A 47,985-nucleotide genomic window follows, 5' to 3' on the forward strand; every position below is an offset into this window, starting at 1 on the left:
CCGTGCATTACCAGCCCCGGGTTTTCGGAGCCAACACCCGGTTCAAGCACCTGGCTGCGGAAATCGACAAGCTGTTGTCCAGCGCGCTTATCGACCATCCCCAGGCCATCGTATCCCGGCAAGTTGAGATACCCGTCTGCTACGGCGGCGAATACGGACCCGATCTGAGCGACGTCGCCGCACATTGCCGGCTAAGCGAAGCCGAAGTCATACAGCTGCACAGCGCCACGCCCGTCTATGTATTCATGCTCGGCTTCGCTCCCGGCGCGCCCTATATGGGCATACATGACGAAAAACTGGCTATTCCACGACGCAGCACGCCCCGCACGGCCGTACCGGCCGGATCGGTCGCCATGGCGAATCGTCAAAGCATCATCTATCCGAATCAGTTGCCCGGCGGCTGGCACCTGATAGGCAGCAGCCCCATAAAACTATTCGACCCGCGGCACGAACCGCCTACGCTGGTGGCACCGGGCGACACCGTGCGTTTCGTGCCTATCTCCGGCGCCGAATTCAAGGCGATGCAAAGGGATCAAGCATGAGCATAACGGTGATCGCCCCCGGCATGCTGTCGAGTTTCCAGGATCGGGGGCGCCTGGGTTCGCAGCACCTGGGCGTTCCCGTCGGAGGCGCCATGGATAAGCGCGCGCACCGCCTGGCCAACCTGCTTGCGGGCAACTCCGAAAATGAAGCCACGCTGGAAATCACGCTAACCGGGCCCAAGCTTCGCTTTAACGCACCATGCTGCATCGCCATCAGCGGCGCCGACCTGAGCCCAAGCCTGAATCGGCAGGCCCTACCCGCCAACCGGCCCATTATTGCGCGCGCGGGAGACCTGCTGGAATTCGGCCAACGCAAGAGCGGCGCCCGCGCCTATCTGGCCTTCCACGGCGGAGTGGATCTCTGGAACGTGCTGGGCAGCGTCAGCACTCACCTGCCGGGTCAATTCGGCGGCTATCACGGGCGCGCCCTGAAAAAAGGCGACCAGTTGACCTTGCGCACAACCCTTTCGGGTCAAGGGCTCGAGGAGCTGGCCGCCAAGCTTTGGAATGTCAGGGTGTACCTGCCTGCCATCCTGGGCCTGATGCCCCGCACAGCCATCCGGACCCTGCGCGGCGAACACAGTAGCCTGTTCACGGTACAGTCCATCAAACAATTCTTCAGTGCGGAATTTCGCATCAGCCCCCAGTCGAACCGCATGGGCTATCGGCTCGAAGGCGCCCGGCTCGCGCTGGCAAAGCCTCAGCAACTATTATCCGAAGCCACGAGTTTTGGCACCGTCCAAGTGCCGGCCGACGGCAATCCCATCGTACTGATGGCCGACCGGCAAACCACTGGCGGCTATCCCAAGATCGCCCACGTCGCCACCGTCGACTTGCCATTCCTCGCCCAATGCATGCCTGGCGAAACCCTATCCTTTACCGAAATCGATCTGGTCAGCGCACAACAACTGGACAGTCAGCGCGAAGAGGCCTTCGGCCGCCTGCACCAAACCCTGACCTCCTTGCGCGACCTATTTGAGCCCTATCAGGAGCAAAACCATGGACAACCTCAAACTTGACCTGAACTGCGATATGGGTGAAAGCTACGGAGCCTGGAAAATGGGCGACGACCTGGCCGTATTGCCATTTGTCAGCTCCGCCAACATCGCCTGCGGCTTTCACGGCGGTGATCCCGGCACCATGCGCAAAACTGTAGCAGCCGCCCTAAAACACGGCGTGGCGCTCGGCGCCCACCCCAGCCTGCCCGATCTGCTCGGCTTCGGCCGCCGCGAAATACGCCTTTCCCCACAAGAAGCCTACGACTGCGTAGTCGTGCAAATCGGCGCGCTGGCCGCCGTAGCCGCCAGCCAGGGCGCCCGGCTGCATCATGTAAAAGCACACGGCGCGCTCTACAACATGGCCGCCAAAGACCGTGCGTTGGCCGACGCCATCTGCCGCGCCGTGAAAGACGTGGATCCCAGCCTGGTTTTATACGGCCTGGCGGGCAGCGAACTCATCCGCGCGGCACAAAATGCAGGTTTACGCGCAGCCCAGGAAGTATTTGGCGACCGCAGCTACCAATCCGACGGCAGCCTCACGCCGCGCACCCAACCCGGCTCCATGATCGAAGACGCCGATGCCTCGCTGCAACAGGTCCTGTCCATGGTCCAACGCCAGCGTGTAACCACCCAGCAAGGTGTCGAAATCGAAGTCCAGGCCGACACGCTGTGCCTGCACGGCGACCAGCCTGGCGCTGCCTTGTTCGCGCAAAAAATACGAGCGGCGCTGGAAGCCAAAGGCGTCAAAATCGCCACGGTTTAAGGCGTGCCCGTCGGATGTAGCGGCAGCCCTTGTGGCTGCCAAATCGTTGATAATCAAGATGTTGTCTATAGACGCCATGCCACCCACAAGGGGTGGCGCTACATGGCCAACGACCCCACAAACATCCACCACACGAGCGTCGTGGGCGGTTAAGGCGGGGCTAGAAGGTTCTAGGCAAGATAAGGTTGATGCGAAAGGACGAATGCCACCCACAAGGGGTGGCGCTACACCAGCACCCGCTCAATCCCACCCGCATTGGCGGCCTTGACATAGGCTTCCATCCAGCCCTCGCCCAGAATATGGCGCGCCATCTCGACCACGATGTAATCCGCATCCATACCCGTATCATCTTCAAAGCGATTCAGCCCCTGCAAACAGGACGGACAGGAAGTCAGTATCTTCACCTCGCCGTCGAAACCATCCGCGCGCACCGCCGCCGTATTCTTCGCAAGCTCCTCCTGCTTGCGAAACCGCACCTGAGTCGAAATATCCGGGCGCGAAACCGCCAGCGTACCCGACTCGCCGCAACAGCGATCCGCCTTGATCGTACTATCGCCCACCAGCGCCTTCACCGTCTTCATCGGATCCTGCAGCTTCATCGGCGTATGGCACGGGTCGTGATACATATACCGCACGCCCTTCACGCCATTTAACTGTATGCCCTTCTCAAGCAAATACTCATGAATATCGATTAGCCGGCAGCCCGGGAAAATCTTCTCGAACTCATAACCGGCCAACTGGTCATAACAAGTACCGCAACTGACCACCACCGTCTTGATATCCAGATAATTGAGCGTCGTCGCCATCCGATGGAACAGGACCCGATTATCGGTAATGATTTTTTCGGCCTTGTCGGTCATGCCATTGCCGCGCTGCGGATAACCGCAACACAGGTAGCCCGGAGGCAACACCGTTTGCACCCCCGCATGCCACAACATCGCCTGCGTGGCCAGGCCCACCTGCGAAAACAGGCGCTCCGAGCCGCAGCCCGGAAAATAGAAAACAGCCTCGCTTTCAGGCGACGTGCCTGCCGGATTGCGGATAATCGGCACGTAGTCCGCGCCCTCAATATCGAGCAGTTTGCGCGCGGTTTGCTTGGGCAAGCCGCCCGGCATTTTCTTATTGACGAAATGCACCACCTGCTCGCGCATCGGCGCACGGCCCAGCGTGACCGGCGGATGCGCCGTCTGCTTGCGCGCCGCCAGCGCGAAGAAATCATGGGCCACGCGCTGCACCTTGTAGCCCACCTCGATCATGGCCTTGCGGGTGGCCTTGATCACACGCGGATCTTTCGCATTAAGAAAGAACATGGCCGCCGTCGTGCCGGGGTTGAACGACTTCTTGCCCATGCGCCGCAACAAGGCGCGCATATCCATGGACACATTGCCGAAATCGATATCCACCGGGCATGGGTTGTAGCACTTGTGGCACACCGTGCAATGATCGGCCACATCTTCGAATTCTTCCCAGTGCTTCAGGCTGACCCCGCGCCGGGTCTGTTCTTCGTACAAAAACGCCTCGATCAGCAAGGACGTGGCCAGAATCTTGTCGCGTGGCGAATACAGCAGATTGGCGCGCGGCACATGCGTCGCGCATACCGGCTTGCACTTGCCGCAACGCAGGCAATCCTTGATGGCGTGCGAAATGGCGCCGATCTCGCTTTGCTGCATGATGAGCGATTCATAGCCCATCAAATTGAAGCTGGGCGTCCAGGCCCGGCGCAAATCGGCGCCCGGCATCAACTTGCCCGAATTAAAGTGCCCGTCAGGGTCGACCCGGCGCTTGTAATCCTGAAAAGGGGCAAGCTCATCGGCGGTCAGGTATTCGTATTTGGTCAGGCCTATGCCGTGCTCGCCCGAAATCACGCCATCCAGATCGCGGGCGATTTGCATGATGCGCGCCACCGCCTCGTTCGCCTGGCGCAGCATCTCGTAATTATCCGAATTGACAGGGATGTTGGTATGCACATTGCCATCGCCCGCGTGCATATGCAACGCGACAAACACACGCCCCTTCAGGACGCGGTCGTGTATGGCCTGGACCTCCGCCAGCACCGCCGCGCAATCCGCTCCGGCGAAGTAACGCTCCATCAACGCGCGCACCTCGGTCTTCCAGGAAATCCGTATGGTGCGATCTTGCACCACGTCGAAGACGCGCGCTTCGGGCTGCGCGGCCAAACGCTGATTCAGCACATCGGTCAGGCCATCGAGTCCGAGTTTTTGCAACACCGGCAGGCTTTGCGCAAGCGGCGCATCGAGGTTCTGCATCAGCCACATCCAGCGCTCGCGCACCGTCTGCAAGGTATGAATGGCTTCTTGCGTGCGGGCGTTCAAGATTTCGGCGCGCGTATGCTCGGCATCTTCCATGTCTTCGATCTTGCCTATCGGCAGATCGCCGCCCAGAAAAGCATCGAGCCCATCGAGCAGGTCCAGCTTGTTGCGCGTGGACAGCTCAATATTGATACGCTCGATCGCATCGGTGTATTCACCCATGCGATCCAAGGGGATCACCACGTCTTCATTGATTTTGAAGGCATTGGTGTGCCGCGCGATCGCGGCCGTGCGCGCCCGGTCCAGCCAGAATTTTTTACGCGCCTCGGCGCTTACCGCCACAAACCCCTCGCCATGACGCGTATTGGCAATACGCACCACTTCACTGGCCGCCAGCGCCACGGCGTCGGGATCGTCGCCCACGATATCGCCGAACAAAACCATTTTTGGAAAACCGCTGCGCTTGCTTTTGGTGGCATAGCCCACCGCACGCAAATAGCGTTCATCCAGGTGCTCCAGGCCTGCCAGAATGGCGCCGCGAGCACGGCCCTCGCCATCCAGGTAGCCCTTGACCTCAAGAATGGAAGGAATGGCGTCGCGCGCCTGTCCGAAAAATTCCAGGCAAACCGTGCGGGTATGGCCGGGCAGGCGATGCAGAATCCAGCGAGCCGAGGTGATCAGCCCATCGCAGCCTTCTTTTTGCACGCCCGGCAAGCCCGCCAGGAATTTGTCGGTCACATCCTTGCCCAAGCCTGCCTTGCGAAACCGCGACCCATCGATGACCAGAATCTCGCTGCGCAGCAAGCGCGCGCCCGGCGCAGAGTGGCCGTCGAACCACTTGAGCTCGAAACGGGCTTGCGCCACATCGTGAATCTTGCCCAAATTGTGTTCCAGGCGCTCCACCTCGAGCCAATTGCCTTCAGGGTCGACCATGCGCCACCAGGCAAGATTATCCAGCGCCGTCCCCCACAGCACGGCTTTTTTACCGCCTGCGTTCATGGCCACATTGCCGCCTACGCACGACGCATCGGCCGAGGTGGGGTCCACCGCAAACACAAAGCCGGCGGCTTCGGCCGCCTCGGCGACGCGCCGGGTGACCACGCCCGCACCGCATAAAACGGTGGCAACAGGTTCAGCCACGCCCGGCAGAGCTATTTTCTCGACCTCGCCCAGCGCATCGAGCTTTTCCGTATTGATCACGACCGAGCGCCAGGTCAGCGGTATGGCGCCCCCCGTATAGCCCGTGCCGCCACCGCGTGCAACAATCGTCATGTCCAGGTCGATGCAGCCGCGCACCAGCGCCGCCATCTCGTCCTCTGAGTCGGGAGTGAGCACCACGAACGGATATTCAACCCGCCAATCGGTGGCGTCAGTCACATGCGACACGCGCGACATCGGGTCGAACTTGATATTGCCCTTGGCCGTGGCGCGACCCAGGCGCCGCAGCACTTTTTTACGCAGGTCACGTGTTTGCTCGAACTCGCGCTCGAAGGCCTCGACGGCCCCACGCGCAGCCTGCAAAAGGCCTGCCACCTTGGCGTCGCGCGCCGGATCGCTGGCGTCTCGCCGATGATCGATTTCGGCCAGGCGATGATTCAGCGCTTCGACCAGCAAGCGGCGCCGCTTGGGGTTATCCAGCAAATCGTCTTGCAGGTAGGGATTGCGCCGAACGACCCAGATATCGCCCAGCACCTCGAACAGCATGCGCGCCGAACGCCCGGTGCGACGTTCATCGCGCAAATCGCCAAGCCGTTGCCACGCATCTTCACCCAGCAGCCTGAGCACGATTTCGCGATCGGAAAACGAGGTGTAGTTATAAGGGATTTCACGCAAGCGCGGCGTAGCGGCGGGAAGTGCCGTAGCGGCAAGCAGATGACTGGCAAGAGGCGCGTTCATGGCGTTGGGGAAAGTGAAAAGCCAACGCACAGTGTAAACGATGCGGCAGGCTTGTTCGCGGCGCAATGCCCGACTATTACAAGTACGGAAACACCCACAAAAGCCCAACTGTCATGGCCACATAGCGCAACAATTTACCGATGGCCATATAAAACGCGCTGGGCCAAAAAGGCAGGCGCATCCAGCCGGCTACCGCGCACAGCGGATCGCCCACCACCGGCAGCCAGGCGAAAAACAGAACGGGCGGCCCCATGCGATGCAGCCAGGCGCTAATTAGCACGTGCCAGCGCCCACCCACTTTTTTGCTGTGATCGGGCCTGCCCTGCGGCAAATGGCCATGCTTTTCGTGCCATCGGTCATACACCTTTTTCGCCCCGTCGCCCATGATGTAGCTGATCATCCCGCCCAGGGTATTGCCCAGCGTGGCGACCAATACCGCAGGCCAGAACATATGCGGGGCAAGCTGCACAAAGCCGAACACCGCAGGCTCCGAGGCCAGCGGCAGCAAGGTCGCGCCCACCAGGCTCACGACAAAAATGGCGGTGAGGCCCACCTTGGGCAAAGCCAAGGCAAGCAAGAGCCAATGTATCGATGATTGCAACCAAGCTTCCATAGCGCGATAGTGTACCTGCGAACACCGCGCGGTACAGGCGGGCGGCGGTTTCGAATGGCAGCCACAAGGGCTGCCGCTACATGAGCGGCGGGTACGTATTGGTAGCGGCACCCCTTGTGGGTGCCAAAAGCCTGAAACACAAGGCCAACCCGGCAAAGGAATTGCGGGGCCTGTGTGGTAATCTGCTTAGCTTCATTACCTTTTCGTCACACGCTCCGTTCACTCACCATGCCTACCGATTATCTAAAGCGCATTCTCACCTCGAAAGTCTACGACGTTGCCGTCGAATCCCCTCTGGAACTAGCCCCTGGGCTATCGGCACGAATTGGCAACAAGGTGTATTTGAAACGCGAAGATACTCAAACGGTGTTTAGCTTCAAGCTACGCGGCGCCTACAACAAAATGGCGCATTTAAGCGCCGCCGAACTCAAGCTGGGCGTGATCGCCGCGTCGGCGGGCAACCACGCCCAGGGCGTTGCGCTATCTGCGCGGCGCCTAGGCTGCCGGGCCGTTATCGTCATGCCCGTTACCACCCCGCAGGTCAAGATCGACGCGGTGCGCGGTTTCGGCGGCGAAGTGATCCTGGTAGGAGACAGTTTTTCCGACGCCTACCAGCATGCCAAAACCATCGAGAAAAAAGAAAAGCTGACGTTCGTCCATCCTTTTGACGACCCTGACGTCATTGCCGGCCAAGGGACGGTGGGGATGGAAATCCTGCGCCAGCACTCAGGCCCGATCGACGCGATTTTTGTCGCCATCGGCGGGGGCGGGCTGATCTCGGGCGTCGCGGCTTATGTGAAGCAACTACGTCCCGAAATCCAGATCATAGGTGTCCAGACCAGCGATTCCGATGCCATGATCCGCAGCGTCAAGGCCGGACGGCGAGTCGAGATGACCGATGTGGGTCTTTTTTCCGATGGCACGGCGGTCAAGCTGGTGGGAGCGGAAACGTTCAGGCTGACCCGCAAATACGTTGACGATTTCATCACCGTCGACACCGACGCCATTTGCGCCAGCATCAAAGATGTATTCCAGGACACCCGCAGCGTACTGGAGCCCGCCGGAGCGCTTGCCCTGGCCGGAGCCAAGCGGTACGCCGCGCTGAACAAATGGAAGAACAAAACCATGGTCGCCATCACCAGCGGCGCCAACATGAATTTCGACCGGCTGCGCTTCGTTGCCGAGCGCGCCGAGGTGGGCGAGTCGCGCGAAGCCATCTTTGCCATTACCCTGCCCGAAAAACGCGGCAGTTTCCGCAGCCTGTGCGAAGCGCTGGGAAATCGCAGCGTTACCGAATTCAACTATCGCATATCGGGTTCCGACAAAGCGCATGTCTTTGTTGGACTGCAAATCTCATCCTCGCAGGAAGCCGACCGAATCGCCGGCCATTTTCGCAAGAAAGGTTTTCCCACTCTGGATTTGACTCAGGACGAGATGGCCAAGACCCATCTACGCTATATGGTCGGAGGGCGCTCGGCGCTAGCCAGCAACGAAGTCCTGCACCGCTTCGAGTTTCCCGAACGGCCCGGTGCGCTGATGCGCTTTCTGAACGCCATGAATCCCGACTGGAATATCAGTCTGTTCCACTACCGCAACCAAGGCGATGATTACGGCCGGATTCTGGTCGGCATACAGGTGCCGCCCGCCGACAAAAGACCGTTCAAGGATTTTCTGGAAACCCTGGGTTATCCGTACTGGAACGAAACCGAGAACCCGGCTTATCAGCTGTTCTTGTAAGAGAGTGCAGCTTCAGCGAAGCTGCACACGGTATACAGCGGCAAGCCCGTTTCCCTTACGACCTTCGAGCCACCCAGTTCGGGTAGATCAATGATGGCTGCGGCCTCGACCACATTGGCGCCCAGGCGCTGCAGCAGCTTGATCGCCGCCATCATGGTGCCGCCAGTGGCAATCAGATCGTCGATCAGCACCACCCGTTGTCCGGGGCGCACGGCATCGGTATGCATCTCGACTGTGGCATTGCCGTATTCCAGCGTGTATTCTTCAGCCACCGTCTCAAACGGCAGCTTGCCTTTTTTGCGCACCGGCACAAAGCCCAGGTTCAGTTCGTAAGCCAGTACGGATCCGAGAATGAAGCCGCGTGCATCAACCCCGGCCACCAGATCGAGGCGCTGACGCATGTACCGATACACAAACATATCGACCAGGACCCGGAATGAGCGCGGATCCTGCAGCACCGGCGTAATGTCGCGAAACGTGATCCCCGGCTTGGGCCAGTCCGGAACGCTACGAATCGCACTACAAATGTAATCGACGGGATCAGTATTCATGGAATTTGGCGGCACACAGGAAAAGGCGACGGGTCTGCGTTGTCGTAGCGGCATCGTTGACGATATCAGGGCAGGCACAGTTTACACTGAGCGCCGAGAACAGGGTCTTCAAGCCGGCGTCAAAACACCTTGCCCCAGACGCAGCACCCGGTCCACCGCAGCATCCGGGAACCCCGCATGCGTGGCCAGAACAACGGTTTTACCTTCGGCCGCAGCCGCCAGATCATTAAAAAACGCCCATTGAGCCGGTTCGTCCAGGCCCGCGGTCGGCTCATCGAGCAGCCACACCACCGCAGGACTGAGCAAAACACGCGCCAGGCAAAGGCGCCGGGCCTGGCCGACCGACAGAGAATGACCCGACTCGCCAACCCATGTGTCCAGCCCGTTTTCCAGCGAGCGGACAAACTCGGCCAGACGTGCGTTTTCCAGCGCCCGCCAAAGCTGGGCCTCATCGGCCTCAGGGCAGCCAATCAGCAAATTGCTGCGCAAAGTCCCCAGAAAAACCGGTGAGTTCTGCGACAACAAGGCAAACCGCGTATGCAACTGCGCCTGCCTGACCTGGCTGATGGGCGCCCCGCCGTACGAAACCATGCCCTGGGTGGGATCAAACACGCGCATCAACAGGGATAAAAGAGTCGATTTGCCGCAGCCGCTCGCGCCGACAATCGCCAGCCGCTCGCCCGCCCGGATTTGCAGATCGATGCCATCGAGCACCGCAACACCAGCCATCGACGGGTAGCCATAACTCAAATTCGAAAGTTCAATGACCCCCGAGGCCGGCAAGTCCAGCGGATAGGCGACGTCGGCCAGGGCGACCGGCTCATCCAGAACAGCCCTCACACGCGCAGCCGCCGCCGCAGCGGGCCCCAGCCGCGCCGAGCCGCGCATCAAGGGCCCCAGCACTTCGAACAAGCCCAGCGCACCCAGCAACAGGCCCACCCATACCGGGCCGTTTATCTCCTGCGCAGTAAACGCCTGCAGACCGCCATACAGCAGCGCCAGTACGCAAAACCCTGAGGCCAATTGTTGCGCCAACTGTCCCATCGAGCCGATTGCCGAGAGCCGGTCGCGGGCGCGCGACAGTTGTGCGGCCGCCGCACCAAAGCGCTCTTGGGCCTGGGCCTGAGCCCCGAACACGACCAGGTCTACATGGCCCGCGATGGCACTGTGGATCAGCGTTCTGGCCTGGGCCGACGCACGCTGGGCATCGCTTCCTGGCGCGCGAGCCTGGCGAGCCAGCAGATACGGAACCACACAGACCCCAATCAGCATGGCGCCAAACACCAACCACCCCAGCGCATGAACCTGAGCGCCCAGAACCAGGCTGAACACCAGGCCCATGATCACCGCCGTCAGGATCGGTGCAATTACCTGCAAAAACAAAGTGTCGAGCGCATCGATATCGCCCACCAGGCGGGCCACCAGATCGCCCCCCTGGTAACCTGCCAGTTGGCCCGGACTTAGTCGCATGATTCGCGCAAAGACCGTGCTGCGGATATCGGCCAGCAAATCCAGCGTGGCCGCATGGCCCACTACGCGTTCGCCATAACGGAAAACAATGCGCAAGAGCGCCAGACCGCGCACCAGGGCCGACGGCGCGAACAAGTCGAAACTGATCGAGGCGCCTGCCAAAAAGGCAGCCGTCAGAAACCAGCCGGCCACCGACAACAATCCCATCCCGGCAGCCAGCGTCAGGATGGCCAGCAACAGGGCGCCCGCCAAACTGCGGCGGCGTTGCACGAACCAGGGCCAAAGCAGCCTCAGTGTTTTCATGGCAGCACCTTGCCGTCGCGCAGTCGCAGGGTACGCTGCAGGCAAGCCGCCACGGCGGGATCGTGAGTCGCCACGAGCAGCGTGCGCATGGAGGTAAACGTCAACAACGAACGCATCACCCTGTCGCGGCTGTTCGCGTCCAGATGCGCGGTCGGTTCGTCGAGCAGAATCAGATCGGCCGAAGTCAGGAACACGCGAGCCAGAGCCAGGCGATGCAACTGCCCCCCCGACAAGCCATAGCCTTCAGCGCCCAGCACGGTATGCAATCCTTGCGGCAACGCCGCGACGAACTCCTCGGCGCAGGCCGCTTCCAGCGCCCGATGCAGCGCCTCTTCCGAGGCCTGCGGCTGCGCCAGCCGCAGGTTGTCGGCGATCGAGCCGGGCAGGAAAAAGGGCTGCTGGCCGATCAACACCGCCACGCGCCGTAAATCGCCTTGCGGCCACTGCGCCAACGTCCGGCCGAAAAGACAAATTTCGCCCGACTGCAGGGCTCGCAAGCCCAGCAGCGCTTCGAGCAGGCTGGTTTTACCGGCACCGCTCCGGCCCATTAGCGCGAGATTTTCACCGCGTTCAACGGTAAAGCTTGCCTCGTCCAATACGGCAGCGCTGCGATTAGGGGCGTGTAGAGTCATGCCGCGTACCAGCAATGCCGCGCTGCCGGCCGTATCTTCGTTTGCGCGGGGGTTATGGCACCCACAAGGGGTGCCGCTACAAACGCGTGCCCGCGGCTCATGTAGCGGCACCCCTTGTGGGTGCCATTCCCGACCCTGACCAACAAGACCAAAAGACAATCCGCCCACCGTCGCCCCGTCCACATCAGGCAAGGCTTCGAACGCCGCCGCAATATGACCTACGGCCGCGCGCGCCGCGGCGCGGTCGTGATAATTCGCCGCGAACTGCCGCAAAGGGTTGTACACCTCGGGGGCGAGCAGCAGGCAGAACAGCCCCCAGGGCAAGGTCAACGCGCTGGCGCGCAAATCCAGATACCCCAGATAGCTTAAACCGACATACAGCGCGACACCGGCCACACCCAGGGCCGCAAAAAACTCCAGAACCGCCGAAGACAGGAAGGCCAGGCGCAACACCGCCATATTTTTTTGGGCAAGCTCATCGCTCGCGGCACGCACGGTGTCGGCCTCGGCCTGTGCGCGGCCAAGAAGCTTCAGGGTAAACGCGCCGCGCAAACGGTCGGAGAAAAATCCGGACAGGCGAACAAGCGCCAGCTGGTGCTTGCGGCTGGCGGCCTCGGCCCCCCGCCCCACCAACGCCATGAAAACCGGAATCAGGGGCGCCGTCAGAAGCAAAACCAGCGCCGCAATCCAGTCTATTGGCAAGAGCACCAGGCCAAACGCCAAGGGCAGGAACGACGCGGCAATCGCCGAGGGCAAATAGCGAATAAAAAAACCGTCCAGAACTTCAATCTGCTCGATGACGATACTGGCCAGTTCTCCGGAAATGCGCTGCCGGGTCCACTGGGGGCCGAGCGCCAGCATGCGTTCAAAAAATGCCAGACGCAGGCTGGCCTTGATCCGTTCCGCGCCGCGGCTGGCCGCACGCTCGCCCGACCACACCAGCACAGCACGCAGCGCCATGAGCAGGCCGATCGCAACAATCAGGGGTGTCGCCGCCGCGAGCGGCTCTTGGTCGGCAATGGCACGGCCCAGCACTTGCGCCACGGCCCAGGTCTGTACCAGCAAAAGCAGCCCGGCCGCAAGCGGGGCGATAACCGCCCAGGCCATGCCGCGCGGGGCCAAGCGGTACAGTTGCGAAAGCCAGCGCGACTGGGCGCGCGCCAGGTCCGATGGCGATGATGCACGGTGGTCGTCAGCGCCTGACACGTAAGCCGCCCCAAGCCCCGCGCTTAATCGCGATGGTCGGTGAATGCGTCGGGATTGAGCGGGTTATGAGACTCGCCCTCGCGCAGCTCGAACCACATCGCGTTCAGAATTGAAAAAGCGCAAGCCAGGCCCAGCCCAAGAATCCATGAAAAATACCACATACAGGCACCTTATCCCGCGTTAATAAGCATGGGGCGAATCGCCCAGCGATTTCTGTGTCACCGTACCGCGCAGGACCCGATAAACCCACCCGGTATACAGCGCGACGATAGGCAATAGCAGCCCTGTCACCAACAGCATGATCCATAAGGTCAGACGGCTGGACGACGCATCCCATATGGTCAGGCTGGCATCGGGCGAGAGCGACGAAGGCAACAAAAACGGAAATATCGAAAACCCGAAGGTCAGCACAATACCGGTCACGCACAGCGATGAAGCGATAAATGCCGCCGCCTGTGCCCGCAGCGCCAACGCCAGCGCCACCACGGCCGCACCGCCCAGGCCCAGCGCCGGCGCAATCCACATCGCAGGCCAACGGCTATAGTTGGTGAACCACGCGCCCGCGCTTAGAACCACCTTTTTGGAAAATGGATTGGACACCTGCTCCGGATCGATGACGCTCGTAATCGAGAACCCCACCAAACCGTGCGCGGCCCACCAGCCGCCCAAGGCAAACAGCAGCAAGGCGGCAAGCGCGAACAGGATTCCGCTGCGCCTGGCTCGCATCGCCACCGCCGCATCGGTTTTCCAGAAAAGCAGGGCCGAGCCGTGCATGGCCAGCATGCACACGCTTAAAAGTCCGCACAGCAAGGGAAACGGCGTAAACAAGTCAAAAAAGTTTCCCTGATAGAGCGGACGCATCGTAACGGCGTCGAATCCGAAAGGAATGCCCACGATGACATTGCCCACCGCCACGCCAAAGACCAGCGACGCAATAAACCCGCAGCCGCACAGCACGGCATCCCAGGCGCGCCGCCACTGCCGCGAGGGCATTTTGCTGCGATACTTGAAAGCCACCGGACGCAGTATCAGGGCAATCAGCAAAAGCATCATGGCCAGATAAAAGCTCGAGAACGACGAGGCATACAACAAGGGCCAGGCGGCAAAGACCGCCCCGCCCCCGGTGATCAGCCAAACCTGATTGCCTTCCCAAACCGGGCCGACCACATTGATCACCACGCGGCGCTCGACGTCTTCCTTGGCCACCAAAGGCAAAACAGTGGCCACCCCCAGATCGAATCCGTCCATCACGGCAAAACCGACCAACAGGGCTCCCAGCAACGCCCACCAAATAAGACGCAAGCTTGCATAGTCCAAGGGAATAAGCTGTTCCATCAGGTTTCTCCTAGTGCGTCGCCAATAGCGCCGGATTGGACGCGCCCGATCGGGGCGCTGGCTGCCGCTCATCGCTGGGGCCCGCTTTAATGGCATGCAACATGACCTTGGCACCGACGATAGCCAGAATCGTATAGAGCACTAAAAATATGCCCAGGCTAATCGACAGGTCGAGAACGGTTAACCCCGAAGCCGCATAGTAAGTAGGTAAAACGCCCTCTATGACCCAGGGCTGGCGGCCGAACTCGGCCACGAACCAGCCGCACTCGATGGCAATCCACGGCAGGGGCAGGCTCCACAAGGCCATCTTGAGAAAGCGCGGATACCTGCGCAGCCGGCCCGTCGACGCCAGCCAGAAAGCCACCGCGAAAAACAGGATGAAATAAAAGCCCAGCCCTACCATGACACGGAATGTCCAATATAGCGGAGCCACTTGCGGGACAGTATCCCGAGCCGCCTGGGCAATGTTTTCGGGGCTCGCGCGGCTGATGTCGGGGCTATAGCGTTTGAGCAGCAGCCCATAACCCAGATCATGCCAATTGGCGTCGAACAGCTTGCGCGCCGCGGCGTCTTGCGGATGAGCCCGCACCTGCTGCAAGGCATCGTAGGCGACGATGCCATTCTTGACCCGCACTTCGGCACGCTTGACCAGATCATCAATCCCCAGCAAGGGCGTCGTCAGCGAGCGCGTGCCGATAATACCCATCATATAAGGGATTTCGACCGCGAAATAGTTTTTTTCCTTGGCCTGGTCGGGGATCGCAAACAGATTGAAGCTCGCCGGTGCAGGCTCCGTGTGCCACATTGCTTCAATAGCGGCGATCTTCATTTTCTGATGCTCGGTCGTCAGGTAGCCGCTTTCATCGCCCAGGACAACAACCGAGAGCGCAGCGGCCAGGCCAAAGCTTGCAGCCACCACCATGGAGCGTTTGGCCATCTCGATATGGCGGCCGCGCAGAATATACCAGGCGCTGATACCCATCACGAATATGGCGCCCATGACATAGCCGGCACTTACCGTATGCACAAACTTGGCCTGCGCCACGGGGTTGAAAATAACCGCGCCGAAATCGGTCATTTCCATGCGCATGGTGATCGGATTGAAAATGGCGCCCACCGGATTCTGCATCCAGCCATTGGCGATCAGGATCCACAGGGCCGAAAGGTTGGTGCCCAGTGCGACCAGCCAGGTGACCGACAGGTGGCCAATCTTGGACAAGCGATCCCAGCCAAAGAAGAACAGCCCAACGAATGTCGCCTCAAGAAAAAACGCCATCAGGCCTTCAATGGCCAGCGGCGCGCCGAATATATCGCCTACATAATGGCTGTAATAGGCCCAGTTCATGCCGAACTGAAACTCCATCACAATGCCGGTGGCCACCCCCAGCGCAAAATTGATGCCGAACAGGACCCCCCAGAACAGCGTCATGCGACGCCAGATATCGCGCCCGGTCATCACATAAACGCTTTCCATGATGGCCAGCAGAAATGACAAGCCCAGCGTCAAGGGCACAAACAGAAAGTGGTACATCACCGTGGCAGCAAATTGAATTCGCGACAGGGTGACTACATCGATATCTGGCATTGCATGCTCCCGCAACTTTATTCGCGTAACTACTTTCGTAACTACTTGCGCAATTTTCCGGCAAACCCTAAAACCTTCTGCACCTTGCTGCCCAAGCGCATAAGGCTCTCGAGCGTTTCAGGCGGCAAGCGCTGCACTTCGTCAAACCAGGCGGTGCTCAGCTCAACCAGTTCAAGCATCTCGGTAATGCGTCGTTGGCCATAGACCTCATCATCGTTGGCGGGCTTTTCCATTAAAGCGTCGCGCAGCAGGGTCAGCGTCGGGTCGATTTCGCGCTTGCGCTTTTCTTCGACCAGAACGCGAAAGATTTCCCATACATCTTTAGGCGATTCAAAATAATCGCGCCTGTCGCCGATTTGATGCACCATGCGCACCAGGCGCCATGACTGCAATTCGTGAATGCCCACGCTCACGTTGGAACGCGAAAAACCCAGTGTCTCAGCAATTTCATCGGCATTCAAGGGTTTGGGCGACAGAAACACCAGTGCATAGATCTGCCCCACGGTGCGATTAACGCCCCAGCGGCTACCCATTTCGCCAAAATGCAAGACGAATCGCTCGGCTTGCGCTCCAAGCTTCATAGATTTCTCTTATTTCGGTAATTACTGAAACAACTGTAAATACGGAATATACCTGTAAAGCGATGAGGATTCAAGCGCGGCGACAATGGCAGCCACAAGGGCTGCCGCTACATAATTCGCCCACCCTCTACAAAACGCATAAATCGCCCACCTCCTACAAAACGCGCAAATAACAGGACCTTCCAGACTGCGTTTAAAATCGAACCATGAAAAATACACCGGTTCCAGCGCCGTCCGATATCATTGCCTCCGCCCATCGCACCCTGAGCGTCGAAATCAAGGCGCTGCAGGCGCTCGATGCCCGTATCGACGGCTCATTTACTCGCGCCGTAACAATGGTGCTGGGTTGCGAGGGGCGCGTTGTAGTAACCGGCATCGGCAAGTCGGGCCACATCGCCAAAAAGATTGCCGCGACCCTGGCCTCGACCGGGACGCCGGCGTTCTTTATGCATGGCGCCGAAGCCATACACGGCGATCTGGGCATGCTGACCTCGCAGGATATCGTGCTGGCCGTGTCCTATTCAGGCGAAGGCCAGGAATTGCTGACCATCCTGTCGGTGGTCAAGCGCATGGGCATACCCCTTATCGCCCTCACCGGCCACCCGCAGTCCGAACTGGCCCGCAATGCCGATCTGCATCTGGATGTGCAGGTCCAGCAGGAAGCCTGCCCACTGAACCTGGCGCCCACGGCCAGCACGACCGCCGCGCTGGTGCTGGGCGATGCCATTGCGGTAGCCTGCCTGGAAGCGCGCGGCTTCAGCGCCGAAGATTTCGCCCGCTCGCATCCTGGCGGTGCGCTGGGCCGCCGCCTGCTCACCCTGGTGCGCGATGTGATGCGCCAGGGTAGCGCCCTGCCTATTGTCGAGGCCGGCACCCTGGTCACCGAGGCGCTGCAGGAAATGTCGGTCAAAGGCATGGGCATGACTATCGTTCTCGATGGCCAGCAGCACCCCATCGGGATATTCACCGACGGGGACTTGCGCCGGCTGATCGCCCGTCACGGCGATATACGCCCCCTGACGGTGGCCGACGGCATGAGCCATCACCCCAAAACCGTGGCGCCCACCGCGCTTGCGGTCGAAGCCGCAACGCTGATGGATGCGGGGCGCCTGAGCCAAATACTCGTGGTTGACCATACCGGGCTACTATTAGGCGCTCTGCACATGCACGACCTGCTTGCCGCCAAGGTCATCTAATCTCATGAATACACCTGCCACCGCTCATCCTGCCGAAGCTCTCGTCCTGGCCAGAATTACACCTGCCGTCATTGAACGCGCCGGCCGGATTCGTCTTATGGCCTTCGATGTCGACGGCATATTGACCGATGGCCGCCTCTGGTACGGCGAAAACGGCGAAGCCCTCAAATGCTTTAACGCATTGGACGGACATGGTCTGTCGCTTTTGCGCGAAAGCGGCATCGGCATCGCGCTGGTCACCGGGCGCAAGGGGGTCATCCTGGCGCGCCGCGCGGCGGAGCTGGGCATTTCGACTGTGCTGCAAGGCGTACGAGACAAGGTTTCGGCCCTGAGCGATCTGGCTCGGGAACAAGGCTGCACACTGGCGCAAACGGGTTTCATGGGCGACGACATTATCGACCTGCCTGTCTTGCAACGGGCAGGCCTGGCGGTGAGCGTTCCCAACGCCCCCACCTACGTCGCACAGGCCGCTCATTGGGTAACATCGCGCGCCGGGGGAGATGGGGCCGTACGCGAATGTTGCGATGTCATTCTGGCCGCCCAGGGGCGCTTGCGCGCATTTTTCGGCCCGCGGCCGTTCACCACAAGCGGGCCGACACAGTAAACAATGAGAGATCGCGTCCCCACCCTGATCGCCTTCGCCTTGCTCGTCGCCCTGGTCATTGGAACATGGTGGGCGGCCGGCTATGCACAGCGCGCGATTCCGTTTGACCCGCCACGCCGCGTCACGCACGAGCCGGACTCGTGGGCCGATCAATTCATCATGGTGCGCACCGACGAACAAGGCGTCCCGATCAACCGTCTGGAGGGAGTCTATATGCAGCATTATCCAGACGACGATTCCTATAAAGTAACAACGGCCAAGGCCATCGGCCAACAGCCCGGGTCGCCCATCACCATTGGCACCTCGAACGTGGCCATTATGGATCAAGGTGGTTCGCGCATTGTGATGCAAGGCAACGCGCACTTGCATCGCCTGCCCGACGCCGACCGGGCCGCCATGGACGTTACCAGCCAGCAACTGACCCTGCTGCCCGACAAAAACGTGGCGTTCACCGATCTTCCCGCGCTGGTGGTCAACGGCAATTCAACATTGAACGGCAAGGGCATGCGTTACGATAACAACACACGCGATCTGCAAGTGTATTCGGCGGCCGATGCAAAAATATCGGGGCGGGATGCAGAAAACCAAAAAACCTCAAAACCTTCTCGTAAAACGAAACCATGAATCCACGACGCCACCCATTACTTTTTGCATGGCTTGCCGCGTCGGCGCTGATCGTGGGGCTTGGCGCGGACACCGCGCTGGCCGCCACCGCATCACCGGCCAAAGCCGGCCAAAGCCAGGCGGGGAAAAAACCCGTTGAACAACCCGACACCCTGGTCCTGTCGGACACACTCAACTATAACGACATCAAAAAAGAAAGCGTTTTTACCGGCAACGTCGTGATGACGCGCGGCCTGATGACACTGCGCTCCGATACGCTTTCGATGCACGAAGATGCCGCCGGATTTCAGTACGGAACCGCCACGGTCGGCACCGGTAAACTGGTTTTTGTGCGACAGGAACGGCCCGAAAAATACGAAGTGATCGAGGCCCGCGGCCTGCGCGCCGAATACGATGGCAAGACCGACGAGTTCGAAATGATAGGCAAGGCAGTGGTTACACGCTTTGTCTGCGGCAAGCCTTTCGATACGATCAGCGGCGAACGCGTCAAATACAATCAGAAAACCGATATCTACGAAGCCTTCGGCGGGCCCAATTCCGCGGCCGCTGGAGGACGGGTGCGCTCGGTAGCCCAGCCCACTGCAAAAATCGACGCGGCCGTCGCCGAATGCAGCAAGAAATCCGCCAAGAAAGGCTAAGGCCACGCCCCTAACCACAATAAGCGAGTTATGTCTTCTTCCCCCCTTCCGGCCAACAGTTCCCCGGCAACAGGAGCCCCGCTGCGCCGCTTGCGCGCCACGGGGTTGCGCAAAACGTACGGCAAAAGAATGGTGGTGCACGACGTGTCCCTGGCCGTCGACAGCGGCGAAGTGGTCGGCTTGCTGGGCCCCAATGGGGCAGGCAAAACCACCAGCTTCTACATGATCGTAGGCATCATCCCCAGCGACGCGGGGCGGATCGAAATCGACGACACCATCATTACCGGCATGCCCATGCACAAGCGGGCCCGCATGGGCCTGTCATATCTGCCGCAGGACGCTTCGGTGTTCCGGCGCCTGACGGTCGAAGAAAACATCAAGGCCGTCCTCGAACTGCAGGTCGAGGAAAATGGCCAGGCAATATCGTCGGCCAGCATCAGCCAGAACCTGGAATCCCTGATCGACGAACTGCAAATTGGCCACATACGCCGCAATATGGCCATTTCCCTTTCAGGCGGCGAACGGCGCCGGGTGGAAATTGCGCGTGCGCTGGCCACACGCCCGCGCTTCATTTTGCTCGACGAACCATTTGCCGGTGTAGACCCCATCGCCGTCATCGAAATCCAGCGCATCGTGCACTTTCTGAAAAGCCGCAATATCGGCGTGCTGATCACCGACCACAATGTGCGCGAAACGCTGGGGATATGCGACCGCGCGTACATCATCAGCGAAGGCAAGGTCCTGACCAACGGCCATCCCAGCGAAATCATCGCCAACGAGGCGGTGCGCAAGGTTTATCTGGGCAAAAATTTCAAGATGTAAAGTTTGCGCCGCGATTCATGGCGGGCTCCCTGGGGGGGCCGAATGAGGCGCGCCCAGGCCGCTTGATTTTGCCCACATAATCTATACACTGGACTTGTTGCCATTTCATTTAAAGGAGATCGATTTATTAAATTACGCGCAAGTCCGCGCATCCATACAAGCTTTTAAAGGAGAGCACCCTATGAACCTGAGCATTAGCGGTCGTCACCTAGAAGTAACCCCTGCCATACGCGAGTATGTTTTAAATAAAATGGCGCGTGTCTCCCGACACTTTGATAACGTCATAGTCACCCAGGTCATGCTCTCGGTAGAGCGCTTGAAGCACACCGCTGAAGTCACCATGAGGGTCCGTGGAAAAGATATCCATTGCGAAGCAAACGACGATAATCTGTACTCCGCCATCGATCTCCTGGCCGACAAAATCGACCGCCAGGTCATAAAATATAAAAGCAAAATTCAGGATCACGCCCACGAGCCGGCCAAACGGCAGGAAGTGCCTGCCGAATAGGCGTCAAGGCCAATGGCACCCACAAGGGGTGCCACTACAAAACCCGGACGCATGATCCGACACACATGCAGCGGCACCCCTTGTGGGTGCCATTCAAATTTTCCAGACGCCATTTACAACAAAACGCCATCCAGAACCCCAATTCCGATCCAGATTGGGGCTTTCATACCTCTACCCATATAATGGGCGGCATGAATCTACTGTCGCGTATCCTGCCTGTGCAAAACATAGTGCTCGATCTGGCTGCAACCAGCAAAAAAAGGGCTTTTGAACAAGCCGGACTGCTTTTCGAGAATCACCATGGAATTGCCCGCACATCGGTCTTTCACAGCCTTATCGCGCGTGAACGCCTGGGCTCAACCGCGTTAGGCCACCAGATTGCCGTACCACACGGCCGGATCAAGGGCCTGAAAGACCCGTGCGCCGCTTTTATCCGGCTGACCAACCCCGTGCATTTCGACGCCAGCGATGGCCGGCTCGCCAATCTGCTGTTTTTCCTGCTGGTGCCCGAAAGCGCCACCCAGCTGCATCTGGATTTATTGGCCGAAATCGCCAGACTGGTGTCCAATGACGCAATACGCCAGTCGCTCGCCACCGAAGCCGACGCACTTATTATTCATCGCTTGCTCACCCAAGAGCCTGCGGGCTAAACACCTCGACGCCATCACCATGCTCACCATTCAAGAACTCGTTAGTGATAATGCCGACAAAATCTCCTTTACCTGGGTAGCCGGATTAGGGGCCGCGCATCGCATGATCTCCGATGCCGGGATGTCGGGCGCCGATCTGGTGGGCCACCTGAACCTGATCCACCCCTCTCGCATTCAGGTTTTCGGCAAGGAAGAACTGTCGTACTACACCCGGTTCGAAATCAAGCGGCGTGTGCATCACCTTGAAGATCTGGTGGCGGGCGGCGTACCCGCCATCCTTATCGCGGCAAACCTGCCCGTGCCCGACGATCTGCGCGAGTTCTGCAACTTGCAGCAGATCCCGCTGCTGACCACATCGATCGACGCCGCGGCGCTCATCGACATGCTACGCATCTACCTAGGTAAACGGCTGGCGCCCAAAACTACCGTGCATGGCGTTTTTATGGACGTGCTGGGTGTGGGCGTGTTGATTACCGGTGAATCGGGTCTGGGGAAAAGCGAGCTTGCCCTGGAGCTCATATCGCGCGGCCACGGGCTCGTCGCCGACGATGCGGTCGAACTATCACGCACCGCCCCCAACATGATTGAAGGCGCCTGCCCGTCGCTGCTGCAAAACCTGCTGGAAGTCCGGGGCCTGGGGCTGCTCGACATACGCACAATTTTTGGCGAAACTTCGGTGCGCCGCAAAATGAAACTCAAGCTGGTGGTGCAGTTGATCCGCTCGACGGCCGACGCGTTCGAACGCTTGCCCGTCCAGGACCAGACCCAGGCGATACTGGGCGTGCAGATACGGCGCGTCATGCTGCAGGTCGCGGCCGGCCGCAATCTGGCCGTACTGGTCGAGGCGGCGGTGCGCAACACCATCCTGGCGCTACGCGGCATTGACACCATGGGCGAATTCATCGAGCGCCAGGCCTTGGCCATTATGGAAAGTAGCCGCAAGGAATAGGAAAGCCCCAGGCAGGCTTTGCCGGGCGTCAAGAAAGATTTACTCTGGCGCAGAACAAGCTGTGTCCTATAGAATAAGGCTAACGGGCCAACGTCGCGGCCAGTCGGCCCTTTGTGGAGCGGGATTTTATAGTCATGCTACGTATCGTCCTCATAACCGGCATTTCGGGCTCGGGCAAATCGGTGGCCTTGCGGCTACTGGAAGACTCCGGTTATACCTGCGTCGATAATCTGCCGGTACGGTTCTTGCATGACTTCATCGCCAGCACACGCGAAGACGGCCTCGAACATGTCGCTGTCGCCATCGATGTGCGCTCTCCCGGCGAACTCGACGAACTGCCTGGTGTCATCACAAGCCTGCGCGCCATGGGCACCGCCTTCAAAGTCATTTTCCTCGATGCCAGCGACCACACGCTGCAGCAACGCTATTCCGAATCGCGCCGACGCCACCCACTGGCCGACAGGCTGCAACGAGGGGGAAAATCCCCGTCGCTGCAAGACTGCATCAATACCGAGCGCGAGATGCTGGGCCCATTGCGCGACCAGGAACACGTTATCGATACCTCGGACCTGACTCCCGGGCAGTTGCGCACCTGGGTGCGCGACCTGGTGCAGGCCGACCGCGCCGCCGTCATCCTGACCTTCGAATCCTTTGCCTACAAGCGTGGGGTGCCGGGCGACGCCGACCTGGTCTTCGACGTGCGCTGCCTGCCTAACCCGCACTACGATCGAACGCTGCGGCCGCTAACGGGCCGCGACGAGCCCGTGGCCAAATGGCTGGGCCAGTTCGGCAGCGTTCAAACCATGATCGACGATATCGCGGGATTCATCCGCCGCTGGCTTCCGTTATACATGCAAGACACCCGCAACTACCTGACCATCGCCATAGGTTGCACAGGAGGACAGCACCGTTCCGTCTATGTGGTCGAGCAACTCGCCCGGCAATTTTCCGATCACGCTCCACTTTTGGTGCGGCATCGCAATCAGCCGCCTGAAAATATCCCATGACGCCCTTGCGCTCGTTCGCCGCCGCCCTGACGCTGATCAGCCTGGTTATTCTGGCAGGCTGCTCCACCACCCGCCGCGGAGGCGGTTACTACAAGGACGACGGCCCGGGCGCCCATCCACCCTCCAATATCGACGCCATCCCCGACGCGGTACCGCGCATTGAAACCCACTCGCGCGCCACCAGCCGGCCCTACACCGTGTTCGGCAAAAATTATGTGCCGCTATCGTCGGATCGCCCCTTCCGGCAGCAAGGCATCGCCTCGTGGTACGGCAAGAAATTCCACGGCGCGAAAACCTCCAACGGTGAAATCTACGATATGTACGCCATGACGGCCGCTCACCCGATTTTGCCGATTCCCAGCTACGCGCGCGTCACGCGGGTGGGAACCGGAAAGTCGATTATTGTGCGCATCAACGACCGCGGACCCTTCCACAGCAGCCGAATCATGGATCTGTCTTATGTGGCTGCCGCAAAGCTGGGCATTATCGGCCCCGGCAGCGGCGAGGTGATCGTCGACGCGATCACCAATCAGGACATCGCTCAAGGGCAAACCCACCTGGACGACATTGCCCTGGCAACAGGCGGCAGGGTACAACCCACGACAGCTGCGCCCGTTGCGGTTGCGACGGCCGAATCCAGGCCTGTGGCCATCGAGCCCGCGCCTGTCGCCAGGGAGCAGCCCAGATTCGATAGCCGCAGCGAACCCGCGTCGGCCTCTGAACCCACGCCCAACGTCATGCTGGCGCTGCAGAGCCCATCGGCCGCCGAGGATCAAACACAGGAAGAAACGGAGCCGGCCACGCGTGCGCAGGATGTTGATATGGCACCCACGAGGGGTGCCGCTACCATGGCCGCGAGCAATCAGATCTACCTGCAATTCGGCGCTTTCAGCGGCCCGGAAAACGCCCGGCACATGGCCAGCAAACTTAATGAGCAAATCGGCCAGATAGAAAGCCGGCCGGCCCAGGTTCTGACAGAAAGCCATCTGTATCGCGTGCAAATCGGCCCCTACCCCAGCCGCACAGCGGCCGTCAATGCGGCGGTGCGCATCCAGCAGCAAACCGGAGCAGCCTCCACCGTGGCGGTACGTTGAGGCGGCGTGGATGGCAGCCACAAGGGCTGCCGCTACAGGGCTTGCGCCCGCAAAAGCGCTTGCGCGTAGAGAACGTCGCGCGGCAGGCCGCTCACCTTGGCCGCTACGCGCGCCGCATCGCGCACGCTTAGCGATTCCAGCAGCGCATCGAGCAATTTCAGCGTTTCGGCGCCTATGGCCTGGGCCTCCGGTTCCGCGGGCGCCTGATGAACAATCAACACGAATTCGCCCTGGCTGCGATGAGCATCTTCGGCCAGCCATGCGGCCACCTCGCCCAGGGGCCGCGTCACGACCTGTTCAAAACGCTTGGTCAGTTCGCGTGCCAGCGTCAGCAAACGGTCCGGGCCGCATACTTTGACTAAATCCCTAATGGCGGCATCCAGCCGATGGGGGGACTCGAACATCACGATCGGCGCGGCAATGGCACACCAGCCCGCGAGCCACTTCTGCCGCGCCGTCGCCTTGGGCGGCATGAATCCGGCGAACACAAAAGCCGGGTTCTCATCGGAGGTTGCACCGCTGGCCATCAATGCCGCAATGACCGCGCTCGCACCGGGGACGGCTACAACGCCATAGCCGGCTTCGCGCACCGCGCGCACGATCCGCGCACCCGGATCGCTGACCGCCGGCGCCCCGGCGTCGGAAATCAGCCCCACGCGCTGGCCCTGAGCCAGACGTGCGACGATCGACTCGGCCGCGCTGGCCTCGTTATGGCGATGCGCCGCCATCAGCGGCGTGGCCACCCCCCAGGCATCGAGCAAAGGCCGGCTGGCGCGGGTATCTTCGGCCGCGATGACATCGCAGCGCGCCAAGGCCTGCCAGGCTCGCAGGCCGAGGTCGCCCAAATTGCCAATCGGGGTGGCCACCACATACAAAGTCGCCACAGGCCAGTCCTGCCCGCCGACGCGCTCAATGAGACGATTCCATGTCGCTTGGGAATCCACATAATCAGGCGTTTCACTCATACTAGACATAAACCTCAAACAGGACCTCGACGCATGCCCGGCGAAGATCAAATTATCCAGGAACTGGCGCAAATCGCACAGAAAACCGCGGTGAAGCGCCGCCGCAGGCGCCTGGCTCGCTCCAGAGTCACACACGCTGACGCCACGCTCATCGCGCTATCGCCCACCCAGCGCGTCGGACAACATGCCGAACAACAGGCCAAAGAGCTGCTCGAAGCCGCCGGCGTTCTGATCGTAGGGCAAAACCTGCGCTGCAAGGCCGGCGAAATCGACCTGATCGGCCTGGACAGGACGGTGCTGGTTTTCGTCGAAGTCCGGCACCGGCACGATTCACGCCACGGGGGCGCCGCCGCCAGTGTAAACCGCAGCAAGCAGCAACGCCTGATCCGCAGCGCCCATTATTTCCTGCCCGCGCTTGGCCGCCGGTACTTCGGCGGAGCCGCTCCCGTCTGCCGCTTCGATGTCGTCACAGTGGAACCTCATGGCATAAACTGGATCAAACAGGCATTTACGATAGACTGAAAGCAATATGAGCCGTTACGTCCGATGACATTATTTTCAATCGAACATGAGATAATACCGGCTATGGATATGACATCACGCATGACCTCGCATTTCGACGATGCCATCGATACGGTGAAGGCCAGTTCCAAAGCGCTTGCGGGCCCCCTGGCCGCCGGGGTCGACCTGCTGTTTGGCGCCGTAACCGGAAACGGCAAAATCCTTGCCTGCGGCAATGGCGGCTCGGCGGCCGACGCCCAGCACTTCATCGCCGAACTGGTGGGCCGTTTCGAACGCGACCGCCTGCCGCTGGCCGGTGTCGCCCTCAATACAGATACCTCGATCCTTACAGCCGTGGGCAACGACTACGGTTTTGACGCCATCTTCGAACGCCAGGTAAGCGCTCTGGGCCAGTCCGGCGACGTTCTTGTAGCCATCTCCAGCAGCGGCAATTCGCCCAACATTCTGCGCGCCATCGAAGCCGCCCACGAGCGCGACATGCCGGTTCTGGCGCTTACCGGCAAGGGCGGGGGCAATATCAGCGCGCTGCTCTACGAAACCGACATTCACTTATGCGTCCCGCACGAGCGCACCATGCGCATTCAGGAAGTCCACATCCTGCTCCTGCATGCCTTGTGTGACGGTATTGACGCCTTGCTACTGGGAGACACTCTCTAATGCCTACCTTCACACGACGCACCCGTTCGCTTTTAGTGGCCTCGCTGGCCGCCGCCACCCTTTGCACCCTGCCGGGCTGCGGCGTTCTGTTCGTCGGAGGGGCGGCGACCGGCGCCGCGGTGGCCAGCGACCGACGCACAACGGGCCAACAGGTCGAAGACAAAACCATCGAACTGAAATCCGCCAACGAAATGCGCAAACTGGTGGGTGACAAGGGGCGCGTCAACTCCACTTGTTACGGAGGCCTTTTGCTGCTGACCGGAGACGTACCTACCGACGCCATGAAACGGCAAGCCGAAGAAGCAGCGGGCCACGTCGAAAAAGTTAAAAAGGTCGTCAACGAAATACGAGTAGGCGACATCACGCCGCTTGGCGTGCGCACCAACGATACCTGGCTTACCTCCAAGGTCGTGGCCTCCCTGATCGACGCCAAAGGCGTCCCGACCCGCACCATTTCAGTCACGACCGAACGCGGTGTGGTGTATCTGCTGGGCAAAGTCACCCAGGATGAAGGCGACAGGGCCGCCATCGTCGCCTCGGGTGTAAGCGGCGTCAATAAAGTAGTAAAATTATTCGAGATTGTCTCGCCCGAGAGCCTGCTGCAACGGCAAACGCCCGCCCCCGTCCAGGACAATGCGGCAGCTCCCAGTTCAACCGCAGCGCCCGGCCCTAGCACTTCCGGCGGCGCCCAAGCGATGCCTATCAAATGAAAAAAATTCTGATCACTCTGTTCGCGCTCACCGCTCTGGTGGGTGTCGGTGTGTGGCAATTTGCGGGCGCGGCCAAGACCGCCCCCGATGTCACGTTCGTCTCGCTTACCGGGCAAAAAATCACCCCCGCCGATCTGCGCGGCAAGGTCGTACTGGTCAAATTCTGGGCCACCAGCTGCGTTACCTGCATCCAGCAGATGCCCGACATGATCAAAACCTACGACGCGCTCGCCCCCAAGGGCTTTGAGGCCATTGCCGTGGCCATGCAATACGACCCGCCCAACTATGTCCAGAACTACGCCCAAACCCGCAAGCTGCCGTTCCCGGTCGCCATCGATGCGCAAGGCCAGATTGCCAAAGCCTATGGCAACATCAGCCTGACCCCAACCGCCTTCCTCATCGACAAGCAGGGGCACATCATCAAACGTTATCTGGGCAACTACGATAAGGTCGCGTTCATGAACACGGTCAAAAAAGCACTGGCCGGCTGATTGCGACGCGCCGCCGCCCCCAACCCGAGACCGGCTAATCGCCTCTCGGGTTTTTTACAAACCCAACACCACTCAAATACCCGGCCCGCCCCCGGCGGACTACAATGACGCTCGAACGTGGGCAAGCTTTGCCTGAAGACATCAACCCCTTTTCCTTCGCCGCCATGAACACTCCGTCTTCTCCCGAAATATCGTCGCACACGTCAACAGTCAAGGCCGATGTCCTATCGGAAGCCTTGCCCTACATTCGCCGCTTCCATGGCAAAACCGTCGTCATCAAATACGGCGGCAACGCCATGACCGAAGATCAACTGCAGCACAGCTTCGCACACGACGTGGTCCTGCTCAAGCTGGTGGGGCTCAACCCCGTCGTCGTGCATGGCGGCGGCCCGCAGATCAACAGCGCGCTCAAGCGCATAGGCAAGGAAGGCACCTTCATCCAGGGCATGCGCGTCACCGACGCCGAAACCATGGAAGTGGTCGAATGGGTGCTGGGCGGACAGGTGCAGCAAGACATCGTGATGATGATCAATGAAGCGGGCGGCAAGGCCGTCGGGCTAACCGGCAAAGATGGCTGTCTGATCCAGGCCAAAAAGAAAATGCTGGCCGACAAGGACCGTCCCGGCCAGTGGCTCGACATCGGTTACGTGGGCGACATCACTCGTATCGAACCGGCGGTGGTCAAGGCATTGCAAGACGATCAATTCATTCCCGTCATCTCTTCAATAGGCTACGGCGAAGACGGCACGGCCTACAACATCAATGCCGATATCGTTGCAGGCAAGATGGCAGAAGTGCTGGGGGCCGAAAAGCTGGTCATGATGACCAACACCCCAGGAGTGCTGGACAAAAACGGCAACTTGTTGCGCAGCCTGTCGGCCCAGACCATAGACGAACTGTTCGAAGACGGTACCATCTCCGGCGGCATGCTGCCAAAAATATCATCGGCGCTCGACGCCGCGCGCAACGGCGTCACATCCGTCCACATCGTCGACGGCCGCGTACCCCACTGCCTGTTGCTCGAAATACTGACCGATCAAGGTGTGGGAACCATGATCAGTTCGCACTAATTGCGTTCCGACCCCAATGAAATGCGGGCTCTGCAGGCTCCGATAACCCCCCAGCATCCGCGCGCCGGCGGCCGCCGGCGATCAGCAGCCGATGAAACCATCTGGCTGTTCGACCTGGACAATACGCTGCACGATTCGTCGCGAGCCATCTTCACGGCCATCAACCACAGCATGACGGCCGCCGTCATGCAAAGCCTGAACCTCGATCTGGACGCCGCAACACAGCTGCGCACGCGCTACTGGAGGCAATACGGGGCCACCGTTATCGGCATGGTGCGCCACCACGGAGTCGACGCCGAAACCTTTCTGAACCTCAGTCACGGATTCGAGATTGCACCGCTGGTGCATTCCGAACACGGCCTCGCCGCCAAACTGCGGCGCCTCCCCGGGCGAAAGATACTACTCACCAACGCGCCGCGCAAATATGCGCGTGAAGTATTGAAAACGCTGGGGATCCTCCATCAGTTCGACGGCATGTGGTCGATCAACCATATGCGGCTGCAAGGCCGGATCAAACCCAAACCCTCGCCCTCGCTCATGAAGCAAGTGCTGGCGCGCCTGGGCGCTTCCGCTGCGCGGGTTGTGCTGGTCGAAGACACACTGAAAAACCTGAAGACCGCACGCCAGGTCGGCATGAGAACCGTCCACGTCTTTCATCCCGGCACGCCCTTTTCAGGCAAACACCGCGGACGCGACAGCTACGTGGGCCTGCGAGTCAATTCCGTCGGAGACCTGCTGCTAGGCCGCCGGCCTGTGCGAGGTTCCTGAGGAAGGGCTTTGGCGTGGCTAACGTAGCGGCAGCCCTTGTGGCTGCCAAAATCGTCGATAAGCGAGGCTGTAGTTATAAAAATATAAAACGCCATGCCACCCACAAGGGGTGGCGCTACATGGGCGACGATTGCGCCAATATTCACCAATCGAGCGTCGTGGGCGGTCAAGGTGGGGCGGGCGATTCGGGCGCGCCGCGCGCAGGGCCGGATTCGGGGATCCAAGGCGTGCGCTGTTTGCTGTGGGACGCTTGCGAATAGCCCAGTGGGCTATTCGCCCCACGAGTTCGCACGCCGCCCCGAATCCGGTCCTGCGCGCGGGAAGTTCTGGCGCAGCCAGAACCGTGACCGTCAGAGCCCGACCCGCCTTGACCGGCCACGATGCGGGGCTAGAAGGTTTTAAGCGGCATAGGACGGTATATCAAAAGAATGCCATCTGCAGCGAATGCCACCCACAAGGGGTGGCGCTACGGCCGGGTGCCGCACACCAAACACGCCGGATCGCGCCGGAATTTCACCTCGCTCCATTGCATGCTGCGTGCGTCCAGGCACAACAAACGCCCGACCAAAGGGCTGCCCACCCCCGTCAGAACCTTGATCGCCTCCACCGCCTGCATACTGCCGATAATCCCCACCAGAGGCGCCAAAACGCCCGTCGTCGCGCAGCTCAGCTCAGAGGCGCCATCGCGCTCCGGGAACAAACAGTGATAACACGGCGCATTCGCATCGCGCGGATCGAACACACTGATCTGCCCATCAAAACGGATAGCCGCCCCCGACACCAGCGGCTTGCCATGCGCGACACAAGCACGATTAATGGCATGCCGCGTAACAAAATTATCGGTGCAATCCAGCACCAGATCGACCTGGGCGACAAGATCATGCAGTTGCTCATCGGCAAGCCTTATCACGCACGCCTGAACCTGCACCTCAGGATTGAGCTCTGCCAGCATCTGCCGACCCGACTCCGCCTTGGGCCACCCCAAACGAGCCGTCGTGTGCAAAATCTGGCGCTGCAAATTACTGAGCTCGACCACATCATCATCGGCCAGAATAATTTTCCCGACCCCGGCCGACGCCAGATAAAACGCCGCGGGCGAACCCAGACCCCCGGCACCCACAATCAGCACGCGTGACCCCAGCAGCCGTTCCTGGCCTTCAATACCCAGCTCGTCGAGCAGAATATGACGGGCATAGCGCAACAGCTGCGGGTCGTCCATTAATGGACCTCGATGACCCCATTGGGAGTGATTCTGAAGCGCTCGACCTTCTGCGCCGAAGGCTTCGGAGGCCGCGCCGCGGGGGCGCGAACACCCCCTTGCGGTTTCACTTCAGTTTTTTTTTCAGCCGCAGCAGGTTTGCCTGCCGTGCCCGTTTTCTCGACTGGCTTGACACTATCGACCGAGGCGCCCGGCTTCTTGGATGCGGTCAGGACCAGGCCCGGCTCGATCCTGTTAACCTTGCGGCCCTCCAGATAATTAACCGCCTGGCGCAACTGGAAGTCGTCCGTGCCGCCGAACTCGAACATCTTGGGCTCGACCTTGGACTTGTCCGCGGCTTTTTCCTCGTCGGCGCTTTCGTTGCTGACCGCGCTATTGAGCAAATGATGTTTCAGATCGACTTCGCGCGGCAAGCGGAACAAATTGCCCTGGGGAGTATCGTCTACCGTGATGTCGGGCTCGACACCGGTCACCTGGATCGAGCGGCCGCTTGGGGTGTAATAACGCGCGGTCGTCAGCTTGATGCCGGTATCTTCGCTAAGCGGCAGCACACTTTGCACCGAACCCTTGCCGAAAGTGCGGTTGCCGATAACTTTGGCGCGCTTGTGGTCCTGCAACGCACCCGCCACAATCTCGGAGGCCGATGCGGAACCTATATTGGCCAACACGACCATGCGCACTTTTTTGGTCCAGGCAGGAAGAGAGGAGACGCCATCGGCCGATTTGGCGAAATATTGATGATTGGACGAAGGTACGCGGCCTTTGGTGGACACCACTAAATCGTTGGGTTTGATGAAAGCCGAAGAAACGCCGATGGCGCTATCGAGCAAACCGCCCGGATCATTGCGCAAATCGAGCACCAGACCCCTGGGTGCGCCTTTTTCGCCCAACGCGCGCAATTGCTTGACCAGATCGGCGACCGTGGTTTCCTGGAATTGCGAAATGCGCACAAAGGCAATATTGTCGGGCAGCATCTTGCTGCGCACGCTGCGTACCTTGATCAGATCGCGCACGATCGTAAATTTAAGAGGCTTGTCTTTGCCCTCGCGCTTGACCGTCAGCTCGATCGAGGTCTTGGGCTCGCCGCGCATGAGCTTGATCGCGTCGTTCAGCGTCATGCCCTTGGTGGGCTTGCCATTGATTTCCGTAATCAGGTCGCCTGCCAGTATCCCGGCGCGCGCCGCGGGCGTATCTTCGATGGGAGCGATGACCTTGGGCATGCCGTCTTCACTGCCGATCTCAATACCCAGCCCGCCAAAACCGCCCTGGGTAATTTGCTCCATTTCCTTGAAAGCGTCAGGATCAAGATAGGCCGAGTGCGGATCAAGGTCGGAAAACATGCCCTTGATGGCATCGTTGATCAGCACTTTATCGGACATAGGCTCGATATAGCTGCTTTTTATCGCGGAAAACACGTTCGCAAACTGCTGCAATTCTTGAAGCGGAAGCGGCTGATTACGCTGCGCCACCGCAGAAATGCCCAAGCTAAGCAGAACGCCGCCTGCCAAACCCAAACCTACCAAACCAAAGTTGCCAAACCTGCGAGCGCCCATGCACGTTCCCGGATAAATTTTTAAGATCGTCGATCAGCCGACCAACGCAAGGCAAATAGTACCTAAATTAATGGCCCAACCAAAGCAGAGGATTCACCGGCGTGCCCTGATGCCGAATCTCGAAGTATAGACCGGACTCCACTTGTCCGCCGGTGGCTCCCACCGTAGCAATGGTATCCCCCGCGTGAACAATATCGCCCACCCGCTTCAGGAGGCTCTGGTTATAGGCGTAAATACTAAGATACTTGTCGCCATGATCAACAATCATAATATTGCCGAAACCGCTTAGCCAGTTGGCATATACAACGCGCCCGTCCGCAACGACATGCACCGGCGTGCCGGCAGCGGCTCGCAGCACAATGCCGCGCCAAAGCCCGCCATCGGGGCGCCCCATACCAAAACGACCCTGCACCTCGCCCTGAACCGGGTAGCGCAGGCCTTTTTTCAGACCGCTGCCCGCAGGCCCCACCTGTGCCGCGGGCGCCTGTGCGGCGGGCGCAGGTTTGGCCTTGTCGGCTTCGCGGGCCGCCTGCTCGGCCGCACGCGCCTGAGCCCGTGCCCGTTCGACCTGCTCGCGAGCCTTCTTCGCGTCCAGCTCATCCTGTTTGTTTTGCGCCTGCTCCTGGGCTTGCTGCGCCGCAATCTGCGCCTGACGGGCCGCTTCTTGCTTGCGCTGAATTTCGCGCTTGCGCTCCAGCGCCTCGCGGCGAGCCTCCTGGGCACGGCGCTCCGCCTCGGCGCGCCGTTGCTCCTGGGCGAGGCGCTCTGCTTCCCGCTGCTGAGCAATGGCGGCATCCAGGCCGGTGATCAGCTTGCCCAGACGCTGGTCGTTGTGCTCCAGGGTTTGCGCTTGACTCCGCTGCACTTTTAACTGCGATTCGATCTTGGACAAAACCTGCTGGCGTTCCTGCTTTTGCTCTTCGAGCGACTTTTTCTGAGTCTGCACCTCATGCGCGACCGCCTCAAGCTCCTTATTGCGAGCTTCGGACCGGGCTTGCAACTGCGCCAACTGATTAATGGCGTTGCGTATCGCCTTGACGGTTTTCGTCCGGGCCTCGGAGATATATCCCAGATAGCCCAGCTCACGCCCTATCACTTGCGGATCGTCGCCCGACAGCAGTGCAGTCCAGGGCGACAGGCCGCTCGCGTACTGGGCTCTTAGCTGATCGGCGAGCTCGCTCTGGCGTTGCGCCAATTGTTGCTTTTGCTCGACCGTTTCACCGGCAATATCGGCCAGATCGGCCTGAGCATCGTGCTTTTGACGCGCCAATTCATCCAGGCGCCGGTCGATGGACGAAATGGCCGATTCGGATGTTTTCAGCTCATCGGCCGCATCGCGCCGCGACGACTCCTGGCTATCGATTTCTTTTTGCACTCGGGCAATGCGCGACTGCAGCTCGGCCTGCTGCTTGCGGGCCTGCGCCTGCCGGGCAGCAAGCGCCGCCGCCGAGTCCGCGGCACATACCGCAGCCGACCAGCTCGCGCATAAAGTCAGCAAGGCCGCGCCAAGCAAACGCCGCATGCTAATTCTTTTTCGCTTTGCCCTGGGCAGCCACTGCGGCCATGGCCGCTTCTATTTCAGCGGGATCTCCCAGATAGTAATGGCGGATTGGGCGCAGTTCGTCGTCCAGCTCGTAGACCAGCGGCTGGCCTGTCGGGATGTTCATATGCACGATATCGTCGTCGGAGACGCCGTCCAGATGTTTGACCAAGGCCCGCAGACTATTGCCATGAGCCGACACCAGGACGCGGCGCCCGGCGCGAATCGCCGGCGCAATCGATTCGTTCCAAAAGGGAATTACACGCTCTACCGTGTCTTTCAGACATTCGGTGTCGGGCAGCTTATCGGCGGCAATTTTGGCATAGCGGCGATCGAAACGGGGGTGGCGCGGATCGTCGTGGGCCAGCGGATCGGGGGCAATCGCATACGCGCGGCGCCATATCAATACCTGCTCGTCGCCAAATTTGGCGGCCGTTTCGGCCTTGTTCAAGCCCTGCAAGGCTCCATAGTGGCGTTCATTCAAGCGCCAGCTAAGGCCAATCGGCGTATACATGGCGTCCATGGCATCAAGCACGATCCAAAGCGTACGTATGGCGCGCTTGAGCAGTGAAGAATAGGCCAGGTCAAACTCGAAGCCATTGCGTTTAAGCAGCTCGCCGGCCTGCCAGGCCTGGCCGCGCCCGGTTTCGGTCAAATCCACATCGGTCCAGCCGGTGAATCGGTTATCAAGATTCCACTGGCTTTCGCCGTGACGCATGAGCACAAGTTTATGCATGGTAAAAACCGCCTAAAAGATGAATTATCTTCTCCATTTTATAATTGTCTTGTTCGACTCTTATTCCAAGAGTCAATTCGGGATTCATCGTGGACTTTCTTTTAAGCCAAAACAATCTATATATTTTGATCATTGCCCTGGTCTCGGGGGGTATGTTGTTGTGGCCCAACCTGCGTAAAAGCCACGGCAGCAGCGGGGTCAGCGTGCCCGAGGCCGTGCAGTTGGCCAACCAGAAGCAGGCTGTCTTCATCGACGTTCGAAGCGCCGAACAGTTTAAAACAGGCAGCATCCCGCAGGCCCGCAATTTGCCGGCGGCCGATATCCAGGAAAAGCTCGCGTCCCTGCCCAAAAACAAACCCATTATCGTGGTGTGCGATCAGGGCCGCGATTCGGCACGCGTGGCTGCCACCTTGCGCAAGCAAGGCATGGCCGATGTTTTCAGCCTGGACGGCGGCGTGCGCAACTGGGCCAGCGGCGGCCTGCCCTTAAGCAAAAAAGCCTGAGAATCCGCTTTCGCCGTGGCACCCACAAGGGGTGCCGCTACATTCAACAAGACTGCTACCTAACGCAATATTATGTCAACTGTAACCATGTACTGCACCGCCGTGTGCCCATATTGCTCTCGCGCCGAAATGCTGCTCAAGCAACGCGGCGTCGCCGACATCCACAAAATCCGTATCGATCAAGACCCGGCCCAGCGTGTAGCCATGATGGAACGCACAGGTCGACGCACGGTGCCTCAAATCTACATTAACGACACTCACGTCGGTGGGTTCGATGACCTGTGGGCGCTGGACCGCGCCCAGGGTCTGCTTCCCCTGCTCAACTCCTGACTCCATTTTTAAATCAATCACCCACATTCTTTTTTTTTGGAAATCTCATGGCCGATCAAGACCAAAACGCGCAGCAAAACAGCCAAGACCCGAGCTTTAGCCTGCAACGCACTTACATCAAGGACCTGTCGCTGGAAATGCCCAATGCTCCGCAGATTTTTCTCGAGCAGGAAGGCCCCAGCGTCGAGGTGTCCATCAACGTAAGCGGCCAGCAACTGGCCGAAACCGTCTACGAGTGTTCCGTCACCGCCACCGTCACCACACGCATTACAGACAAAGTGCTGTACCTGGTCGAGGCCACGCAGTCAGGCATTTTCGAGGCCGCCAACATTCCTGCCGAACAACTCGAGCCATTGCTGGGCATCGTGTGCCCCACCATGCTCTACCCCTATTTGCGCGCCAATGTCGCCGACGCCATCAACCGCACCTCGTTGCCTCCCCTGCACCTGGCCGAGGTCAATTTCCAAAGCCTGTACGAGCAACGCACGGCGCAGGCGGCGCAAGAAAAGGGCGAACAAGACTCCGGACTCGTTCTCCCGCCTGGCGTCACCCGCCAGTAAACCCTGCGCCATGACCGCGCCAACCCGCATTCCTGTAACCGTACTCGGCGCGGGAAGCTGGGGCACGGCGCTGGCCGCATTGGCATGTGCTCGTGCCGACACTCTGCTGTGGGCGCGCGATGCGGCGCTGGCGCGCCACATTGGCGAGCAACGCCAGAATCCCCGCTATCTGCCCGATCTGGCGCTGCCCGACTCGTTGTCATGCACCAATAATTTCGATCGGGCAGTGGCCCATGCCTGCAGCGGCACGGGCCTGATCATCCTGGGCGTTCCAGTGGCCGGCCTGGCTCAAACCTGCGCACGCCTGACCGCAAGCCTGGCACAACAAGCCGGCGCACAGCCGGACGGCCGCACTGCGCGGCGCCTGGCCGTTGTCTGGACCTGCAAAGGCTTTCAGCACGAAACCGGACAACTACCGCATCAAATCGCGCAGGCCGCCCTGCCGGACGAACACTCAACCTCAGGCGCGTCATCGTGGCAAATAGGAGTGGGAGTGCTGTCGGGGCCTTCGTTCGCACGCGAAGTCACGCAAGGCTTGCCGGTGGCGCTTACGATCGCCAGTCATCAGGCCTGGGTCGCCGATGCGTGCATTGCCGCCTTGCATGGCGGCAATGCACGCATCTACACCAGCGACGATATCATTGGCGTCGAGGTGGGCGGCGCGCTCAAGAACATCATGGCCATCGCATGCGGGATCGGCGACGGCCTGGGCCTGGGCACCAACGCCCGAGCCGCCCTGATCACACGCGGCCTGGCCGAAATGCAGCGCTTGGGAATCGCGCTCGGTGGGCATGCCGATACCTTTGCCGGCCTCACCGGCCTGGGCGATCTGGTTCTTTCCGCCACCGGAGAACTATCGCGCAATCGCCAGGTAGGCGTGGCCCTGGGGCAAGGCCAGGCGCTCGACCGCATCCTGGAGAGCGGCATGACGGCCGAAGGCGTGCGCTGCGCTCGCGCGGCCCGAGCCCTGGGCCACAGTCACGGCATCGACCTGCCCATCACCGAGGCGGTGTGCGCAGTATTATTTGACGGCGTCGCTCCCAAACAGGCCGTTTCCCGCCTGCTGGCCCGCGAAGCCCGGGCCGAAACACCAGAGTCCTGAAACCTGTTTTCGCTTCCAACCAAGGAATTTTCATGTCCCCATTTTCTTCTGCTCACCGAGTCCTGTCCGGCGCAGCCCTGGGTATTGCAGCCAGCGCAACTCTAGCCTTTGCCGCACCGGCCGCAGCTGGGCCCTGGCCCGACCACGCCATCCAGATGGTGGTTCCCTTTCCGGCCGGCTCCTCCCCCGACACCCTGGCGCGCATGATTGCCGACCCGCTGTCCAAAAAGCTGGCGCAGCCCGTTATCGTTGAAAACAAGCCTGGCGCCGGCGGCAATATCGGCACCCGTTACGCCAGCAAGGCCAAGCCTGATGGCTATACGATCCTGATGACCATCAACGGCCCCATGGTTACCGCCCCCGCGCTATACAAAAACCTGGGCTACACGCCCGATACCGACCTTGCACCCATTACGCTGGTGGGCACCAGCCCCAATGTACTGGTGGTGCCTAATGACTCCCCAGCCAAAAGCGTCCAGGAATTCGTCGCCCTGGCCAAAGCCAAGCCCGGTGCCCTGAACTACGGCACCGTAGGGCCGGGCAGCTCGTCTCATCTGGGCATGGCCATGCTGGAACACCAGGCCGGTATCAGCCTGCAACAAATCCCCTATACCGGTTTCCCGCAAATCATCACTTCCATTATCAGCGGCGATATCCAGGCCGGGTTCATGGTGCCGGGCATCGCCATGCCGCAAGTCAATGCCCACAAAGCGCGGGCGTTGGCCATTACCAGTCTGGAACCCAGCAAATTGTTGCCTGGCTTGCCCACCATGACCTCGCAAGGCTACCCTGGATTCGAGTCCATTTCATGGGACGCCATGTATGCGCCGGCCGGCACGCCCGCCGACATACTGGAGCTTTTGAATCAGGCCATTACCCAAATCCTCGGCCAGCCCGATATCGAGCGGAAAATGGCCGCGCTGTATTTCACGCCTGCTCCGTCAACGCCAGAACAGCTTCGCGAACTGGTGCACAAAGAAACCGGCCGCTGGGGCGCGGTCATTCAGAGACTGCATCTATCGCTGGATTAGACGCTGCCTGCGTAACCCGCCTGCCGCCACGCTTCGTAAACCGTGACGGCCACCGCGTTGGATAAATTCAGGCTGCGCTGGGCCGGCATCATAGGCAGCCGCAGCCGCTGCTCAGGTACAAACAAGGCCATCTCGTCGGCCGACAAGCCGGCGGTCTCGCGCCCGAATACAAAAACGTCCCCGGCCTGGAATTCGCACTGACCCAGCTTGCGGCGGGCTTTGGTGGTCATGGCGAAGCAGCGCTGGGCGGGGGCGCCCGCCTGCGCCAACGCCAGCGGCAAGGTGTCGTGCACCAGCATCGTGGCCCATTCATGATAATCGAGCCCGGCCCGTTTCAATTTCTTATCGTCAAGATCGAAACCCAAAGGGCGCACCAGATGCAAATGCGCGCCGGTATTGGCCGCCAGCCGGATCACATTCCCCGTATTGGGAGGAATTTCCGGGGCCACCAAAATAATGTGAAACATGTTTCCTTACCTATAATTCCATTTAAATCAATTGCGGGTTGATTAACCTGGCACCCACAAGGGGTGCCACTACAACAACGTACTGATTGCTCAATTTCGTTGAAATGGCATCCACAAGGGACTCCTCTACAAAAACGTACCTGCAGCGGGTGTAGCGGCAGCCCTTGTGGCTGCCATCAACACAACCAAATACGACCAGCGAAGCCGACGCACGGCTTATTTGGAAACGGAATAAGGCGTGCGCGCCGCCACCAGACCGACCACATAGCTCGCGCCCGCGGCCTTGAACTCACGTGCAATGCTATTAAGCGTACTGCCTGTGGTGAGGACATCGTCGACGATGGCAACGGACGCATTCTCCACCCGTTCCGGACAACTGTACAAATGCGCCACGCTACGCATCCGTTCTGCCCGGGACTGACCCGTTTGCCCCACCCCATCACGGACGCGCCACAACAGTTCCGGGCGCAGAGCATAGGGCAGACGATGAGCCAAACCGCGAGCCAACTCGGCAGCCGGATTAAAACCACGCCGCCGCAACGCGACACGGCTTGCAGGCACCGGAACCATGATTGTATGCTGCGGCAGCGCCGGGCTTCGAGCCAAGACGGCTCGCGCCAGCATATCGGCCAATACCCGGGCGTGTGAAAAACGATGGGCTTGCTTGAACTGCTGGATCAGCAAGTCTGCGGGCGCCGCGTAGTCGAACGCGGCAATCACCTGATCAAAAGCCGGTGCGCGGGCACTGCAATCCGGGCACGTGGGCTGCGTCAGTGCCAGAGCGCATAAGGGACAGCGAATTACGGAGCCCGCCATAGTCCGCGTCACGTCGATACGGCAGGCATCGCACAAGGGTTGCCCACGCGCAGCACCCCCGCATAACGCGCAATCGGCTGGCACCCGGTCCAAGATGCGTTCCCAGCCATGGCGAACCAGACGGCCCGCACCAGACACCCGGGCGAGGGCCCGATCGAGGGTCGATTCGCGCGGAAAAGAAGGATAAGCCATAATAGTGTGTCCACCGGAACAGTGCTGCACAGCCTGCCTCCTTCATCTAAACACGAATCCCTTATCGCGACCAGCCGATGCGCGCACCAATATCACAGCCCCCCACCCTGCCCATAGACCCATCCCACGTTACCTTGCAATTTGCGCGCCGCAGCCCCCTGGATGCGGCACAGTTTCTGTACGGCGAAGTGGCACAGCGCATGTTGCGGCGCCTCAGCTACATACGCCTGAGCCCCACTGACGTACTCGATGCCGGATGCGGCGCGGCACATGCGCTCGAGCCCTTGCGCTCGCGCTATCCGGACATGCATTACACCGGACTGGACGCCTGCGCCCCCTTGCTGCAGGTCGCCACGCAACGCTACGCATCCAAACCAGGCTTATGGCAAAAGCTGCGCAACAAGCCCACACAAGAGGTGCATTTCATCCAGGCCGACCTGGCCCAAAGCGGCCTGGCCTCCGAAAGCCAGGACCTGGTCTGGTCGAACATGGCGCTGCACTGGCACGCCGAGCCGCACAACGTGCTGGGCGAATGGCAGCGCATCATCAGAAACGGCGGGCTGGTCATGTTTTCCTGCCTCGGCCCCGGCTCGCTGCAAGAACTGCGGCGCGCATTGAGCGAAACAGGGCTTGCGACCGCCACGCCCAGTTTCGTCGACATGCACGACTTCGGCGACCTGCTGATACGCCGAGGTTTCGCCGATCCGGTCATGGACCAGGAAATTCTCACCCTGACGTATCGCAGCGCCGAAAAGCTGCTGGAAGACGTACAGGCGCTGGGCGGCAACCCCAGCATAGGCCGCACACGCGGGCTGCCTGGGCGGCAGTGGCGCAATCGCCTGCTGGCCGCGCTGGAAAAACAGCGCCACCAGGACGGCACCATACACCTGAGCATGGAAGTCGCCTACGGCCACGCCTGGCGCCTGCCGGTGCGGCGATTCATCCCCGGCGAAGCACGCGTGCCAACGGAGTCGATCAAACGAAAATCGACGCCGTGAGAGAGGCGGAGGCGTGGGAAAGATGAGAGTTGCGGGGAATGGCAGCCCTTGTGGCTACCAAAACCGTTGATAACCGAGGCGATATTTATTGGACGCCGATGCCACCCACAAGGGGTGGCGCTACATCAGCGACGGTCACGTCAATCAAATTCATTGACGGTCAATTATCAACAATCTCCCAATCATCCAACGATCGAGCGTCGTGGGCGGTTAAGGTGGGGCGGGCGATTCGGGCACGCCGCGCGCAGGGCCGGATTCGGGGATCCAAGGCGTGCACTGTTTGGGTGGGACGTTTGCGAATAGCCCAGTGGGCTATTCGCCCCACGAGTTCGCACGCCGCCCCGAAGCCGGTTCTGCGCGCGGGAAGTCATGGCGCAGCCATGACCGTGACCGTCAGAGCCCGATCCGCCTTAACTGGCCACGACGCGGGGCTAGAAGGTTTATGCGGATAGGGCGATATCAAAAGAATGCCACCTGCAGCGAATGCCACCCACAAGGGGTGGCGCTACGAGGGTGGCGCTACAAAGGTGTACGACGGCGGCGCTAATTGTTTTTCTTGCGCGACGAGTCTATGCCCAGTTGCTTTAATTTCCGATACAAATGGGTGCGCTCAAGGCCGGTCTTTTCAGAGACGCGGGTCATGCTGTGATTTTCTCGCCCCAGGTGGTATTCAAAATAAATACGCTCGAATTCATCGCGTGCATCGCGCAAAGGCTGATCGAGCGGAATGCTGCCCAGCAAAGAATTGCCGGCGTCATTGACACGCTCGACAGGCTCCGAGACAGGCGCCGCCGCGTGAGGCGGGCCAAATTCGGAGCGCTTTTCCGGCAAGCGCGCCATAGCCGCCATACCTGGCGTAACCACCGGCCGCGCCAGGCCTGCCGCAATAGTCTTGAGCAGCTTTTGCAAAGTAATGGGTTTTTCAAGAAAATCGACAGCCCCGATACGCGTAGCCTCGACGGCCGTGTCAACGGTGGCGTGTCCGCTCATCATAATGACCGGCATATCGAGCAAGCCCTGCGAGCCCCATTCCTTCAACAGACTGACCCCGTCCGTATCAGGCATCCAGATATCGAGCAAGACAAGATCGGGACGTGCACGCAAACGCGCGGCCCGCGCTTGAGCCGCGTTTTCGGCCAATTCGACCGTGTGCCCTTCGTCGTAGAGAATCTCGGACAAAAGCTCACGTATCCCTATCTCGTCGTCAACCACCAGAATTCTGGCCATATAGCGTCACCCTTCTTTTTTACGCATTATCGTTCCCCTGCGCGTCTACGTCCATCGCAGGCGATGAAACAGCAAGACGGTTCAAGAGAATGGAAACGCGTGCACCACCTTCACGACGGTTGGAAATATCAATCCGACCGCCGTGCTCCTCGATAATTTTTTTCACGATAGCCAAGCCCAGACCCGTTCCCGCTGCCTTGGTTGTCACGTAAGGCTCGAATACCCGGGGCAAAACCTGCGACGCAAAACCCGGACCATTATCCGACACCGTCAGGCGAACGGCCGGATGCTCGGCGCCCTCATTCGTGCGTGAATGCGTCAGTGTAGTCTGTACGTAAATACACGCATCCGCCAAAGGTTGTTCCTGACTGGCGGCATCGCGCGCATTGGCCAGCAAATTGTGTATGACCTGCCGCAACTGAGTCGGGTCGCCCTCGACGATGGGCAGGTCGGGGTCAAACTCGACATTGACCCTGACGCTGTGCCCGTCGTCGCGCACCGCGCCGCCGCCCGCGTCCCAGCCGTACAGCAGCAGCACCTCAGCAATCAGCTCATTGATATCGATATGCTGCATCTGCGCCGGCGGCGTACGGGCGTACTCACTGAAATCGTCCACCATCTGTTTGAGCGACGAGACTTGATTGACGATGGTATTGGTGGAACGGATCAGCATGGCGGCATCAGCCTCGTTCAGGCGATCGGCCAGTTTCACCGCAAGCCGCTCGGCGGACAACTGGATGGGCGTGAGGGGATTCTTGATTTCATGAGCCAGGCGGCGCGCCACCTCGCCCCAGGCCACCGTGCGATTAGCCGAAATAACCTCGCTGATATCGTCGAACACCACCAAATAGCCATTGTTGCGGCCATCGACGCTCAACCGCGTGCCACGCGACAGCAGCGTCACCACATGCTTCTTTTTCTCGTTGTCCATTGCGGCTTCGACCTCGAGCTCGAACTGCTGCTGCCAATACAGGCGCTCGGATCCCACGGCGGTGTGCGTCACAAAGGCCTGGCGTATTAGCTTGGACAGCTCAAACGCGCCGTCGACCGTCTCGAGCGGACGGCCCTTTACCGAGCGCAGGTCGGTAAGCAAAATGGCTTGCGCGCCCTGGTTGAACATCGTTACCCGAAAGGCTTCGTCAAACACCAGGACACCCGAGGATAAATTGCTCAAGACCGATTCAAGATAGACGTTGGACCGTTCAAGCTGCTGCCGGTTGCTCTCCACCATGTGCCTGGCCTCGTCGAGCTGGCGCGTCATGGCATTAAAAGAACGTGTCAGTTGCCCAACCTCGTCTCTTTCCGGAGGCTCGGGCAAAGGCCGGTAATCACCCACTCCCACGGCCTGCGTTCCAGCCGCCAGGGAAAGAAGCGGCCGCACCAAACGGCGCGACAAGGCCAGTGCGACCACGATGGCTGCGAACACGGCCAGAATCAAAGCCAGGGTCAGCGTAATCCCATAGAGCTTGCGCAAGCCCATCCGCGACAAGGCCAGTTCTTGATAATCTCGAAAGCCCTGCTGCACTTCATTGGCATTGCGCGCAATCTGTTCGGGTACAGGCTGAATCACCTGCAGCCACCGCACATCGGGCGCCACACCCAAGGCCGAGGTGAACCGATCCGCGGAAGTCAGTGGAATGACGACTCGCAGGCGCAGCCCCGTGTTCTCGCTGGCCGGGTCCTGCCCTTTCTCATCGTAGGTCTCGGCAGCCGAATAGTTGCGCGATACCCGTAGCTGATTCAAGACACTGGCCGGCGGGACATCGGGCAATAGCCGCCCATAGGACGAAGACGAAAACGCCACTGGACGGCCGCTGCCTGTAAAAACCAGAGCCTCCGCCACGCCGCTGGCTTCGCGCAGCCGCGTAATGGCGAGCGTCATGTCGGAATCGCCCGAATTGCCCAGCTTGGAAGCAATATCTTTGGCCCGAGCGGTGAGGTCGGCCAATTGAGAGTCGAGCGCCGCGCGTCCCAGATTCAAACCGGCCTCAAGCGCGGTGTCGACCCGCACGTTGAACCAGGACTCGATGGACCGCGACATGAACTGCACCGACAACACATAAATCAGGGCCCCGGGCAAGACACCAATCAGGGCGAATGACAGGGCAAAGCGCGCCGTCAGCCTCGAACCGAACTGACGACGGCGAATCTGGCGCACCAGCCGCCCAGACAGCACCAGCACCCAGAAGATCAGCGCAACGGCAAATACGCCATTGAGCAGCAGCAGGGTGTCGTATTGCTGCGCGTAGCGCGACGCGTTGCCCGTGGACCAGACGAGTAGTCCAAGCAACGCCAAAGCGCTGATCGCCGCAACGACCAGCGCCAGCCGAAGCCCCCATTTCAGGAGGGATCGGGCTTGCCAGCGGAGACCGAAAATGTGAAATCTTTCCATGGAGTCGCTAAAGACCAGGCATTACTGCTGATTGCATCGATTTGAAAAGGACGAGCCAGGCGCGACGTATCGAGCCGCAGCCGAATCTGCCCGTGGTAGACGTGCTCCGGATCCATGCTGCGGGTGTCGATAACATCCCAGCCACGGATATGGCGTATCAATGACAAGGAGTCATCCAGCGATGACTCGGGCAAGGACAGGTCGCCCGTTCCAACACGCCACTGCCGCGTCAGGGCGTTATACACAATTCGCCAGGTGCGCTGCTTGTCGACCAGTGTACGGTCGAACCACCACCAGCGCCTGGAGGTGATTTTCAGATCGGCGGTGAAATAAATGGGCACACCCTTTTGCGCCGCATTGCGCAACTCGCGGCTGACGTCGAACTGGATGTCGGCGTCGATATACAGCTTGCCGTCGCGCGCGACCGGATCTATCTTGACCACCTGAGCCGGCTCGGCCGCCCACGCGCAGTCTACCTGGGACGCAAGGCCGACGGATAAAACCAGAAAAAGCAGAACTCGAACTATCATCGGGCACCCAAACACGATACACAGCAGCAGACCGCTATTTTTGACGACTCAAGGCGACTTGGCAAACAAGGCGTAAAAGAAACCATCATACAGACTGATCCGGCCGGCATCGGCCAGCGGCAATATTTGACCCGGCGCCGGCAAACGGGACGCCTCGGCATGGCGCTTTAAAAACTGCTCGGCCTGCCGCTCTCCTTCCTGTGGAAAAATAGAACAGCTTGAATACAGGAGACACCCTCCCGGACTCACCGTTTTCCACAAGGCATCGACTATCTTGCGTTGCAGGCCGGCCGTTTTGGCCACATCGGCCTCGCGCCGCAGCCAGCGTATATCGGGGTGCCGGCGCACAATGCCCGACGCCGTACACGGCACATCGGCCAGCACGGCATCAAAGCCGCGGCCGTCCCACCAGGAGTCCAGATCGGCTGCGTCGGCACAATGGAGCGTCACGCCAGGCCTCATCAAACCCAAACGCTGCAGATTCTGCTCGACCCGCTCCAGGCGGCCCGCATCGGCGTCCAGCGCCTGCAATTGAACATCGGCCCATTCCAGCAAATGCGCCGTTTTACCGCCCGGCGCCGCACAGGCGTCGAGCACCCGCATGCCGGGCTTCGGATCGATCAGGCCCGCAGCCTGCTGTGCTGAGGCATCCTGCACCGACCACCACCCTTGCGCAAAACCCGGAATTTGCTGCACCGGGCGAGGATGGCCCAGCACCAGGCCCGCCTCTCCAAGAGGCTGCGATTCGAGGCCTGCCGCCTCCAGGGCTTCCTGCATCGCCGCCTGCGACGAGCGGCGCAGATTGATCCGCAAGGTCATCGGGCCGGGCTGATCAGCCGCCTCCAGCAACCGTTCCCATTCCTGCGGGTAGGCATGTTGAAGCTGCTTTATCCACCAGGCAGGATGGTTCCATCGGGCCTCGGGCTGTTGCAGCACCTGCGCCAGGATCGCCTCTCTTTCACGCAGAAAACGCCGCAGGGTTCCGTTCAGCAAGCCTTTGTACGTCCGCATTTTGCGATGGCCGGCGGCCGCTTCCACAGCTTGATCGACCACGGTATGCACGGCATAGACCGGTATATCGCGCCGCAAGGGTTCCCCGGCCTGAGCGAGCGCCTGACAGGCCGTGTCGAGCAGGGCAAGCGCCACCAGCAACAAAGCATTGAACAAGGGATAAGGGGGCGTGCGCTCCACCAGCATCCCGCTTACGGCGCGTACCAGCCCCAGACGGCGCATCACATGAAAACTGATGGCCTGGCTGGCGGCACGCAGCTCGCCAGGCGTGGCCGCCAGGCTGTCCGACAAGGAACTGCCCGACAGCACCGCATCGACGTTGTGCGCGCTTGACAGCATGGTATCGGACAAGGAAATTCGGGACAGCTTGGAGGAGGATTCGGGCACGAGCAATAACACCTTTGGCGAGAGGTTCTGTAGCGGACTTTATCACCAAATCGCGGCCAGGCTGTCGGTAACGGGCCATACCCGTTAAAATTCCCCTCTTTAGCGAGCCTGAAGGCTCTACGAGGTTATTCATGAGTTCCCCGAAAGTCGGCTTCGTCAGCCTGGGCTGCCCCAAAGCGCTGGTCGATTCCGAACGCATCCTGACTCAACTGCGCACCGAAGGCTACAGCATCACGCCGGACTACGACGACGCCGACGTGGTGGTGGTCAACACCTGCGGTTTCATCGATAGCGCCAAGGCCGAGTCGCTCGAGGCGATAGGCGAAGCCATCGCCGAAAACGGCAAGGTTATCGTCACCGGCTGCATGGGTGTGGAAGAGGCGATGATTCGCGACCTCCATCCGGCCGTATTGGCCGTGACGGGCCCCCAGCAGTACGAGCAGGTCGTGCGCGCGGTGCATGCCGCGGCACCACCCGATCTTCAGCATGACCCCTACGTCGATCTGGTGCCCCCGCAAGGCATCAAGCTGACCCCGCGCCACTATGCCTATCTGAAGATTTCCGAAGGCTGCAACCATCGTTGCAGCTTCTGTATTATTCCGTCCATGCGCGGCGACCTCGTCAGCCGCCCCATCGGCGATGTCATGGGCGAGGCCCAACGCCTGGTCAAGGCCGGGGTGCAAGAGTTGCTGGTCATATCGCAAGACACCAGCGCCTATGGCGTTGACGTCAAATTCCGCAGTGGCTTCTGGAACGGCCGGCCGATCAAGACCCACCTGACCCAGTTGTGCGAAGCCTTGTCCGAGCTGGGCGTATGGACCCGCCTGCATTACGTCTACCCCTACCCGCACGTCGACGAAGTGATCCCGCTCATGGCGCAGGGCAAAATCCTGCCCTACCTGGATATCCCGTTCCAGCATGCCAGTCCGCGTATTCTGAAGGCCATGAAGCGCCCCGCGTTCGAAGACCGCACCCTGGCGCGCATCAAAAAATGGCGCGAGGCCTGTCCCGATCTGACCTTGCGTTCAACCTTTATTGTCGGTTTTCCTGGTGAAACCGAGGCCGAATTCCAGTATCTGCTTGACTGGATGTCCGAAGCGCAACTCGATCGCGTGGGCTGTTTTCAATATTCGCCCGTAAAAGGCGCCAGCGCCAATCAGCTTCCCGACCCTGTGGCCGATGAGGTCAAGCAGGATCGCTGGGATCGCTTCATGGCGCACCAGCAGGCCATTTCCACCGCGCGCCTGGCCCGCAAGGTAGGCCGTGAGATCGACGTGTTGGTCGACGAAATCGATACCGACGGCGCCATCGGACGGTCGAGCGCCGATGCGCCCGAAATCGACGGCAATGTGTTTGTCAGCGGCCAGCGCAAACTTAAACCCGGCGACAAAGTGCGTGTGCGGGTTACCGGCTCGGACGAATACGATCTTTACGCCGAAACGATTTAAGGCGTTTTCGGTTGAAGCGTTTACGGAATTGAACGCGTTTCGCGTCGCTGTTTTTTTGAGCCGTTTTGGGTGGTGAGGTCGTTCTATTAAAACGCCGCAGGGCGAGGGGTGGGTACCGTCCGGTCCGTCCAGCGGTCGGGGCGCTGCGCGCTCCGACTGCCCGGGTCTGCCTCGTCCAGGCGGGCG

The 47,985-nt window shown here is 60.3% G+C and carries 48 protein-coding genes (1 of these 48 only partly in view); 28 read left to right on the forward strand and 20 right to left on the reverse strand.

All coding sequences use genetic code 11. The annotated features are described in order from the left end of the window. The 3 genes in view from pxpB to EDC26_RS02140 are tightly spaced (each overlapping or abutting the next) and all read left to right on the forward strand, a layout consistent with a single transcriptional unit that may run on beyond the window. Positions 1-542, forward strand: partial view of a 5-oxoprolinase subunit PxpB gene (gene pxpB / locus EDC26_RS02130; protein ID WP_132579592.1) — the 3' portion only. 190 nt of this gene lie to the left of the window's left edge; the window shows 542 of its 732 coding nt (coding positions 191-732); its start codon lies off the left edge, out of view; its stop codon occupies positions 540-542. Then, positions 539-1,561, forward strand: a complete 1,023-nt coding sequence (locus tag EDC26_RS02135; RefSeq protein WP_132579593.1) for a 5-oxoprolinase subunit C family protein — start codon at positions 539-541, stop codon at positions 1,559-1,561. The genes pxpB and EDC26_RS02135 overlap by 4 nt, the downstream gene beginning before the upstream one ends. Then, a complete protein-coding gene (locus EDC26_RS02140; protein ID WP_132579594.1) occupies positions 1,542-2,303 on the forward strand; it encodes a LamB/YcsF family protein in 762 nt (253 codons plus the stop codon). The genes EDC26_RS02135 and EDC26_RS02140 overlap by 20 nt, the downstream gene beginning before the upstream one ends. A 224-nt stretch (positions 2,304-2,527) precedes the next feature. Here the strand turns inward: EDC26_RS02140 and EDC26_RS02145 are convergent, their stop codons facing one another. Together EDC26_RS02145 and EDC26_RS02150 are read right to left on the reverse strand one after the other, a co-directional pair. Then, on the reverse strand, positions 2,528-6,469 hold the full coding sequence (locus EDC26_RS02145) for a DUF3683 domain-containing protein (protein WP_132579595.1): 3,942 nt from the start codon (positions 6,467-6,469) through the stop codon (positions 2,528-2,530). Positions 6,470-6,545: 76 nt separating this feature from the next. Next, entirely contained in the window at positions 6,546-7,082 is a 537-nt protein-coding gene (locus EDC26_RS02150; RefSeq protein WP_132579596.1) for a YqaA family protein, read from the reverse strand. Positions 7,083-7,310: 228 nt separating this feature from the next. On the opposite strand from EDC26_RS02150, the gene ilvA reads away from it, so the two are divergent. After that, positions 7,311-8,819, forward strand: coding sequence for a threonine ammonia-lyase, biosynthetic (ilvA, locus tag EDC26_RS02155; RefSeq protein ID WP_132579597.1), 1,509 nt, complete (start codon positions 7,311-7,313; stop codon positions 8,817-8,819). Here ilvA and EDC26_RS02160 read toward each other — a convergent pair. The 7 genes from EDC26_RS02160 to EDC26_RS02190 form a co-directional block, all read right to left on the reverse strand. Continuing rightward, positions 8,804-9,370, reverse strand: a complete 567-nt coding sequence (locus tag EDC26_RS02160) for an adenine phosphoribosyltransferase (protein ID WP_132579598.1) — start codon at positions 9,368-9,370, stop codon at positions 8,804-8,806. The two genes, ilvA and EDC26_RS02160, sit on opposite strands and share 16 nt — an antisense overlap. Positions 9,371-9,478: 108 nt before the next feature. Continuing rightward, complete coding sequence (cydC, locus tag EDC26_RS02165) at positions 9,479-11,143, reverse strand: thiol reductant ABC exporter subunit CydC (protein ID WP_132579599.1); 1,665 nt, start codon at positions 11,141-11,143, stop codon at positions 9,479-9,481. Beyond that, entirely contained in the window at positions 11,140-12,882 is a 1,743-nt protein-coding gene (gene cydD / locus EDC26_RS02170) for a thiol reductant ABC exporter subunit CydD (protein WP_132579669.1), read from the reverse strand. The genes cydC and cydD overlap by 4 nt, the downstream gene beginning before the upstream one ends. Before the next feature lie 122 nt (positions 12,883-13,004). Further along, positions 13,005-13,142 (reverse strand): cytochrome bd-I oxidase subunit CydX, encoded by a 138-nt coding sequence (cydX, locus tag EDC26_RS02175; RefSeq protein ID WP_132579600.1) that lies wholly within the window; start codon positions 13,140-13,142, stop codon positions 13,005-13,007. Positions 13,143-13,161: 19 nt separating this feature from the next. Next, complete coding sequence (gene cydB / locus EDC26_RS02180; RefSeq protein ID WP_132579601.1) at positions 13,162-14,316, reverse strand: cytochrome d ubiquinol oxidase subunit II; 1,155 nt, start codon at positions 14,314-14,316, stop codon at positions 13,162-13,164. A gap of 10 nt (positions 14,317-14,326) precedes the next feature. Continuing rightward, positions 14,327-15,901 carry a cytochrome ubiquinol oxidase subunit I gene (locus EDC26_RS02185; RefSeq protein WP_132579602.1) on the reverse strand — a complete coding sequence of 525 codons (1,575 nt, stop codon included), beginning with the start codon at positions 15,899-15,901 and terminating at the stop codon, positions 14,327-14,329. A 41-nt stretch (positions 15,902-15,942) separates the two neighbouring features. Beyond that, positions 15,943-16,482, reverse strand: coding sequence for a GbsR/MarR family transcriptional regulator (locus EDC26_RS02190; protein WP_132579603.1), 540 nt, complete (start codon positions 16,480-16,482; stop codon positions 15,943-15,945). Between the two features lie 206 nt (positions 16,483-16,688). Here EDC26_RS02190 and EDC26_RS02195 point away from each other — a divergent pair, with 206 nt between their 5' ends. The 10 genes from EDC26_RS02195 (at position 16,689) to EDC26_RS02240 (ending at position 24,574) form a co-directional block, all read left to right on the forward strand. Next, a complete protein-coding gene (locus EDC26_RS02195; RefSeq protein ID WP_132579604.1) occupies positions 16,689-17,678 on the forward strand; it encodes a KpsF/GutQ family sugar-phosphate isomerase in 990 nt (329 codons plus the stop codon). Positions 17,679-17,682: 4 nt separating this feature from the next. Then, positions 17,683-18,282: a KdsC family phosphatase gene (locus tag EDC26_RS02200; RefSeq protein ID WP_132579605.1), complete on the forward strand. Its 600-nt coding sequence runs from the start codon at positions 17,683-17,685 to the stop codon at positions 18,280-18,282. 3 nt (positions 18,283-18,285) lie between these two features. Beyond that, complete coding sequence (gene lptC, locus EDC26_RS02205) at positions 18,286-18,906, forward strand: LPS export ABC transporter periplasmic protein LptC (RefSeq protein WP_132579606.1); 621 nt, start codon at positions 18,286-18,288, stop codon at positions 18,904-18,906. Further along, the gene (gene lptA / locus EDC26_RS02210; RefSeq protein WP_132579607.1) at positions 18,903-19,544 is read left to right on the forward strand and encodes a lipopolysaccharide transport periplasmic protein LptA; all 642 of its coding nucleotides are present in this window, start codon (positions 18,903-18,905) and stop codon (positions 19,542-19,544) included. The genes lptC and lptA overlap by 4 nt, the downstream gene beginning before the upstream one ends. 30 nt (positions 19,545-19,574) lie before the next feature. Next, positions 19,575-20,366, forward strand: a complete 792-nt coding sequence (lptB, locus tag EDC26_RS02215; RefSeq protein ID WP_132579608.1) for an LPS export ABC transporter ATP-binding protein — start codon at positions 19,575-19,577, stop codon at positions 20,364-20,366. Positions 20,367-20,547: 181 nt separating this feature from the next. Then, positions 20,548-20,874 (forward strand): ribosome hibernation-promoting factor, HPF/YfiA family, encoded by a 327-nt coding sequence (gene hpf / locus EDC26_RS02220; RefSeq protein WP_132579609.1) that lies wholly within the window; start codon positions 20,548-20,550, stop codon positions 20,872-20,874. A 191-nt stretch (positions 20,875-21,065) separates the two neighbouring features. Continuing rightward, complete coding sequence (locus tag EDC26_RS02225) at positions 21,066-21,524, forward strand: PTS sugar transporter subunit IIA (protein ID WP_165930874.1); 459 nt, start codon at positions 21,066-21,068, stop codon at positions 21,522-21,524. A gap of 19 nt (positions 21,525-21,543) precedes the next feature. Continuing rightward, entirely contained in the window at positions 21,544-22,473 is a 930-nt protein-coding gene (hprK, locus tag EDC26_RS02230; protein ID WP_132579610.1) for an HPr(Ser) kinase/phosphatase, read from the forward strand. A gap of 134 nt (positions 22,474-22,607) precedes the next feature. Next, on the forward strand, positions 22,608-23,480 hold the full coding sequence (gene rapZ, locus EDC26_RS02235; RefSeq protein ID WP_132579611.1) for an RNase adapter RapZ: 873 nt from the start codon (positions 22,608-22,610) through the stop codon (positions 23,478-23,480). Then, a complete protein-coding gene (locus tag EDC26_RS02240) occupies positions 23,477-24,574 on the forward strand; it encodes a septal ring lytic transglycosylase RlpA family protein (RefSeq protein ID WP_132579612.1) in 1,098 nt (365 codons plus the stop codon). Before rapZ ends, EDC26_RS02240 begins: the two co-directional genes overlap by 4 nt. 32 nt (positions 24,575-24,606) lie before the next feature. Here EDC26_RS02240 and rsmI read toward each other — a convergent pair whose 3' ends face one another. Further along, the gene (rsmI, locus tag EDC26_RS02245) at positions 24,607-25,539 is read right to left on the reverse strand and encodes a 16S rRNA (cytidine(1402)-2'-O)-methyltransferase (RefSeq protein WP_132579613.1); all 933 of its coding nucleotides are present in this window, start codon (positions 25,537-25,539) and stop codon (positions 24,607-24,609) included. 33 nt (positions 25,540-25,572) lie between these two features. Between rsmI and EDC26_RS02250 the strand changes: the two genes are divergently transcribed. The 7 genes from EDC26_RS02250 (at position 25,573) to EDC26_RS02280 (ending at position 30,017) form a co-directional block, all read left to right on the forward strand. Next, complete coding sequence (locus tag EDC26_RS02250) at positions 25,573-26,061, forward strand: YraN family protein (protein ID WP_132579614.1); 489 nt, start codon at positions 25,573-25,575, stop codon at positions 26,059-26,061. Positions 26,062-26,124: 63 nt separating this feature from the next. Then, the gene (locus tag EDC26_RS02255) at positions 26,125-26,718 is read left to right on the forward strand and encodes a phosphoheptose isomerase (RefSeq protein ID WP_165930875.1); all 594 of its coding nucleotides are present in this window, start codon (positions 26,125-26,127) and stop codon (positions 26,716-26,718) included. Further along, entirely contained in the window at positions 26,718-27,428 is a 711-nt protein-coding gene (locus EDC26_RS02260) for a BON domain-containing protein (protein ID WP_132579615.1), read from the forward strand. Before EDC26_RS02255 ends, EDC26_RS02260 begins: the two co-directional genes overlap by 1 nt. After that, positions 27,425-27,919, forward strand: coding sequence for a peroxiredoxin family protein (locus tag EDC26_RS02265; protein WP_132579616.1), 495 nt, complete (start codon positions 27,425-27,427; stop codon positions 27,917-27,919). Before EDC26_RS02260 ends, EDC26_RS02265 begins: the two co-directional genes overlap by 4 nt. A gap of 164 nt (positions 27,920-28,083) precedes the next feature. Beyond that, the gene (argB, locus tag EDC26_RS02270; RefSeq protein WP_132579672.1) at positions 28,084-28,989 is read left to right on the forward strand and encodes an acetylglutamate kinase; all 906 of its coding nucleotides are present in this window, start codon (positions 28,084-28,086) and stop codon (positions 28,987-28,989) included. A 21-nt stretch (positions 28,990-29,010) separates the two neighbouring features. Next, positions 29,011-29,757 carry a pyrimidine 5'-nucleotidase gene (locus EDC26_RS02275; protein WP_132579617.1) on the forward strand — a complete coding sequence of 249 codons (747 nt, stop codon included), beginning with the start codon at positions 29,011-29,013 and terminating at the stop codon, positions 29,755-29,757. A 14-nt stretch (positions 29,758-29,771) separates the two neighbouring features. After that, a complete protein-coding gene (locus tag EDC26_RS02280; protein ID WP_132579618.1) occupies positions 29,772-30,017 on the forward strand; it encodes a hypothetical protein in 246 nt (81 codons plus the stop codon). A gap of 206 nt (positions 30,018-30,223) precedes the next feature. Here the strand turns inward: EDC26_RS02280 and EDC26_RS02285 are convergent, their stop codons facing one another. The 4 genes from EDC26_RS02285 to gpmA all read right to left on the reverse strand — a co-directional run bounded on the left by EDC26_RS02285 (position 30,224) and on the right by gpmA (position 34,805). Further along, on the reverse strand, positions 30,224-30,976 hold the full coding sequence (locus EDC26_RS02285; protein ID WP_132579619.1) for a HesA/MoeB/ThiF family protein: 753 nt from the start codon (positions 30,974-30,976) through the stop codon (positions 30,224-30,226). Continuing rightward, positions 30,976-32,529: a S41 family peptidase gene (locus EDC26_RS02290; protein ID WP_132579620.1), complete on the reverse strand. Its 1,554-nt coding sequence runs from the start codon at positions 32,527-32,529 to the stop codon at positions 30,976-30,978. Before EDC26_RS02290 ends, EDC26_RS02285 begins: the two co-directional genes overlap by 1 nt. Before the next feature lie 67 nt (positions 32,530-32,596). After that, positions 32,597-34,051, reverse strand: coding sequence for a murein hydrolase activator EnvC family protein (locus EDC26_RS02295; protein ID WP_341802601.1), 1,455 nt, complete (start codon positions 34,049-34,051; stop codon positions 32,597-32,599). Between the two features lies 1 nt (position 34,052). Continuing rightward, positions 34,053-34,805 (reverse strand): 2,3-diphosphoglycerate-dependent phosphoglycerate mutase, encoded by a 753-nt coding sequence (gpmA, locus tag EDC26_RS02300; protein ID WP_132579621.1) that lies wholly within the window; start codon positions 34,803-34,805, stop codon positions 34,053-34,055. Between the two features lie 89 nt (positions 34,806-34,894). On the opposite strand from gpmA, the gene EDC26_RS02305 reads away from it, so the two are divergent. The 5 genes from EDC26_RS02305 (at position 34,895) to EDC26_RS02325 (ending at position 38,331) form a co-directional block, all read left to right on the forward strand. Further along, the gene (locus EDC26_RS02305; protein ID WP_243700743.1) at positions 34,895-35,308 is read left to right on the forward strand and encodes a rhodanese-like domain-containing protein; all 414 of its coding nucleotides are present in this window, start codon (positions 34,895-34,897) and stop codon (positions 35,306-35,308) included. 72 nt (positions 35,309-35,380) lie between these two features. Then, positions 35,381-35,638 carry a glutaredoxin 3 gene (grxC, locus tag EDC26_RS02310; protein WP_132579622.1) on the forward strand — a complete coding sequence of 86 codons (258 nt, stop codon included), beginning with the start codon at positions 35,381-35,383 and terminating at the stop codon, positions 35,636-35,638. Positions 35,639-35,685: 47 nt separating this feature from the next. After that, complete coding sequence (secB, locus tag EDC26_RS02315) at positions 35,686-36,198, forward strand: protein-export chaperone SecB (RefSeq protein WP_132579623.1); 513 nt, start codon at positions 35,686-35,688, stop codon at positions 36,196-36,198. 10 nt (positions 36,199-36,208) lie between these two features. Continuing rightward, positions 36,209-37,300, forward strand: a complete 1,092-nt coding sequence (locus EDC26_RS02320; RefSeq protein WP_132579624.1) for an NAD(P)H-dependent glycerol-3-phosphate dehydrogenase — start codon at positions 36,209-36,211, stop codon at positions 37,298-37,300. A 32-nt stretch (positions 37,301-37,332) separates the two neighbouring features. Further along, positions 37,333-38,331, forward strand: a complete 999-nt coding sequence (locus tag EDC26_RS02325) for a Bug family tripartite tricarboxylate transporter substrate binding protein (protein ID WP_132579625.1) — start codon at positions 37,333-37,335, stop codon at positions 38,329-38,331. Here the strand turns inward: EDC26_RS02325 and EDC26_RS02330 are convergent. Continuing rightward, positions 38,328-38,798: a tRNA (cytidine(34)-2'-O)-methyltransferase gene (locus EDC26_RS02330; RefSeq protein WP_132579626.1), complete on the reverse strand. Its 471-nt coding sequence runs from the start codon at positions 38,796-38,798 to the stop codon at positions 38,328-38,330. The two genes, EDC26_RS02325 and EDC26_RS02330, sit on opposite strands and share 4 nt — an antisense overlap. 216 nt (positions 38,799-39,014) lie before the next feature. Then, the gene (locus EDC26_RS02335) at positions 39,015-39,806 is read right to left on the reverse strand and encodes a ComF family protein (protein WP_132579627.1); all 792 of its coding nucleotides are present in this window, start codon (positions 39,804-39,806) and stop codon (positions 39,015-39,017) included. 77 nt (positions 39,807-39,883) lie between these two features. Here EDC26_RS02335 and EDC26_RS02340 point away from each other — a divergent pair, with 77 nt between their 5' ends. Then, positions 39,884-40,804 (forward strand): methyltransferase domain-containing protein, encoded by a 921-nt coding sequence (locus EDC26_RS02340; protein ID WP_207915037.1) that lies wholly within the window; start codon positions 39,884-39,886, stop codon positions 40,802-40,804. A gap of 543 nt (positions 40,805-41,347) precedes the next feature. Here the strand turns inward: EDC26_RS02340 and EDC26_RS02345 are convergent. Genes EDC26_RS02345 through rsmB form a run of 4 tightly spaced genes read right to left on the reverse strand, consistent with a single transcriptional unit; the run spans position 41,348 to position 46,303 of the window. Then, complete coding sequence (locus EDC26_RS02345) at positions 41,348-42,031, reverse strand: response regulator (RefSeq protein WP_132579628.1); 684 nt, start codon at positions 42,029-42,031, stop codon at positions 41,348-41,350. Between the two features lie 19 nt (positions 42,032-42,050). Further along, complete coding sequence (locus EDC26_RS02350; protein WP_132579676.1) at positions 42,051-44,375, reverse strand: sensor histidine kinase; 2,325 nt, start codon at positions 44,373-44,375, stop codon at positions 42,051-42,053. After that, on the reverse strand, positions 44,372-44,953 hold the full coding sequence (locus tag EDC26_RS02355) for a DUF4390 domain-containing protein (protein WP_132579629.1): 582 nt from the start codon (positions 44,951-44,953) through the stop codon (positions 44,372-44,374). The genes EDC26_RS02350 and EDC26_RS02355 overlap by 4 nt, the downstream gene beginning before the upstream one ends. A 48-nt stretch (positions 44,954-45,001) precedes the next feature. Next, positions 45,002-46,303, reverse strand: a complete 1,302-nt coding sequence (rsmB, locus tag EDC26_RS02360; RefSeq protein ID WP_132579677.1) for a 16S rRNA (cytosine(967)-C(5))-methyltransferase RsmB — start codon at positions 46,301-46,303, stop codon at positions 45,002-45,004. Positions 46,304-46,482: 179 nt separating this feature from the next. On the opposite strand from rsmB, the gene rimO reads away from it, so the two are divergent. Next, entirely contained in the window at positions 46,483-47,799 is a 1,317-nt protein-coding gene (gene rimO, locus EDC26_RS02365) for a 30S ribosomal protein S12 methylthiotransferase RimO (protein WP_132579630.1), read from the forward strand. Positions 47,800-47,985: the final 186 nt, after the last annotated feature.

Origin of the sequence: Paralcaligenes ureilyticus (assembly GCF_004346225.1) — a bacterium.
Classification (GTDB): Bacteria; Pseudomonadota; Gammaproteobacteria; order Burkholderiales; family Burkholderiaceae_B; genus Paralcaligenes; species Paralcaligenes ureilyticus.

Excerpts from the sequence above, each read along its gene's own strand:
- EDC26_RS02135 (WP_132579593.1), top strand. The coding sequence starts at position 539 with ATGAGCATAACGGTGATCGCCCCCGGCATGCTGTCGAGTTTCCAGGAT.
- EDC26_RS02140 (WP_132579594.1), top strand. The coding sequence starts at position 1,542 with ATGGACAACCTCAAACTTGACCTGAACTGCGATATGGGTGAAAGCTAC.
- EDC26_RS02145 (WP_132579595.1), bottom strand. The coding sequence starts at position 6,469 with ATGAACGCGCCTCTTGCCAGTCATCTGCTTGCCGCTACGGCACTTCCC.
- EDC26_RS02150 (WP_132579596.1), bottom strand. The coding sequence starts at position 7,082 with ATGGAAGCTTGGTTGCAATCATCGATACATTGGCTCTTGCTTGCCTTG.
- ilvA (WP_132579597.1), top strand. The coding sequence starts at position 7,311 with ATGCCTACCGATTATCTAAAGCGCATTCTCACCTCGAAAGTCTACGAC.
- EDC26_RS02160 (WP_132579598.1), bottom strand. The coding sequence starts at position 9,370 with ATGAATACTGATCCCGTCGATTACATTTGTAGTGCGATTCGTAGCGTT.
- cydC (WP_132579599.1), bottom strand. The coding sequence starts at position 11,143 with ATGAAAACACTGAGGCTGCTTTGGCCCTGGTTCGTGCAACGCCGCCGC.
- cydD (WP_132579669.1), bottom strand. The coding sequence starts at position 12,882 with ATGGCCTGGGCGGTTATCGCCCCGCTTGCGGCCGGGCTGCTTTTGCTG.
- cydX (WP_132579600.1), bottom strand. The coding sequence starts at position 13,142 with ATGTGGTATTTTTCATGGATTCTTGGGCTGGGCCTGGCTTGCGCTTTT.
- cydB (WP_132579601.1), bottom strand. The coding sequence starts at position 14,316 with ATGGAACAGCTTATTCCCTTGGACTATGCAAGCTTGCGTCTTATTTGG.
- EDC26_RS02185 (WP_132579602.1), bottom strand. The coding sequence starts at position 15,901 with ATGCCAGATATCGATGTAGTCACCCTGTCGCGAATTCAATTTGCTGCC.
- EDC26_RS02190 (WP_132579603.1), bottom strand. The coding sequence starts at position 16,482 with ATGAAGCTTGGAGCGCAAGCCGAGCGATTCGTCTTGCATTTTGGCGAA.
- EDC26_RS02195 (WP_132579604.1), top strand. The coding sequence starts at position 16,689 with ATGAAAAATACACCGGTTCCAGCGCCGTCCGATATCATTGCCTCCGCC.
- EDC26_RS02200 (WP_132579605.1), top strand. The coding sequence starts at position 17,683 with ATGAATACACCTGCCACCGCTCATCCTGCCGAAGCTCTCGTCCTGGCC.
- lptC (WP_132579606.1), top strand. The coding sequence starts at position 18,286 with ATGAGAGATCGCGTCCCCACCCTGATCGCCTTCGCCTTGCTCGTCGCC.
- lptA (WP_132579607.1), top strand. The coding sequence starts at position 18,903 with ATGAATCCACGACGCCACCCATTACTTTTTGCATGGCTTGCCGCGTCG.
- lptB (WP_132579608.1), top strand. The coding sequence starts at position 19,575 with ATGTCTTCTTCCCCCCTTCCGGCCAACAGTTCCCCGGCAACAGGAGCC.
- hpf (WP_132579609.1), top strand. The coding sequence starts at position 20,548 with ATGAACCTGAGCATTAGCGGTCGTCACCTAGAAGTAACCCCTGCCATA.
- EDC26_RS02225 (WP_165930874.1), top strand. The coding sequence starts at position 21,066 with ATGAATCTACTGTCGCGTATCCTGCCTGTGCAAAACATAGTGCTCGAT.
- hprK (WP_132579610.1), top strand. The coding sequence starts at position 21,544 with ATGCTCACCATTCAAGAACTCGTTAGTGATAATGCCGACAAAATCTCC.
- rapZ (WP_132579611.1), top strand. The coding sequence starts at position 22,608 with ATGCTACGTATCGTCCTCATAACCGGCATTTCGGGCTCGGGCAAATCG.
- EDC26_RS02240 (WP_132579612.1), top strand. The coding sequence starts at position 23,477 with ATGACGCCCTTGCGCTCGTTCGCCGCCGCCCTGACGCTGATCAGCCTG.
- rsmI (WP_132579613.1), bottom strand. The coding sequence starts at position 25,539 with ATGAGTGAAACGCCTGATTATGTGGATTCCCAAGCGACATGGAATCGT.
- EDC26_RS02250 (WP_132579614.1), top strand. The coding sequence starts at position 25,573 with ATGCCCGGCGAAGATCAAATTATCCAGGAACTGGCGCAAATCGCACAG.
- EDC26_RS02255 (WP_165930875.1), top strand. The coding sequence starts at position 26,125 with ATGGATATGACATCACGCATGACCTCGCATTTCGACGATGCCATCGAT.
- EDC26_RS02260 (WP_132579615.1), top strand. The coding sequence starts at position 26,718 with ATGCCTACCTTCACACGACGCACCCGTTCGCTTTTAGTGGCCTCGCTG.
- EDC26_RS02265 (WP_132579616.1), top strand. The coding sequence starts at position 27,425 with ATGAAAAAAATTCTGATCACTCTGTTCGCGCTCACCGCTCTGGTGGGT.
- argB (WP_132579672.1), top strand. The coding sequence starts at position 28,084 with ATGAACACTCCGTCTTCTCCCGAAATATCGTCGCACACGTCAACAGTC.
- EDC26_RS02275 (WP_132579617.1), top strand. The coding sequence starts at position 29,011 with ATGCGGGCTCTGCAGGCTCCGATAACCCCCCAGCATCCGCGCGCCGGC.
- EDC26_RS02285 (WP_132579619.1), bottom strand. The coding sequence starts at position 30,976 with ATGGACGACCCGCAGCTGTTGCGCTATGCCCGTCATATTCTGCTCGAC.
- EDC26_RS02290 (WP_132579620.1), bottom strand. The coding sequence starts at position 32,529 with ATGGGCGCTCGCAGGTTTGGCAACTTTGGTTTGGTAGGTTTGGGTTTG.
- EDC26_RS02295 (WP_341802601.1), bottom strand. The coding sequence starts at position 34,051 with ATGCGGCGTTTGCTTGGCGCGGCCTTGCTGACTTTATGCGCGAGCTGG.
- gpmA (WP_132579621.1), bottom strand. The coding sequence starts at position 34,805 with ATGCATAAACTTGTGCTCATGCGTCACGGCGAAAGCCAGTGGAATCTT.
- grxC (WP_132579622.1), top strand. The coding sequence starts at position 35,381 with ATGTCAACTGTAACCATGTACTGCACCGCCGTGTGCCCATATTGCTCT.
- secB (WP_132579623.1), top strand. The coding sequence starts at position 35,686 with ATGGCCGATCAAGACCAAAACGCGCAGCAAAACAGCCAAGACCCGAGC.
- EDC26_RS02320 (WP_132579624.1), top strand. The coding sequence starts at position 36,209 with ATGACCGCGCCAACCCGCATTCCTGTAACCGTACTCGGCGCGGGAAGC.
- EDC26_RS02325 (WP_132579625.1), top strand. The coding sequence starts at position 37,333 with ATGTCCCCATTTTCTTCTGCTCACCGAGTCCTGTCCGGCGCAGCCCTG.
- EDC26_RS02330 (WP_132579626.1), bottom strand. The coding sequence starts at position 38,798 with ATGTTTCACATTATTTTGGTGGCCCCGGAAATTCCTCCCAATACGGGG.
- EDC26_RS02335 (WP_132579627.1), bottom strand. The coding sequence starts at position 39,806 with ATGGCTTATCCTTCTTTTCCGCGCGAATCGACCCTCGATCGGGCCCTC.
- EDC26_RS02340 (WP_207915037.1), top strand. The coding sequence starts at position 39,884 with ATGCGCGCACCAATATCACAGCCCCCCACCCTGCCCATAGACCCATCC.
- EDC26_RS02345 (WP_132579628.1), bottom strand. The coding sequence starts at position 42,031 with ATGGCCAGAATTCTGGTGGTTGACGACGAGATAGGGATACGTGAGCTT.
- EDC26_RS02355 (WP_132579629.1), bottom strand. The coding sequence starts at position 44,953 with ATGATAGTTCGAGTTCTGCTTTTTCTGGTTTTATCCGTCGGCCTTGCG.
- rsmB (WP_132579677.1), bottom strand. The coding sequence starts at position 46,303 with ATGCTGTCAAGCGCGCACAACGTCGATGCGGTGCTGTCGGGCAGTTCC.
- rimO (WP_132579630.1), top strand. The coding sequence starts at position 46,483 with ATGAGTTCCCCGAAAGTCGGCTTCGTCAGCCTGGGCTGCCCCAAAGCG.